Source organism: Nocardia transvalensis (assembly GCF_015477765.1).
GTDB lineage: Bacteria > Actinomycetota > Actinomycetes > Mycobacteriales > Mycobacteriaceae > Nocardia > Nocardia transvalensis_A.
Genome location: NZ_JADLQQ010000006.1, coordinates 512,559 through 569,670 on the forward strand (window position 1 = coordinate 512,559; position 57,112 = coordinate 569,670).

Annotated in this window: 57 protein-coding genes and 1 pseudogene (1 of these 58 running past the window's edge); 30 read left to right on the forward strand and 28 right to left on the reverse strand. The window is 64.5% G+C overall.

Annotated features, from left to right (window positions below; translation table 11 throughout):
• The 15 genes from IU452_RS20365 to IU452_RS20435 all read left to right on the forward strand — a co-directional run.
• Positions 1-50 carry the 3' portion of a hypothetical protein gene (locus IU452_RS20365; RefSeq protein WP_195110670.1) on the forward strand. The gene continues 400 nt to the left of window position 1, outside the view, so only the last 50 of its 450 coding nucleotides appear in the window; the start codon falls outside the window, past its left edge; the stop codon is at positions 48-50.
• A gap of 4 nt (positions 51-54) precedes the next feature.
• Positions 55-420: a hypothetical protein gene (locus IU452_RS20370; protein WP_195110671.1), complete on the forward strand. Its 366-nt coding sequence runs from the start codon at positions 55-57 to the stop codon at positions 418-420.
• 265 nt (positions 421-685) lie between these two features.
• On the forward strand, positions 686-1,099 hold the full coding sequence (locus tag IU452_RS20375; RefSeq protein ID WP_195110672.1) for a hypothetical protein: 414 nt from the start codon (positions 686-688) through the stop codon (positions 1,097-1,099).
• Positions 1,100-1,212: 113 nt separating this feature from the next.
• Positions 1,213-1,827, forward strand: a complete 615-nt coding sequence (locus IU452_RS20380) for a hypothetical protein (RefSeq protein ID WP_195110673.1) — start codon at positions 1,213-1,215, stop codon at positions 1,825-1,827.
• A gap of 109 nt (positions 1,828-1,936) precedes the next feature.
• Positions 1,937-2,251, forward strand: a complete 315-nt coding sequence (locus IU452_RS20385) for a hypothetical protein (RefSeq protein ID WP_195110674.1) — start codon at positions 1,937-1,939, stop codon at positions 2,249-2,251.
• 188 nt (positions 2,252-2,439) lie between these two features.
• The gene (locus IU452_RS20390) at positions 2,440-2,637 is read left to right on the forward strand and encodes a hypothetical protein (protein ID WP_195110675.1); all 198 of its coding nucleotides are present in this window, start codon (positions 2,440-2,442) and stop codon (positions 2,635-2,637) included.
• A gap of 134 nt (positions 2,638-2,771) precedes the next feature.
• The gene (locus IU452_RS20395; protein ID WP_195110676.1) at positions 2,772-7,319 is read left to right on the forward strand and encodes a tape measure protein; all 4,548 of its coding nucleotides are present in this window, start codon (positions 2,772-2,774) and stop codon (positions 7,317-7,319) included.
• A gap of 80 nt (positions 7,320-7,399) precedes the next feature.
• Positions 7,400-8,392: a phage tail protein gene (locus tag IU452_RS20400; RefSeq protein WP_195110677.1), complete on the forward strand. Its 993-nt coding sequence runs from the start codon at positions 7,400-7,402 to the stop codon at positions 8,390-8,392.
• Positions 8,389-10,287 (forward strand): phage tail protein, encoded by a 1,899-nt coding sequence (locus IU452_RS20405; protein WP_195110678.1) that lies wholly within the window; start codon positions 8,389-8,391, stop codon positions 10,285-10,287. The genes IU452_RS20400 and IU452_RS20405 overlap by 4 nt, the downstream gene beginning before the upstream one ends.
• Positions 10,288-10,308: 21 nt before the next feature.
• On the forward strand, positions 10,309-10,827 hold the full coding sequence (locus IU452_RS20410) for a phage gene 29 protein family protein (protein ID WP_195110679.1): 519 nt from the start codon (positions 10,309-10,311) through the stop codon (positions 10,825-10,827).
• 35 nt (positions 10,828-10,862) lie between these two features.
• Positions 10,863-11,585 (forward strand): N-acetylmuramoyl-L-alanine amidase, encoded by a 723-nt coding sequence (locus IU452_RS20415; protein ID WP_324192719.1) that lies wholly within the window; start codon positions 10,863-10,865, stop codon positions 11,583-11,585.
• A complete protein-coding gene (locus IU452_RS20420; protein ID WP_195110681.1) occupies positions 11,585-11,839 on the forward strand; it encodes a hypothetical protein in 255 nt (84 codons plus the stop codon). Before IU452_RS20415 ends, IU452_RS20420 begins: the two co-directional genes overlap by 1 nt.
• Before the next feature lie 181 nt (positions 11,840-12,020).
• Positions 12,021-12,197 carry a hypothetical protein gene (locus IU452_RS20425; RefSeq protein ID WP_195110682.1) on the forward strand — a complete coding sequence of 59 codons (177 nt, stop codon included), beginning with the start codon at positions 12,021-12,023 and terminating at the stop codon, positions 12,195-12,197.
• Positions 12,198-12,208: 11 nt separating this feature from the next.
• Positions 12,209-13,447 (forward strand): hypothetical protein, encoded by a 1,239-nt coding sequence (locus IU452_RS20430; protein WP_195110683.1) that lies wholly within the window; start codon positions 12,209-12,211, stop codon positions 13,445-13,447.
• A gap of 3 nt (positions 13,448-13,450) precedes the next feature.
• On the forward strand, positions 13,451-13,822 hold the full coding sequence (locus IU452_RS20435; RefSeq protein ID WP_195110684.1) for a hypothetical protein: 372 nt from the start codon (positions 13,451-13,453) through the stop codon (positions 13,820-13,822).
• 36 nt (positions 13,823-13,858) lie between these two features.
• Here the strand turns inward: IU452_RS20435 and IU452_RS20440 are convergent, their stop codons facing one another.
• The 6 genes from IU452_RS20440 to IU452_RS20465 form a co-directional block, all read right to left on the reverse strand.
• Positions 13,859-14,053 (reverse strand): DUF6374 family protein, encoded by a 195-nt coding sequence (locus tag IU452_RS20440; RefSeq protein ID WP_195110685.1) that lies wholly within the window; start codon positions 14,051-14,053, stop codon positions 13,859-13,861.
• A gap of 503 nt (positions 14,054-14,556) precedes the next feature.
• Positions 14,557-15,684, reverse strand: a complete 1,128-nt coding sequence (locus IU452_RS20445; RefSeq protein WP_195110686.1) for a hypothetical protein — start codon at positions 15,682-15,684, stop codon at positions 14,557-14,559.
• An 80-nt stretch (positions 15,685-15,764) separates the two neighbouring features.
• Entirely contained in the window at positions 15,765-16,283 is a 519-nt protein-coding gene (locus IU452_RS20450; RefSeq protein WP_195110687.1) for a hypothetical protein, read from the reverse strand.
• A 30-nt stretch (positions 16,284-16,313) separates the two neighbouring features.
• The gene (locus IU452_RS20455; protein ID WP_195110688.1) at positions 16,314-16,676 is read right to left on the reverse strand and encodes a hypothetical protein; all 363 of its coding nucleotides are present in this window, start codon (positions 16,674-16,676) and stop codon (positions 16,314-16,316) included.
• Positions 16,677-17,032: 356 nt separating this feature from the next.
• Positions 17,033-17,602 (reverse strand): NUDIX hydrolase, encoded by a 570-nt coding sequence (locus tag IU452_RS39550; protein WP_195110689.1) that lies wholly within the window; start codon positions 17,600-17,602, stop codon positions 17,033-17,035.
• Positions 17,589-18,587 (reverse strand): NAD-dependent epimerase/dehydratase family protein, encoded by a 999-nt coding sequence (locus tag IU452_RS20465; RefSeq protein ID WP_195110690.1) that lies wholly within the window; start codon positions 18,585-18,587, stop codon positions 17,589-17,591. Before IU452_RS20465 ends, IU452_RS39550 begins: the two co-directional genes overlap by 14 nt.
• Positions 18,588-19,327: 740 nt before the next feature.
• Between IU452_RS20465 and IU452_RS20470 the strand changes: the two genes are divergently transcribed.
• Together IU452_RS20470 and IU452_RS20475 are read left to right on the forward strand one after the other, a co-directional pair.
• A complete protein-coding gene (locus IU452_RS20470; protein ID WP_228818282.1) occupies positions 19,328-20,545 on the forward strand; it encodes a hypothetical protein in 1,218 nt (405 codons plus the stop codon).
• 11 nt (positions 20,546-20,556) lie between these two features.
• Positions 20,557-21,279: a 5-formyltetrahydrofolate cyclo-ligase gene (locus IU452_RS20475; RefSeq protein ID WP_195110692.1), complete on the forward strand. Its 723-nt coding sequence runs from the start codon at positions 20,557-20,559 to the stop codon at positions 21,277-21,279.
• Between the two features lie 140 nt (positions 21,280-21,419).
• Here IU452_RS20475 and IU452_RS20480 read toward each other — a convergent pair whose 3' ends face one another.
• Complete coding sequence (locus IU452_RS20480) at positions 21,420-21,926, reverse strand: DUF732 domain-containing protein (protein WP_195110693.1); 507 nt, start codon at positions 21,924-21,926, stop codon at positions 21,420-21,422.
• A gap of 497 nt (positions 21,927-22,423) precedes the next feature.
• Here IU452_RS20480 and trhA point away from each other — a divergent pair, with 497 nt between their 5' ends.
• Positions 22,424-23,101, forward strand: a complete 678-nt coding sequence (trhA, locus tag IU452_RS20485; protein ID WP_195110803.1) for a PAQR family membrane homeostasis protein TrhA — start codon at positions 22,424-22,426, stop codon at positions 23,099-23,101.
• Positions 23,102-23,267: 166 nt separating this feature from the next.
• Here trhA and IU452_RS20490 read toward each other — a convergent pair whose 3' ends face one another.
• The 4 genes and pseudogenes from IU452_RS20490 to IU452_RS20505 form a co-directional block, all read right to left on the reverse strand.
• The gene (locus IU452_RS20490) at positions 23,268-23,633 is read right to left on the reverse strand and encodes a histone-like nucleoid-structuring protein Lsr2 (RefSeq protein WP_195110694.1); all 366 of its coding nucleotides are present in this window, start codon (positions 23,631-23,633) and stop codon (positions 23,268-23,270) included.
• Between the two features lie 378 nt (positions 23,634-24,011).
• Positions 24,012-24,332 carry a hypothetical protein gene (locus IU452_RS20495; RefSeq protein WP_195110695.1) on the reverse strand — a complete coding sequence of 107 codons (321 nt, stop codon included), beginning with the start codon at positions 24,330-24,332 and terminating at the stop codon, positions 24,012-24,014.
• On the reverse strand, positions 24,304-25,695 hold the full coding sequence (locus tag IU452_RS20500) for a recombinase family protein (RefSeq protein WP_195110696.1): 1,392 nt from the start codon (positions 25,693-25,695) through the stop codon (positions 24,304-24,306). Before IU452_RS20500 ends, IU452_RS20495 begins: the two co-directional genes overlap by 29 nt.
• Before the next feature lie 37 nt (positions 25,696-25,732).
• Positions 25,733-25,951: pseudogene (locus tag IU452_RS20505) on the reverse strand (hemolysin III family protein); the annotation flags it as partial.
• 386 nt (positions 25,952-26,337) lie between these two features.
• Between IU452_RS20505 and IU452_RS20510 the strand changes: the two are divergent.
• Positions 26,338-27,117: an isoprenyl transferase gene (locus tag IU452_RS20510; RefSeq protein ID WP_195110697.1), complete on the forward strand. Its 780-nt coding sequence runs from the start codon at positions 26,338-26,340 to the stop codon at positions 27,115-27,117.
• A gap of 47 nt (positions 27,118-27,164) precedes the next feature.
• The gene (locus IU452_RS20515) at positions 27,165-27,779 is read left to right on the forward strand and encodes a hypothetical protein (RefSeq protein WP_228818284.1); all 615 of its coding nucleotides are present in this window, start codon (positions 27,165-27,167) and stop codon (positions 27,777-27,779) included.
• A 4-nt stretch (positions 27,780-27,783) separates the two neighbouring features.
• On the opposite strand, the gene coaA is transcribed toward IU452_RS20515, so the two are convergent.
• The gene (gene coaA / locus IU452_RS20520; RefSeq protein WP_195110698.1) at positions 27,784-28,716 is read right to left on the reverse strand and encodes a type I pantothenate kinase; all 933 of its coding nucleotides are present in this window, start codon (positions 28,714-28,716) and stop codon (positions 27,784-27,786) included.
• 139 nt (positions 28,717-28,855) lie between these two features.
• Here coaA and IU452_RS20525 point away from each other — a divergent pair, with 139 nt between their 5' ends.
• Positions 28,856-30,055, forward strand: a complete 1,200-nt coding sequence (locus tag IU452_RS20525; protein ID WP_195110699.1) for a DUF885 domain-containing protein — start codon at positions 28,856-28,858, stop codon at positions 30,053-30,055.
• Between the two features lie 301 nt (positions 30,056-30,356).
• Positions 30,357-31,655, forward strand: a complete 1,299-nt coding sequence (gene glyA / locus IU452_RS20530) for a serine hydroxymethyltransferase (RefSeq protein ID WP_195110700.1) — start codon at positions 30,357-30,359, stop codon at positions 31,653-31,655.
• On the opposite strand, the gene IU452_RS20535 is transcribed toward glyA, so the two are convergent.
• The 5 genes from IU452_RS20535 to IU452_RS20555 form a co-directional block, all read right to left on the reverse strand.
• Positions 31,622-32,269, reverse strand: coding sequence for a hypothetical protein (locus tag IU452_RS20535; protein WP_195110701.1), 648 nt, complete (start codon positions 32,267-32,269; stop codon positions 31,622-31,624). The genes glyA and IU452_RS20535 overlap by 34 nt on opposite strands.
• A 30-nt stretch (positions 32,270-32,299) precedes the next feature.
• The gene (locus IU452_RS20540; protein ID WP_195110702.1) at positions 32,300-32,827 is read right to left on the reverse strand and encodes a hypothetical protein; all 528 of its coding nucleotides are present in this window, start codon (positions 32,825-32,827) and stop codon (positions 32,300-32,302) included.
• A 127-nt stretch (positions 32,828-32,954) separates the two neighbouring features.
• Positions 32,955-33,239 carry a hypothetical protein gene (locus IU452_RS20545; RefSeq protein ID WP_195110703.1) on the reverse strand — a complete coding sequence of 95 codons (285 nt, stop codon included), beginning with the start codon at positions 33,237-33,239 and terminating at the stop codon, positions 32,955-32,957.
• The gene (locus IU452_RS20550; RefSeq protein ID WP_195110704.1) at positions 33,236-36,217 is read right to left on the reverse strand and encodes a hypothetical protein; all 2,982 of its coding nucleotides are present in this window, start codon (positions 36,215-36,217) and stop codon (positions 33,236-33,238) included. Before IU452_RS20550 ends, IU452_RS20545 begins: the two co-directional genes overlap by 4 nt.
• Before the next feature lie 86 nt (positions 36,218-36,303).
• Positions 36,304-36,579, reverse strand: coding sequence for a hypothetical protein (locus IU452_RS20555; RefSeq protein WP_195110705.1), 276 nt, complete (start codon positions 36,577-36,579; stop codon positions 36,304-36,306).
• A 281-nt stretch (positions 36,580-36,860) separates the two neighbouring features.
• Between IU452_RS20555 and IU452_RS20560 the strand changes: the two genes are divergently transcribed.
• The gene (locus tag IU452_RS20560) at positions 36,861-37,610 is read left to right on the forward strand and encodes a DsbA family protein (RefSeq protein ID WP_195110706.1); all 750 of its coding nucleotides are present in this window, start codon (positions 36,861-36,863) and stop codon (positions 37,608-37,610) included.
• 70 nt (positions 37,611-37,680) lie between these two features.
• On the opposite strand, the gene IU452_RS20565 is transcribed toward IU452_RS20560, so the two are convergent.
• The 3 genes from IU452_RS20565 to IU452_RS39555 form a co-directional block, all read right to left on the reverse strand.
• Positions 37,681-37,956 (reverse strand): hypothetical protein, encoded by a 276-nt coding sequence (locus IU452_RS20565; protein ID WP_195110707.1) that lies wholly within the window; start codon positions 37,954-37,956, stop codon positions 37,681-37,683.
• A 31-nt stretch (positions 37,957-37,987) separates the two neighbouring features.
• Complete coding sequence (locus IU452_RS20570; protein WP_195110708.1) at positions 37,988-41,815, reverse strand: hypothetical protein; 3,828 nt, start codon at positions 41,813-41,815, stop codon at positions 37,988-37,990.
• A 686-nt stretch (positions 41,816-42,501) separates the two neighbouring features.
• Positions 42,502-43,233, reverse strand: a complete 732-nt coding sequence (locus IU452_RS39555) for a helix-turn-helix domain-containing protein (protein ID WP_195110709.1) — start codon at positions 43,231-43,233, stop codon at positions 42,502-42,504.
• Between the two features lie 219 nt (positions 43,234-43,452).
• Between IU452_RS39555 and IU452_RS20580 the strand changes: the two genes are divergently transcribed.
• Both IU452_RS20580 and IU452_RS20585 read left to right on the forward strand, forming a co-directional pair.
• Complete coding sequence (locus IU452_RS20580; protein ID WP_195110710.1) at positions 43,453-44,643, forward strand: cytochrome P450; 1,191 nt, start codon at positions 43,453-43,455, stop codon at positions 44,641-44,643.
• 12 nt (positions 44,644-44,655) lie between these two features.
• A complete protein-coding gene (locus tag IU452_RS20585; protein WP_195110711.1) occupies positions 44,656-44,856 on the forward strand; it encodes a ferredoxin in 201 nt (66 codons plus the stop codon).
• Here IU452_RS20585 and IU452_RS20590 read toward each other — a convergent pair.
• On the reverse strand, positions 44,847-45,839 hold the full coding sequence (locus IU452_RS20590; protein WP_195110712.1) for an LLM class F420-dependent oxidoreductase: 993 nt from the start codon (positions 45,837-45,839) through the stop codon (positions 44,847-44,849). The genes IU452_RS20585 and IU452_RS20590 overlap by 10 nt on opposite strands.
• Positions 45,840-45,924: 85 nt before the next feature.
• Positions 45,925-46,197 carry a hypothetical protein gene (locus IU452_RS20595; RefSeq protein ID WP_195110713.1) on the reverse strand — a complete coding sequence of 91 codons (273 nt, stop codon included), beginning with the start codon at positions 46,195-46,197 and terminating at the stop codon, positions 45,925-45,927.
• 69 nt (positions 46,198-46,266) lie between these two features.
• Here IU452_RS20595 and IU452_RS20600 point away from each other — a divergent pair, with 69 nt between their 5' ends.
• The 4 genes from IU452_RS20600 to IU452_RS20615 all read left to right on the forward strand — a co-directional run bounded on the left by IU452_RS20600 (position 46,267) and on the right by IU452_RS20615 (position 50,030).
• Positions 46,267-46,638 (forward strand): DUF488 domain-containing protein, encoded by a 372-nt coding sequence (locus IU452_RS20600; RefSeq protein ID WP_195110714.1) that lies wholly within the window; start codon positions 46,267-46,269, stop codon positions 46,636-46,638.
• A gap of 323 nt (positions 46,639-46,961) precedes the next feature.
• The gene (locus IU452_RS20605; RefSeq protein WP_195110715.1) at positions 46,962-48,341 is read left to right on the forward strand and encodes a PhoH family protein; all 1,380 of its coding nucleotides are present in this window, start codon (positions 46,962-46,964) and stop codon (positions 48,339-48,341) included.
• Positions 48,342-48,558: 217 nt separating this feature from the next.
• Positions 48,559-49,089: an LGFP repeat-containing protein gene (locus IU452_RS20610; RefSeq protein WP_228818288.1), complete on the forward strand. Its 531-nt coding sequence runs from the start codon at positions 48,559-48,561 to the stop codon at positions 49,087-49,089.
• Positions 49,090-49,172: 83 nt separating this feature from the next.
• Entirely contained in the window at positions 49,173-50,030 is an 858-nt protein-coding gene (locus IU452_RS20615) for an acyl-ACP desaturase (RefSeq protein ID WP_324192720.1), read from the forward strand.
• A 126-nt stretch (positions 50,031-50,156) separates the two neighbouring features.
• Here IU452_RS20615 and IU452_RS20620 read toward each other — a convergent pair whose 3' ends face one another.
• The gene (locus tag IU452_RS20620; RefSeq protein WP_195110717.1) at positions 50,157-50,597 is read right to left on the reverse strand and encodes a limonene-1,2-epoxide hydrolase family protein; all 441 of its coding nucleotides are present in this window, start codon (positions 50,595-50,597) and stop codon (positions 50,157-50,159) included.
• A 75-nt stretch (positions 50,598-50,672) separates the two neighbouring features.
• Entirely contained in the window at positions 50,673-51,395 is a 723-nt protein-coding gene (locus IU452_RS20625; protein WP_195110807.1) for a TetR/AcrR family transcriptional regulator, read from the reverse strand.
• 94 nt (positions 51,396-51,489) lie between these two features.
• Here IU452_RS20625 and IU452_RS20630 point away from each other — a divergent pair, with 94 nt between their 5' ends.
• Positions 51,490-52,695, forward strand: a complete 1,206-nt coding sequence (locus IU452_RS20630; RefSeq protein WP_195110718.1) for an FAD-dependent monooxygenase — start codon at positions 51,490-51,492, stop codon at positions 52,693-52,695.
• A 266-nt stretch (positions 52,696-52,961) separates the two neighbouring features.
• On the opposite strand, the gene IU452_RS20635 is transcribed toward IU452_RS20630, so the two are convergent.
• The 4 genes from IU452_RS20635 to glpX form a co-directional block, all read right to left on the reverse strand.
• Entirely contained in the window at positions 52,962-54,368 is a 1,407-nt protein-coding gene (locus IU452_RS20635; RefSeq protein WP_195110719.1) for a class II fumarate hydratase, read from the reverse strand.
• A gap of 138 nt (positions 54,369-54,506) precedes the next feature.
• Positions 54,507-54,809: a zf-TFIIB domain-containing protein gene (locus tag IU452_RS20640; protein WP_416382338.1), complete on the reverse strand. Its 303-nt coding sequence runs from the start codon at positions 54,807-54,809 to the stop codon at positions 54,507-54,509.
• Entirely contained in the window at positions 54,799-55,722 is a 924-nt protein-coding gene (locus IU452_RS20645) for a phosphotransferase (protein WP_195110721.1), read from the reverse strand. The genes IU452_RS20640 and IU452_RS20645 overlap by 11 nt, the downstream gene beginning before the upstream one ends.
• A 305-nt stretch (positions 55,723-56,027) precedes the next feature.
• A complete protein-coding gene (gene glpX, locus IU452_RS20650; protein WP_195110722.1) occupies positions 56,028-57,071 on the reverse strand; it encodes a class II fructose-bisphosphatase in 1,044 nt (347 codons plus the stop codon).
• Between the last annotated feature and the right edge of the window lie 41 nt (positions 57,072-57,112).

Sequence of the window (57,112 nt, forward strand, 5' to 3'; positions counted from 1 at the left end):
CATGGATTAACGGGCCCGCCTATATGGAGCCCGGTCTAGAGGGTTGGTGAGTCTATGCCTTTCCTGCCTCTGCGCTATGAGGTTGAGGTCTTTCCGGTCAAGGACGGGGAGGAGCGGGATAACCGCGGAAACCTGAAACGCACCTACGGTGAGCCGGTCAAGCAGCGCATCTATGGCATTGGTCCGCTGATGTCTTATCACAGCGCTATCGGTGGCCCGGTTATGGAGACGGTTGGTTCTAACCGTCTGGTTATCGACCGTCAAATGTATGTGCCTCCAGGGTTCGTGTGTAAGCCGTTCGACCGTGTGCGGTTCGCAGGCACTCTCTTCGATGTCGTGGGTTATCTCCAGGACTACGGACAGGGCCCGTTCGGCTTCAATCCTGGCGGCGTAGTGAATCTGCGGTTTGTGGAGGGTTAGTGAAGATCGTGTTTCACGACAAGGCGTTAAAGGCGCTCCGGCGTGAGCCTGGCGTTGTCAAAGACCTTGAGCGGCGCGCAGAGTCAGTAAAGTCCGCTGCGTCGTCCGAAGGTGGCAAGTACGAGGTTTACAGCCGCATGGGTAAGGCCAAGCCTCAGGGCCGTTGGCGTACATCGGTGACAAGGGTTGAGGTGCGCAGTGTCGCGCATCATGAGTCGGTCACTAGGGGCGCTTTGGAGCGGGCCCTAGATGCGGGTAGGGGATAGTGAGCAGCAATGTTCGCAAGCCAGCTCTAGCGGTGTGCTATGCGCTTCTGCGTAAAGAGCTGTCGAAAGATGTAGTTATCCTTACAGATATCGACCAAAAGCGGCCCGACAGGTTCGTGAAGATTTCACGCGTTGGCGGGCCACGCTACAACGCTGTGACTGACGGTCCTATGTTCATGATCGAATGCTGGTGTACCGGTAGCGCCGAAGAAATGGCTATGCATGTGGCTTCAGTCTTTGAACTGTGCCTCGGCCGGTATGTGGAATATCAGAACGATGCAGGCGAATCCGCCTATGCATTCATCTCCTCTTACCGTGAGGTTGGCGGCCCTGTGCGTCACCTTGATCCGGACGTGTCGAGTCAAGATCGCTGGACTATGACGGTTCGGCTAGGCATCTCTAGCAACGTTTAAACAAAGCAAGCTTTTCCAAGCCCTCAGCGCCTCTTAGCTGGGGGCTTGTTCTATTGAAAGGGTATTTAGTGGCAACGACGGATACCGATAAGGTCTATGTCCCCACTCCGAGCGTGACCGGCGTTGTGTTTGCGATGCCTTACACCGCGACCGACGCGGACAAGATCATTGACGGCGCTAAGGACTTCACCAAGGACCTTGTTAAGGACCTGAAGATGGTGAGCCTTGGCGGTCTGTCCGAGGCTGGCATTGTCAACTCGCAGAGCCGAGACGTTCAGAAGATCAAGGAGTTCGGTGGCTCGGTTATCGCTGTGCCGCAGTCCGACTACACCGAGACTCTGAAGATCGAGCTTGTTGAGGCTTCCAATCTGGACGCGCTCCGGCTGGTGTTCGGTAAGGACAATATCAAGGAAATCAAGGGAACCGGCGCTAACGCTAGCGTCACGGTCGCTATCGAGGTTCGCCATTCGTCCAATCCCCTGGATGACTGGATTCTCGTTACTGAGACCGTGCAGGGCAACAAGCTGCGGCGTCAGATTGTCCCGAAGGGTAAGCCGACCACTGTCGGCGACGTGTCGCAGGTCAGCAACGACATCGTTAAGTACGACGTGACTATTGAGGCATTCCCGTACAAGGGCCTCAACGTGGTCGAGTACCTGTCTCTCGGCATCCCGGCTGCGGGCGGCGACACTGGCCGTGATACTGGCCGATCTGCGGATGCGAAATAGCGCACTGATTCTCGCCGGGCACGCTCTCTTTGTGACCGGACCTTAAGCCTCTGCCCGGTGGGTCGGTCTGGTTTTCGCATATCTCATTGTGGTTTTGAAAGGTCTGGTCATGGCTGTTTTTGACGTTCCTGCTTCCGATGGCGAAAAGAAGGTTAACCGATTCGCCTTCCGTCACAAGGGCAAGGTTTACTCGGTGCCGAAGCTTCAGTACCTCTCCGGTGAGGGCGCGGATTATCTCGTGCTGGCCGCTAAGGAAGGCCACGATGAACCGCGCACCACTCGGGACCTGATCGGTATCGAGAACCCTACGGCTGTAGAGGCTGTTCGGAAGATGGCCAATGATCAGGTCTTGCGGATTTCTGCGGCTTGGATCGAAGCGTCCGCTACCAGCCTGGGGGAATCCTCCGGCTCCGAACAGTCCTAGACAAGTATTCGGGGCCCATCACCTACGACCTGTTAAGGCTCGGATTCCACGTTCACGATATCGGGACTGAGCGCCTGTCGTGGCATGAGTTCGGCGTACTGCTGGACTACATGCCGCCTCAGGCGGACTTCGCCTTTTATCGGGCTCTCCACCCTAATTCTTGGTGGTGGACATCTGAGATCGAATTCATGTCCGCGCAGCTTCATGCGCTTCACGGCGCTAACTGGCAGCGGTCCGGAGGAAATGGTGAGAAACCAAAGATGATCGAACGTCCCAAGGACAACGAGCCGATCAAATCTCTTAATCCGGACGCGGTGCCTTTGGGTGAGATTGAAAACAAGTTGGCGGATATGCGCAGAAGGTTGGCCGCCAACGGACAGGGGTGATCATGGCTCTTGAGCTAGCGACCGCGTACGTTTCAATTGTCCCTGAGACGGGCCAGCTGAAGAGCCGTATGCGTACTGAGCTGGGAGCCGTGCAGAAGATTGCGGAAACTACCGGCAAGTCTATAGGTGCTTCCATGGGGCGGGAAGTCTCTATAGGTATTAACGCCGCTGCATCTCGCGCGTTCAAGAATGGTGCTTTTGTCTACGCTGGTATTCAGGCTGCGGAGACTATCGGCGCTGGCGTTAAGAAGGTTCTCGGTGAGGCGCTAGAGGGTGGCTTCAACCGCCTGAACATCACCAACCAGGCAGAGGCTCAGTTACATGCGCTAGGACAGAACGCTAAGCAGGTCCGGGACGTTATCCAGAACGCGAAGGACATCGTTGATGGTACAGCGCTTTCGCTACCTGAGATGGTTCGCGCTGCGTCCATGGCTGTTGCTGCGGGCGTCCCTGACGGCGAGAAACTGAACAAGTGGCTTCAGACGCTTGCGGATACGGCGTCCTATACGCATGCGCCGCTGCAAGACATCACCATGATTATGGATAAGGTAGTCACGCAGGGGCGCGCCTATCAGGTGCAGCTTAACCAGCTGGCTATCCGCGGTCTTCCTATCAACAAGTGGCTTGAGGAGTATTCGGGCCTGTCAGGCAAAGCCTTCGCCGCGTGGAAAAAGGAAGGCAACGTTACCGCTGATGTTCTTGTCGATATCATCGAAAAGAAGATCGGCGGAGCCGCTAAGACGATGGGCGGCACGGTTCAGACTCGTTGGCTGAACCTGAAGAACGCTATTGCGCGACTCGGTGAGGAACTGGAAAAGCCGACGTTCAATCGTCTGGCCGGATGGTTCTACACCTGGGCGCGAGCTATCGACACCGTTAAGCCGAAGGTTACGGCGTTCGCGGAATCCCTTGATCAGAGTGTCATGTGGGACTGGGGCCCGAAGCTGGTCGATGCGGCCACATCCGCCTATTCGGCGCTGTCGGAGTTCGAGAACGGCCGGGTGTCAGAGACATTCGCGGATATCAGCTCTGCCGCGCGGTCTGCCGCGCCGGGCATTGCGGCGTTCGCTAAGTCGTTCGCTGCGGCGTCCGGCGCGGTTGGTGGTGGCGTCTGGAATCTGGCACTTGCGGGCCTTAAGGCGGCGCTGCCCGTCATTGACACCGCGTCGAACCTGATCAAGTCGCACACCTCGCTCGTCACTGCGGCGCTGACGGCATGGCTCGGCTTCCGGGCCCTGCGCTCGGTGCAAGGCATTCTCGGCGGCGTCACAGCGTCCATGGTTCGCATGAATACGGCCGTGAAGGGCTCAACTGTCGGCACTTCACTTACCAACGCGTTCAACGGGATTGGGCTCCGCAAGGCGTCTGACGGCATGGCCCGCATGTCTGAGTCCCTTCTGATGACCAGTCTCCGCATGGGCGACGCGGCGCAGAAGGCCAAGAGCATGGGCGGCGTCATGGGCTACCTGGGTAGCTCCATCACGACTGCCGGGCAGGCCGCGACCGCGTACGCAGCTCGGGACATGAACCGCATGAGTTCGGTTACCGGCAAGGTCAGTACCGGCATGGCGAGCCTGGGCCGCGCGGTGACTGCCGGTCTGGGCATGGTCGCTCCGCTCGCTGGCGTGGCCGTCGCGGGCCTGGCGCTCTACCTGGAGCATCAGGGCGAGGTCAAGCAGATGCAGGCTGAGCTGAACGCGCTCACCGCCGAAGGCGCTAAGAGCCAAATGGACTTCGCCAGGGCGCTACAGGCCACCGGCGGCACGCTGGACGACACCGCCAAGAAGGCCAGCGTTGGAATCGGCCGGGCGAAGTTCGGGGACGAACTCACCAAGGGCCGGAAGCCTCATACCCCGTGGGAGAACATTCGGCATTGGACGATCAGCACGACCGATGCTGAAGAGCAGTACGACAAGGACAACAAGACTGGCGACCGGTACAAGAGCTTGGCCGATGCCGCGAGCAAGCTCAAGGTTGAAGTTGACGACCTGTTCACCATTGCCGCCGAAGGCGGGCCGAGCTTCGACGCCCTACTCAAGGCGCTCGATGACGGTTCCACGGCCGGCGCCGACAACGCGGCCAAGTTCCGCCAGCTGCGCGAGGAGTACACGAAAACCGCTACGGCAGCGAAGAACTCGACTGACGGCATTGTGGGCCTGGTCGATGTCGTGGCGAAGCTGTCGCAGGAGTCCAGCACCGCCGAGAAGCGCGCGAGCCTGCTCAATCAGGCGATCACCCTCATGCAGGGCGGCAAGCCTGACAAGCTCGCGTCTGAGCGGCAGCAGCAGGAACGCATCAACGGCCTGAAGTCCGAACCTTGGGACGTCAAGGAAGGCTACGGCTATGACCTGCTGGCAGGCGACAAGGTGGACTACACCTTGCAGAACGGCGGACGGCTTGAAGATGCGATCAACGCAATCAAGTCCGATTTCGTCAACGCCATGGCGGCGGGCCGGGACTTCAACCAGTCACTCGGCCTGAGTGGTCAGGCGTTCGCGGCCCTGTCCGATCAGACCGGCATCGCGCAGGCCGACCTTGAGAACTTCGCCCGGACCGCCTACGGGTGGGACCCGGTAACGATCAAATTCCTTGCCTCCCTTGAAGGCGCGGAGACCGTTGAGGCGAAGGTCGGCGCAATCCTTGCGATGCTCAAGGCCAAGGACGGGCACGCACAGATCGACTTGCAGATCGTTCCTGAAGCGGAGCGCGGCGCGGTAGAGGACGCGATCAAGAAGGCTCTCGGTGAGGGCAGCGTTGTGCACAAGGAAGGCACAACGATCGAGATCAACGGCGATCCCGCCAAGCTTGACGAGCTGCTGAAGAACTACGTTCCGCCGGAGCCCACGAACAAGCTCACGCCGAAGATCGACACGAACGCTCTCGATGCACAGCTGAACCAGTGGCAGCCGCGGACTGTTCAGATTCCGGCTCAGCTCAACGTCCAGGGCGGTGTCGGCCCGAACGTTTACCCGATTCCGCCTCAGCCCCGCGCGACTGGCGGCCCGATCTTCGGTGCAGGCGGCCCGACCTCCGATAGCGTTCCGGCGCTGCTGTCGGCTGGTGAGCATGTTCTCACCGCCGAGGATGTGAAGAACCTCGGTGGTCATCAGGGCGTGTACTCGCTGCGTGCTGCGGCCAAGGCTGGCGGCCTGGCGTTCGCCGAGGGCGGCGCGGTGCCGGTCGGCATTCAGAACGCGATCAGGGCGGCGCAGCAGGCCGAGGGACATCCGTACGAGTGGGCCGGTGGCGGCCCGAATTTCGACTGTAGCGGGTTTATCGCCTACCTCCAGTTGGTTGCCATGGGTAAGCGGAAGATCGGCGAGTGGGGCCGTTGGTGGAACACTGCCGCCGTGCAGGCCGACCCTGCTGCGTACGGCCTTGAGAAGGGCCGTGGCCCTGCGGGAAACCTTTTCCGCCTTGGCATTACGTCCAATGGCGTCGGCCACGTCGCCGCGACGATCAACGGCCTGAATGCGGAATCTGGTGGCACTAAGGGCACTTCCGGCATCGGTTCCGGCCGCGCGGGCGCGGATGACTCTCAGTTCGAGGATCGCTACTACCTGCCGAACAAGCTGATCCAGGGATACAACGACCTTGCGAACGGCTACGTAAAGAACGGCAAGTACTACGAGTGGGACGAGAAGGAAGACGGTCTCAAGCTCGCCAAGGCGCAGAACAGCCTTGCGCAGGCGCGCGAGCGCTACGACGAAGTTGTTGCCAAGAGGGCCAAGGGTGAGAAGGGCGTTACCGATACCGACGTTGAGTCCGCGCGTCTGGCTGTCCAGGAAGCCGAGAACGACGTTAACGATCTCACGTACCGGCGTGACCATGTGGGCGAACTAATCCCCGGCTCGGGTGAGCGTGATGCCTCCGAGATGGACGCCGGGCCTATGGACAAGTGGTACTCCGATAGCGAGATGGAGCAGATTGAGGCGGAAGCGTCTCTATCTGAAGCCATCCGCGAGCGGAACCGGATCTATGACGCCTACGGCAAGGGCTCCCCGGAGGCCAAGAAGGCGGACGTTGCTGTTCAGAAAGCCTATAAGGCTTGGCAGAAGACAACTCCGGCAGGCAAGGCCGAGGAGACGCTAACCGATCTCGGAAAGACGTTCGGCGGCATCGTCGTTGACGCCGCTCTCGAGATGTTGCCGTTCGGTTTGGGTTCCAAGCTCTCCGACGCCTACACCAAGGGCGCGAAGGTCTACAACCTTGTCCAGAAGTACAGCCCGGCGTCACCGAACAAGAAGGACGCTCAGGAGTCCACTACGGGCGGCGTGTCGGACGCGGTTGATGCCATCGTGGACAGCCCCGTCCGCAACGGCTTCGTTGATCTCGGGTTCGTTCCGGGTAGCAGCAAGAAGGAAGTTCCCGAGTGGGCTAAGAAGGTGCTCCCGGTCGGCGTCTACGACACGGGCGGCTGGCTGGAGCCCGGACAGATGGCTATCAACCTGAGCAGTCGGCCTGAGCCGATCTTCAACAGCCCTGAGCAGTTGCAGGCATTCGCTGGTGGCCTATTCGCCCCGTCTGGTGGGGCTGGGATTACGCGTGAAGAGGTTGAGGCCATGGTCGCGACGCGGCCGAACGTCACTATCAACGCTTCCACTGTCCAGGAAGCCCTTTCGAGATACGAGGTCATGCAGAAGCGCAACGCCATGAGCGCTAGCAGCTTCAGCAGGCGCTAACACGCGAACACGTAGGGGAGGATGCCCGCCAATTGGGCGTCCTCCCCTTTCTGTGCTTGCAGCAGGGAGGTTATCCAATAGTGGAGGAAGATCTACTAATCGAGCTGGAATCGTACGATAAGCGATCCGATCTCGAAATCTTGCAAGATGAGAAGTGGAACGCTGAGCATGAGGCCGATATCGTCGCTGGCAAGCTAAAGGCTCGCGGTCCGCATACGGAGTGGTTCAGGCTCCATGGTGAGGGCGCAGGGGATAGAGGAATTTATCTCGGGCAGAACCCCGAGGGCATATTCGATGAGCCGACCGAAAGCATTTGGAACTCGCACGCCTATCAGATCGGCGCATCGTGGGGCGGTATTCGTGTCCATAAGCGGGACGTGATCCTTGGCGCTGAGATCATCGGCACCGATGACGCGCCTTGGCAGGAGAACGATAGCGAATGGCGCAAAGCGTGGTCCTATCACAGGGACTCGCGGCTGTGGATAACTACACCTGATTCTCGCCGTTACCTTGATCTGCGGCTGAGTGAGGCTCCTAAGTTCACGCCTGATATCTCGCCGTTCAAGAGCCAGTACGGCAAGGTCATTATGACCTGCGTTGCTGGTAACCCGCGCTGGTATGAGCGGGACCACACCTATGAGTTGGTAGTCCAGGACGGCGAGGTCAAGTACGTCCCTGTCTGGAATCCCACCGATACGCAGGTGTGGCTTAAGTGGGTTTTGCAGAATCGGCCGGGCGCCATCTACTCGCTGGCTGATTTCTCCTTTGGCAGCAATCGGTTTGGCGCTGCGGCGCTGCATGAGCGGCGTACGGTTCCGCTCCCGAAGCTTGTTGCCGCTGACGGCACCGTGCGGGTTGATACCGATGAGGAAGCGGAGCAGGTTACCGCCGATGGCGGGACTCAGATTTGGATGCGCATGTTTGGACGCTCCTTCCTCTATCCGATCCCGCCTTATACGGGGACCGAGAAGAACCCCGTAATGCTGCCCGTAGCGGTCAAGGGCGCTAACGGCGAGTGTGAGGTACAGGTACGCCTACAGCGGTCTTGGTCGCGCCCGTGGGGCCTGCAATGAGCACTACCGAGCGATTGCAGACCATCAAGCGGCGCATGGACTTGGCCAACGCTCGGATGATATCCCGTGATAAGCGGATCAAAGAGCAGCGCCTACAGCGACCGCTAATGCGCATGTGGGACGGTGACTATAACTTCCGCGGCCTAGTGACGCAGGAAATGAATGCGTCTTTTCAGCAGCTTGATCTAGAGACCGGAACGGGGCAGTTCGAGCTACCGTTAGATAACTATCTGGCGCGGTGGCTATGTGAGCATCAGACGGACGGCGATCCTCGCAGCGGACGCGAGACCGCTAACGTTCATCTAACGGTCGACAAGGATGGAATCAGGCTCGGCTATCGCCTCGCTCAGTTGAACATCATCAAGGACGAGAACGGCAAGAAGCTTGTCCGGCTCAATTGGAAGCACGATTACGAGGAGCTTAAGCATATCCGTGCTTGGGCGAATCCATGGCTTCCGGCCGCGGTGCAATTCCCGCGCATTTTCCCGGCCTGGGGCCAAGCCCGTTGGGTAGGCCGTACTTTGCTGTGGTGCAACCTATTTCGGCTCGAAACCGGTTTGTGGCAGATCCCGGCGATTCCGAAAGACCCTACTTCACTTGAGGGTTGGTCAGACCAGTACCATCTTTTGCAGTCGCAGTGGACGCAGGTGGTCAAGCCTGATCCGCCCGGCTACCGCGATCGGTCCATGACGACGTTCGTTTCCGCGCGGTTCGAGTCCATTCACGACCTGATGGAGCCCGTCTGTAAAGACGCTGAGCTGACCTGGACGTGTCGCCGGTACATCCAGCATCCCATATTGCAGGAGCTGGGCCCGCTTGACCCGCGCTACTTCGAGGTTGAGAAGCAGCTCATTGAGCGGGGCGAGATCGACGGCGTGATGTACGACTTCCCGCCGTGGGAAGGTGCTCGGCTGCGTCACGGCTGTCTGGTGTGGGACCTGGAAGACAAGAGCGCTTGGAACACCGGTACATCGTTCTTCGGCGATATCTTCAAGGGCCTTACCCGAGATGTGGTCACACCGTTCCTATCGAAGGACGACCCGAACGACCCGCGCTATAACGGCAAGTTCAACGGCAAGGTTGACACTAAGCAGGATCGTTACGCCTCCGGCGTGGATACACATCTTCAGTCCATCCAGGACCCGAATGATATCCCTCCTGAACAATTGGAGGAGTACTACCGGCAAGGGTTCCTAGGCACCAATCCGGCTGCGCCTGGTGTGGTGTTCCGGGAGTCCGAGCATACGGGTATCCAGTCGTCTACGTTCACGTGGAAGCCCCCGACCGATGGCCAATACGTCGGCGGTGGTGCGTCTATGGAAGGCGTCAACGCTGGCATTGCTGCGGCTATTAAGGGCATTGGAGCGCTGTTAGCTCTAATACCTGAAGTAGGTCCGGCTGCGGGTGATGCTGCGGATGTCATTAATACGCTCGCTGAGCCTTTCTATCGCGACACAATTTTGGCGTGGGCCAAGTGGCGTGACTGGCAGCGGATCGAAAAGATGGGCGCGTTCCACTACTTCGAGAAGCTGGCAGATAAGGCCAAAACCGGTAACCCGCTCACGTTCCTCTATGCGATGCGGGTAGCGCAGTCCGAGACTCGTGAAACGACCTCGCTGCAACTCGATATCCGCGATGCCACGCCTTGGCGAATCGGTGAACGCGGTAGGGGTCATTTCGGTCTGGGCGACAGAATCGGCGTGGCGCCGCTCGGTATCAAGCCGGGTCGTATTCGCGTCGAACGTGTCTCGGAGATCGTCCTTACATGGGACCGAGAGACCAGCCCGACTTGGAAAATCACAGTCGGTGAGCGTGATTATGAAGATCCGATGTTGAGGGCGTTCCGCAATCTCGATAACGCCTTTAACTCCATCTTCGCGCTCACGGCATCGTAACAATCGGTTAGGGGATGGGATTTGGAGAATCCTCCTGTTGCTAACGAGAACAACCCGGATGACATCGAATGGATGTTCACCCATCTGCCGTTGTCGGACAGCCTCCCGCTTCAGGTACAGCCGAAGGCGCGCAAAGAGTGGGCTCAGCTGTTCAAGTCTTACGGCGTTCGATGGCATCCGGAGCTGGCGACCAAGAAGCTTCGACATATCGGGCGCGGCGGTACGCATGACCTTAACGGCCTTATGGTCGTTTTGGACATCAACGATCCGGACCCTGAACCTATTCGAGTTCCGGACCCAGAAGAGATGACCGGCGCTGAACAAGCGTTTATGGCCGAACGTCTCCGCTATATGGGCCGGATGCCTTCGCCTCCGCACCGAGTGCCGGCCGGGGAACGTTTGGACCCTTCAAAGCATGACGCAGCGGTGGTGCTCGGCTATCTGATGGGTTGTGACGACGTGGAAAAGCGGCGCGTTATCGCCGCTGAAATGACGGGCCTCGCCCGTGAAGAAATCCTAGAGAAGTATCGAGGTGTTTAGTGGGTTGGAGTGGCGACCCTGTTTGGCTCGCTGATGTGCTGCGGGCCGAAGGGCTTGAGGTGAGAGAGTTCCCCGGTTGGCGTGACCGTGGACATGGTGATTTCGGAAGCATCTGGGGCGTGGTCGCGCACCACACCGGTAATAACCCTCCGTCGAACAACCCGCGCTATATATCGGAGCATCCGGACTTGGGGCTGTGTTCGCAGCTGCATCTAGCCCGTGACGGCGTGGTGACCGTATGCGGTGTGGGCGTGGCTTGGCACGCCGGGCAAGGATTTTATCCGGGCCTGCCGACCGATAACGCCAACTACCACACCATTGGAATCGAGGCGGAGAACAACGGCACTGAGGGTTGGTCCGATAGCCAGTATTCGGCATACGTGAAGGCCGTTGCCGCAATCCTGCGAAAGCTCGGTTATGACTCATCGCATGTGATCGGTCATAAGGAGTGGGCGGGCCGCGCTCAGGGCAAGTGGGACCCCGGAAGCATGGATATGGATGCGTTCCGGGCTGATGTGCAAAAGCAGATTGACAACAAGAATGATGAGGGTTTCCTTATGGCGCTGAATGACGCTGATCAGCATCGTGTGCTGTTCGAGCTGACTAACCGTTTTCCGTCGCGTGTCCAGGGCTCCACGTTCGCCGACACCTTGGTCGGTTACGTGCTGGAGATGGACCGGAAGGTTGAGGAGTTGCACGAGTCGCGTAAGGCGCTGGAAGCGAAGTTGGATGCCGTGCTGGCGAAGGTGGCGGCCTAATGGGACCGACTCAGGTACAGCATTCTTCGCGGGCGGCTATCCGCACGGGCTTCGCGGTGTTCGTTGCCGTGCTGAGCCTCATCCCAACTGTGTTGGCTACGAGCGGTCTTGACCACACGGTGTACGGCGCGCAGATCGTTGCGGTTGCTGCTGCGGTGACCAAGGTTTTCGCGCTGCCTGGTGTGAACGACTTCATTGAGAAGTTCTTGCCGTTCCTGGCGGCTGAGCCGCAGGCGGGGAGCGATGGACCTTAGTACGCATCCAGTTGTCGTTGCGGCATCGGTTGCGGGGGCTGTTATCGCTGTCTTGGCGGTAGCAGTCCCTAAGGTTCGTGCGCTTCTGGCCACGTTCGCTGAGGTTCGAGTCAAGCGATATGAGTACCTTGCACGGCTGGAAGAGGCACGGGGGGAGCTGATTTCGGCTCGACTGGACGACTTGTCCAAGCAGTTGGATAAGTCTTTGAAGGCTCGGGCCGAGGATGCGGCAAGACATCAGCGTGAGATCGCTGAGTTCCGAGACAAGCTGACGGAAGCGCTTACCGAGCTGGCTGAAGCGCGCGTGGAAATCGCGGCCTTGCGGGCTGAGCTACAGGTGTTGCGCACCGAAAAGTGAGGAGCCACATAGTGACTGAACCTTTGGCTCCAAGACCGGATAACGCCTACGACCCCGAGACCGGCACGAGTAAGTACGGCACCGGCGACGTTGCTAAGGACATCCCGAACTTCGGCTATGACCTATCGGAGGCAACGGTATCCCAGTTCTTCGATCCCTGGTCCGGCGGAACGGGTGGTTTGATCGGCGCTTTCGACAAGGTGGTCAAGTCGCTGTTCGACATGGCGGTGACCATTGCCGGGCAACTCGTACAAGGGACTCTGAAAGAAATTCTCACGTTCGTCGGAAACCTGCTCGGTGTTCACGGAAATACCCTTGGCACTCACGCTAGCACCCTCGGCGATCATGAAGCGCGGATCGAGAATCTGAAGAAATCCGTTGACGGCGTGGTCCAAACGATCAACGGCGCATACCAACCACTGTATTTCTCAGGGTTCGTCGAACTGAAGCCGACAACGAACCTGATTGATGTGATCATGATCGGCGCGGGCGGCGGCGGAGGCGGCGGCAAGGACGGCGGACTCATCAGCCCCAACTACGGCGGAGGCGGTGGCGGCGGAGGCGGTGAGTCCCACGTGACCATCAACGCATCCGATGTTCCGTCCGGGCCCGATGGCATTCGTCGAATCTGGATCACCATGGGCGGCAACGGGACCGGCGAACAACCACCCCAGGGCGGTGGCCCCGGTGTTGGTGGCCAGAACGGCGCGGACACAACGTTGTACTTCTCCGACCCATCCCAGGGCACCCCAACCGCGAAGTACCGCGCTGGCGGCGGAGCTGGCGGCCAAAGCCGTACCAACGCAGCATCACCCGCCGTCGGAGGATCGGGCACGGTGTCCGGCGGTAACGGCGGAGCGTTCCGTTTCCACGGTCAGACCGCGGTCAGTGAGAACGGACAGGACTCGGCGCAACCGGTCGGCGTGTCCAACGGTGGCGGTGGCGGAGGTGCTGGCTCGGGCATGCCCGGCGGCATCCCCGTAGGGACTCCAGACCACGTACCCGGTCGTGGTGGCGGCGGCGGCCCGAACCTGGGCGGAAAACCCGTGGGCGGCAACGGGACAGCCACCACCGAGTACCTACCGATCGGGGGCGGCGGCGGAGCAGGCGGCAACAGCAGCACACCAGGCGGCAACGGCGGGGACCCCGGAGGCGGCGGAGGAGGCGGCGGAGCCATCGGCGGAATCGGACGGCAAACAGCGGGCGGACACGGCGGAGTAGGCCGGGCCTGGATCAGAGAGAGGACGTAGACCGTGGCGAAGGTTGCCACCGTGCATATTGACCAGATCAACCTTATCGGTCACGCGAAGGTGTTCAAGCTCAGCGAACCATTCGATGTCGAGGGGGAACCGTGTTCGCATGCGCTCGTGTGGATTACACCGGCCGATGCATTCCAGAACGCGCAAGTCGGGGTGCTGCCAGCTACTGAATGGGGCAGTGTCATGGGCGGACATCTGCGACGGCGGGCCGGTTTCATCGCCCGCGACTGCTACAACCCCGATGACGCCGAGTACGTGAACGGCTGCTACGTGACCGCCCTGGATATGCTCGGCTACAAGTACGTCACGCCCGAGGACTTCCCGACCGAGGAGCCCTCGGCGAGTGGTGTGGAAGGCGACGGGTAATCCGGGGCCTGCGCCGGGTCTGCCCTCCCAACGCGCCTAAACTTCGCATGCTGTTGCAGGTCCACCGCGTGTCTCTTCGATGAAGATCCTGAGCCCTTCGGCAACCTTTCTCGACAGGATCGCTAGCTGCTCAGGCGGCAAGTAGGTTCCGTCAGCAGCGGCGTCGGCAAGCCGATCCCGGACCTGTTCGAGCCAGAGTTGGGCGAACTCGGTGCGGCTCTGGAAGGGCATGAGCAGACCCTAACAGCTCTCGAACATGCTTTCGATAACGAGCTTGTTTCGATAAACTGCCGGACCGTGGAGAACGAGCCCAAGCTATGTGCGTTGTGCCAGGAGCGCCACGCCGGTCCGGGCGGGATGCTCTGTCCGGAGTGCAAAGACCGCCTGGTTGAACGCACCAAAGACCCGTACCCGGACCGCCCGCCCCAGGAGTAGACGAACGGCCACGGGCTGCGCGGAGTGCTAGCCCCATCTCCGGATACCGGCGCACCGCCAGCGGCCCGGTCGACGCGCTACCCACTCGCGCCAGGCCCTTGCTCGCTGGGCATACATGAGCGACAGCGAGTCTGGGGACGGTTCGTCCGAAGGGTTGGTGTAGGGCTGGAACTCGATCGGCTCATCGGTCATGCCTATGTTGACGCGCCTCTGGTCACATCGGTTCCGGTCGCGCTAGGAAAGCAACCTTCGGTTCGATGCCCTGCAATCTGCATGCGTCCAGTTTGAAAAGAAAACCATTATCTCTGCCTCGGATCGAGACCCCTATTGATCTCTTGCTGTCTCGCCAGCTCCAACGCACGTTCCGCTGCCCGGCCGCCTCGCTCGACACTCGGTGTTTGTGTCGGGGCACTAGGCATCGAGACATTAGGCGCGGGCCTGCCTTGGTTCATTATCTGCATAATCGCCTGCAACTCCGGCGCATAGCCCCGTTGTTGGGCTAGCTGCATCTGTTGCTGCTGATATTTTTCGGCGGCTTCTCTTGCCGCCTGGACTTGCGCCTCACGCTGGGCAACCTGTCCTATCGACTCGATACCTTTTGTGACCTCTTGGCGTTGATTCTCGCGGTTCTGTGCCAGGATTTGTTCCATGATCTTCGCTTGCTCACCCGTGACGCCGATACTCCAGAGCATAGACTTGGTCTGCGCTTTTTCCTCTTCCCGGACCTTATTGAGTTGATTGCTAGTCGACTCGTGAGCGCGCTGGACATCAGCCGGGTCGATGAAGAGGAAGTTCTCTTTAGCCTGCGCGAGCTGCTGATTCTTCTCCGCTACGGTTTTGGCGAGCGCTTCCTTCCCCTTGGCCTGCTGCTTCGCCTTTTCGAGGGACTGGGCCAGCGTTAGATCCTTCTGCTTTTGTTGGGCCAGCTGCTTCTCTGCGGCTTGGCGGGCCAGCTCGCCGACGCCTGGGAGTTCAAGTTGTTGACCGCGCTCCATCTCCAAGCCAAGCGCCCAAACTTGTCGGGCCTCATCTCGCGTGATCACCTGATGTGTGAACTTGTCTGGGAAATCCCGCTTCAATCCGTCGATCAGTCGCTGCGCCTCTTTCGATACCGTCTCACCTTCGACGGATCGCAACACATGCCCTTGTATCAAACCTTTCTCGATAAGCTCCCGCACCGCTTTCAGCTGCTTCTCATCTTTCCTACCCTCGATCCTGCCGGACTTATCTTCAATAGTGAAGGTGCGGCCCCGGTCTTCTTTCGCATGGTCGAATCGGATTCGACCCTGCGTGGTTTCGTATATGCGAGACTGCTGGACGTACCCTCGCTGGCGGTCGCGAAAGTATCGTTCGATGCCGTTTTCGAATATTCTTCCACGTTGGTTAGGATCGTAGTCGTGGCGATCGCTATCGTATCCATCCGGCATGACTGATCCCACCCCCCGAGGTGTGCGTCTTGGTTATGAAGGGTTTCAGGTGGGTGTACCGTCACCTGATGGGTACGGGTTTACCCCTGCCGTTTTTCTTCATGGTAGGAGGCGTATTCGCGTATGATTGCAGCCATTTTCGAAAACATGCCGTCGTAATCTTCGGGATGATATTCGATCATGCTGTCCATCAAACCCCACGCGGTTTCAATGTCTTCGTCTTCCGTGTCGAATCGCAGGGCGGGGTTCACGTGGTCGTAGAACGAATGGTCACGGCCGAACCATTCGTAGTTTATCCATTCAGCGCCTGCGAACTTGATGAAACATTCCCCGATGAAACAAATGAAAGCGTCTGCGATATCGGCGTTCTCGGGTGCCATCGCGGTGGACATGTCCGGAAACAACTCGGCGACAAGGGTATCCAGCCTGGCCAACTCCGGCGCCCCCTCGGGCCACGGCTCCGCTGGGAGGTCGCGCAGTCCGGCGCGCTGGAGGAACTTCTGTGCCTGCGCTGCACGCCGAGGTGGTGAAACCCAATCCAGCCAGCCTTGTGTCTTCTCATCAATTTCGATATTGAAGCCCATCTGGCCGTCACTCACGTCAAGCTCCCCTCTGCGGTCGGTTGGTCGTCACTGTAACGGCTGGAACCGACAGGTAGTCAGCTCCTTGCGCGGGTACACGGTCCCGCTCGTAGCCGAATGGACCTCGGCGAACGTCCGCGCCTCATCCAGGTCGATATGCATCAGGTTGGGGACCACGACGATTCCGATCTCGTCGGCGCACAGTTGGTCACGCAGCACGGTCAACGGTGGATTCTGCCATTCGGCCGACGTGACGACAGTTCGGGCCACGACCAGGCTGTACCTGTTGGCATACGCGCGGCAGGTACGAACATCCCAGCCGTTCACCCGTTCGTCGAAATGCGGGAGGTGGAGGGCCTTGTCGATCCACACCAGGCAGCGGACCTCGGCTTTCACGGTAGTTGTATGCATGAGCTTTCCGACTTCATGAAGTTGTCCGCAATGCCCCCGGCCAACGCAGGTTGGCTCACATATTCCGGCCGACCAGGGGCACTGTTTGATGACCAAAACGGTTGCTACACAGCGTGAGTCACGAACTACTCATCGGCTGCGGTGTCGTCTTCGGGTCCGATCATGTGCACCCCCTTTCGAATCTCGTTATGGCCCACCGCCAGACCCCTCCGCACGCGCAGGCGCGGGGAACGACCAGATGTGCGCGACTGGTCATCGTGACGGTGCTGGACATCTCTCAGTAGGTGCGGCTGCTGTCGGGCTTGACTCTCCCCGCATCAACCAACGTCCGCCACGCGGCACGCTTGCGGGGACAGCTATCGAGGTGACAAGCCTTGTGCTGCTGCGTGATTCGGTGCGCTTGTAGCGGTGTGAGCGGCTGGAGCGAGCTGCACTGGCAAGCCCGACGAGTCGGTGTACATCACCTCGTCGGAACCACTGACGGCATGTCGGACCCGGGCACGGATCAAGTCATCCATTTCCGGAAGTGTGTCGGGTGGAAACCAATTGATTGCCTCTGACTCGTCATCGTTGACCCGTGCGGCAGCGGACCCGACGGCGCAACGACACCGGAACGTCATTTCGAGATATTGGGCAACATCGCCGTTGGCGTGGTGGCGTATCGGCGAAATAGTAATACTCGTCAACTTTTCTACCTCGACGCTGACACCAGTCTCCTCGTGCACCTCACGATAAACTGCCGCAACCGGATGCTCCCCGGGCTCAACAATCCCCGACAAGATGCTCCAACAGCTATCCTCACTCCGGCGTTGCAGCAAGACTTGGCCCTCGTCGTTGATTACGACGGCATTGATACCTGGCAGCCACAGGAGATGACTAGGCCCAACGGCGGCCCGCAGTTCGCTGACGAATTCAGGAATGGACATTTTCTTCTTTCGGTTCCGTTGCTGAGTACTTTTGGACGGCTATGGAGTCGCGGTCACCGAACCGCGGATTGTCGGCGATTTGGCGACGCCACCATGCCACGGTCCGGCCGATGCCTTCGCCGAGTCCGATCCTGGATCGGCACTCCTTGCATCCCCGATTGGAACGGAACGATGCAATCTCGTTCGGACGCTCGGCATGGTGCTCGATTGTGACACCCGAGACGTGTCCGCGCACCAGCTCGGCGATCTCCAGCACCGAGGCCGTTGTTCCGCATCCGAGGTTGAGCACGTTTCGACTGGACGGCAGGGCGGTGATCAAGTCGTCTACGGCGTCGTCGATGAAGGTGAAGTCACGGCGCTGCCGCCCATGACCTTCGATGGGCAGGCGTCCAAAATTCAAGGCAGCGTGACAGAACGAAGGGATCAGCGCGTCGGCGCGTTCACCTGGGCCGTACACATTGAAGATCCGAACAATGGTTATCCCAGGGCTTCCGGCCTCTTTGTGCGCCAACTGGTAGACACGGGCGGCCATCTCCATCGCTGCCTTGGATGCGGCATATGGCGAGCGAGGAAACACCGGCAACGCTTCGGGCAGCGGTCCGCCTCCCTGGTCGCCGTACACCTCGCACGTACTGCCGATCAACACGCGCGAAACGCCCGCTGTGTGAGCGGTTTTGAGCAGATGTAGGGCCATCGAGGCATTCGAGGCGTAAGTCTGTGGCTCACCGAACGACCGGGGGACATTCTTCGCGCTGGCGAGATGGACAACTATGTCCACCCCGGCAAGGTCATCGTGGCTGAGGTCGTGTACGTCTTTCACGACCAGGCACGCGCCTCCGTATTCCTGTAGCTGCTCAACCGACATGTTGTCAATTCCTACGACCTCATTCCCCCGCGCTTCGAGAGCAACCGCGAGATGGCGGCCAATGAACCCAGCTGCACCGGTTATCAGAAATCGAGACGGTTCCGCATGACTGGCTATCATTTGAAATCATCCTCTTCCAGTTGCGTTCGGTACCTTAAACTTTCGGGAGGCAGCGTGGGCCAGGTCGACGGCTCCGCCGTGCTGCTGATCCGCTGCGGCGTCATCTTCTGGTCGGGCCATGTGACGCCGCCTTCCGATGTCGTTGAGATTCTTTTCCCGTGCCGCACCGCCGATCCTCTTAGGTGCGCAAGAGAGGCGATAACCAGTTGTGCCGGACGGGTTTCGACAAGGATGGCTGGCTATCATGGCGGCGCGGAACGTCTCAGTGGGCCCGGCCGCTGTCGGGCTTGACCCTCCCGGACTCGACCAACGTTCGCCATGCCGCCGCTTTGCGGGGACACCCATCTGTCTGGCATTCCCTGTGCTGCTGCATGATTCGGTGCGCCTGCGGGACTGTGAGCGGTTCGTAAGGTGGCTCGTGCCACCAACCGACTGCGCTGGCCTGAACTTCTGACTCGCGTTGGATTCGATCGTGAACCTCCTGCACGCTCACGCTCGGTTGCTCCGGTTCGACGGTGTTGTCTCGCCACCAGTTGAACCCCACCGTGTCCACCCCTGCCGTCATTCGATCCGGTCATTGGTACGGCACCCGACGTCGGGGAAATCGACGCGGTGATCATCCCGGCGTCGGGGCCTGGCATGAGCATCGCGCAGGGGTGTGCGCCAGAGAACCCCGCGACTGCTACGGAAGAACTACGCTCACGAGTAAGTTGCAAGCCTGCACGGGGACGGCAGACACGATGATCGTGACCAGATGGACCGGTGTTGAGGTGCTATTGCTACGTACGGAGGCGCTTCGCCTTACCCGTCCGGAACTCGCGGCTCTGTCCGGCTTCTCTAAGGGTGCTATCCAGAAATGGGAAGGCCGCGGAGCCACGATCACTCTCTCGGGCGAGTTCGCCGCAGGCATGGATACGTTGCTGCAACGGCTGGACGACAGCCAACGAGCGCGGTTCCAGTCCGCCTTGGCAGGTATCAGAGGCGGCGTCGAGCCACGACGACGAATAGCCAGCCGGACGGGCAAGAGAGAAGACAAACTTTCCCGAGGTCGCGCGGCCGTCGACCTGGCAGCCGTCGATCTGCTACGAAGCCGTGTATATGACCTGAACGAGAGCTACCGCAGCAAACCGTCAACATCGTTGCTCGCCCAAGCCGGGCAGTACCTCGGTCAGGTGCAGTTGCTCTTGGCGCAAGGGTCGGGAGAGCCCGTTCGCCGTGCTCTGCTCGCGGCCGAGGCCCAAAGCGCTACGTTCATGAGTCGGCTCGTCTGGGATGCGTCCCAGCGGCGAGACAACATAACGGCGAATCGGTATCTTGAGCAGGCGATTTCGGCCGCAAGGCAACTGGGTGATCCAATCGCGGAAAGCCAAGCCCTCCTGAGGCAAAGCTATATCGCCCTCTACGGCGAAAAGAATCCGTCCGATGGCCTGAAGCTGACCACCCAGGTAGCCGATACGGTCCACAAAGCCAGCGGTGAACTTGCCGGAATGGCATGGCTTCACCGAGCCGAAGCGCTCGCCATGCTAGGCCGACGAATCGACTGCGAGAAGGCTTTGAACACAGCGGAGCGTTGCTTCGAGCGCATCACGCCGGCCGAATCCTCGTTGGGCTTGTTCTCGGTGAGCGAGTGCGGCCGTTTGGCTGGCTCTTGCTACTTGTTTCTCGGTAGTTCCAAACGGGCACAATTGATTTTGGAGCGTACCGCTGCCGATACTCTCGGTAGTCCGAAGGCGCAGGCTATCATCCTCGGAAACCTGGCGTTGGCTCACATCCGACAACACGAACTTGATGAAGGTGCGAACGTCTTGCATAGAGCGATCGACATCGTTGAACAGACACGCGGTGGCGCGGGTCTGAACATCGTGTTCGGTGCGTGTCGTGAACTGCGCCCCTTCCGGAACATCTCTGCGGTGCAGGATGTTTACGACCGTGTGCTAGCACTGATGGCCACCACGTGAGGAGCGTTGAAGTGGATACCAACCTGGCGAAACAAGCTGTACGGGAACACATCTGGACGCTTCTTGAGCGCGAGCATGCCGTACCGCCCGGCGCGAGCCGACGCATACCGGCGTTCATCGGTGCCGATAAGGCCGCTGACCGCCTGGCCGAGCTATCTGCATGGGATGCCGCGCGGGTCATCAAAACGGTTCCCGACACCGCGCAACTGCCAGTCCGGGTCCGTGCGTTGCGGGAAGGAAAGCTCGTATATATGGCGGTTCCTCGACTCGCCACACAGAAGCCCTTCTACCTGCTCGACCCGACCACGCTTCCCGCGCCTCCCGTAGAAGCAGCGAAGAAGGACGTAGCAGCGCAGGTAGCCCGCACCGTGGATGTGGACGAGATCAGCCCGGTCGAAATGGTTGTACTCGGCAGTGTCGCCGTAAACCGCCACGGTGCTCGGCTGGGGAAGGGAGCTGGCTACTCAGATATCGAGCTGGCGATACTTCAAGAGGCGGGCTTAATTGGCGAGGACACCATTATTGTGACGACTGTCCACCAGCTCCAAGTAATTGATGAGCCAATCCCCGAAGCGGAACACGACTTCCGTATGGATTTGATCGTGACGCCGCAAGAGGTGATCTGGTGCGATGAACCTCGCCGCCCGAATGGTCTCTTGTGGGAGTCTCTACCGTCCGAGAAGATCGGCGCAATTCCGGCGCTCGCCGCGCGAAGGGCGTCACGCCGACGCTGATCGACACTGCAAGGTGTCGACTATTGCGAAGTCGGGTACAAGAAGTACCTCCCTCCAACCAAATTGCTGTTCGTGGCCGTGTCCCCCTGCGCCGCACCGACACCGATGCAAGCGACGGGGGCGTGCGTGTGGCCCGCTAGCTAGTGGGCCTTGCAAACGCCTCCGCAGTAGACCTCTATCGCCGCCTGCACGACACTCGCGGCAGTGTCCATATCGCCATTCACCTTCGGGAGGATCGCCAGACCCGCGTCTGTCGCCGAACCGCCCTCATACTTCATGACATCCTGCGCCCGCAACCCGGCATTGATCAACGCCTGTCGTTGCATCTTCTGAGGCACCCCGAGCGCATACACCTTCTCAATAAAAGCATTGTCCCGGTTGATCTTCCACTGCCGAAGCTCGCTTTCACTCATAAGCGCCGGATCAGTGGGCACCGCTGCCGTCGTAGTGGAGGTAACCCCTTCCGGTGTCGGGGCCGCAAGTGCTGTACTCGTAGCGACTGCACTAGCTTTGCCGGACTTCTTGTCGTCATCAGCGAGATTGCCGATAACCCCCATCACCAGCACGACGGCCACGCCCACAAGTACATTCCTGAAAAGCTTCCCCCGAGAGCCCTTTTGCTTGATCTGATTCTGCGGCTGAACCACGCGCCTACATCCCCTCTGGTTGCGCTTACCGGAGCCGATACAGAAAACGGATATGCCATGATCCGTTCTCCCCCTTCGGCTTTGCGGTCACCCGATAGACCGCTCAGCCAGTCATAGCACAACCTTCCACACGGAAGCGAACGGCGCTAGAGGGCCCAGGGCAGAGGCCGCCAGCCATCGAGTAGACAGCCGCAGTTCTTCGCTGGCAATCGAAGCCGCCCCGGACACACAACGACCCCAGCTCTGACGTATCCATCGAACCGGAAGGGGATCGGTTCGCGCAGAGCTGGGGTCATGCCCCCACAGGAGCGCACTACACGATAGCTGCTCGGGACCTCACGCCGCTTGTGAGGCTCCCACCGAGGCTGACTCAGCGGCCATCAGGCCGGGCTGTAGAAGGCGCTGATGGCGCTCTGGATGCCCACGCGCTAACCTACGGTACCGTAAGTTACTGAGGAGGTAAATCCGTGTCCGACACTGTGCAGCCTTCCGCCTCGATGGCGGACGCCCTCGAATCCGTTCGGGAAGAAATCGCGCTGATCAAACCACGTATGCGCGGCTGGATTCACACCTGGGCTGTCGGCATAGCGGCTGTCGCGGTGGTGGCGCTGGTCGCAGTCGCGGCCTCGGTGTCGGCCTCTGCGGCCTGGTCAACGCTCGTGTACGGCGTGACGGTATGCGGCGTCTTCGGCGTCAGCGCGACGTATCACCGTGTGAACTGGCGGACGGGTCGTGCAAGGCTGCTCGCCAAACGAGCTGACCACAGCATGATTTTTCTTTTCATTGCTGGTAGTTACACACCGTTCGCTCAACTCGGAGTCCGAGGCCACTCCGGGGTTGTCCTGCTCGCGGTCGTTTGGGCGGGCGCGCTCGCGGGGGTGATCTTGAAGATGCGGTGGCCGACCGCACCGCGCTGGGTTGGAGTGCCGCTGTATCTGCTGTTGGGCTGGGCGATCGTGCCCGTTGCCGGAACGCTTATCCACAATGTTGGCTGGGCCCCGGTCATCCTGCTACTCGCGGGTGGGATCGCCTACAGCGTTGGTGGCGTCCTGTACGCCTCGCGTTGGCCGGACCCGTGGCCTGAGGTGTTCGGGCATCACGAGTTCTTCCATGCCGCAACGGTTGTCGCGGCGCTGTGCCATTACATCGCAGTGTGGCTGGTGCTGCTGACCTGAGCTCGTCGAGAACTGGTGGGCGGCAGCACTTTCGGTACTGTGTTCGGTGTCTTCCAGGCTGTGAAAGACGCCCGTAAGAAGCCGACCCGGCAGCAGAACTAGAGGCATAGGGAAGGCCCCCAGCATTCCACCCTTCGGTGCTGGGGGCCTTCTTGGTTCCTGGGAGTTACTTACCTTTGGCTGCGTGGAAGGCATCTTGGACTTCCTGCGAAATCCTCCCCCGTTCGCTGATCTTGTACCCGTTCTTTTTGGCCCACTCTCGCATGGCGCCGAGTTGTTCCCGGGGTATGCTTGATCTACCGGCGGCGGCTTTACCAGTCCTACGGCTTCCTCGTCGGCCACCGACCTTGCGGGCGACTTTGGTGTATGGCTCCACGAGTGCATAGAACTTGTCGCGGTTCTTGGCACCGAGGTCGATTTCGTATTCCACGCCGTCCACCATGAAGGTGATGGTGGGATCGGAAACGATATCCATGTTGATCTTGTCGCCTGTGAGATCGTCGTAAGTCTCAATAATGGTCTTATTTGCCATAGGTCGGAGAGTACGCAGCGATGATCCCTAAGACAAGTTGTTATCATTCAGAAACTAGGTGTTGATCGTTGAGGCGACTGCCGACGCTAAGGATGCGGCCATCAGCTCGGTCGTGCACCGCCCCCGTCGGCGGACGACACCACTTCCCGCCGAAGTCTTCCCCGGTACGGTCCTCTTGTTGATCATCAAGGGGGTAAAGTCTTGTCCGCGAGCCATTGTCGGTCGATCATCGTTGCCGCTAGCGAGGAAGAACTTTGGTCCTGAAGATGGTTCGCAAGACTCTGGCCGCGTAGCAGCGGAGAGCCCCCCAGCGATGCTGGGGGGCTCTTTCCTTATGTCTGGACTGTTCCGATTGGTCAGGCGTAACAGTCCTCTTCGTTAGAACTGAAGGAGCTTGGCCAAGCCCTCAGGTGCTTCGTACTCAACCTCACAAACGATGTGGCCCTCTGCGTTGTAGTCCCACTGCGTCACCTTCCGATAGCCGTTGGCCTTCAGCGCTCGATCAGCGATGGTTGTCGGGTCCTTCTTGCTGTAGGCCCTGAACTTCGTAACGAGAGTCCCGTTGTCGCGGACCTCGATGTAATCGAGAGCCGGGTTGTCGTGGCGGAAAGTTCGGGCGATCATCCCTATCAACTTTCTGTCGTCGGTCTTGCTGGCAACGGGAACGCGATCACTTCCAGATGATCTCCACTGTTTCACTATCGAAGATGCGACCACGGGGGCGCGGCTTGGAGATGCGAACCTCGCACATCATGTCGATAACCGCGCCCTTGGCTTCCGGTGTCAGGCCCTCCCACGTTGACGCGATGTCGTCCGCGTTGAGAGTCAGGCCATCGAGGTATTCCAGCTCGCGCGCTAGACCCAACTGCTCGTCGTAGCCCGCTAGTTGGGCTCGAATGACCGCTGTGCCGGAGCGAAGCTGTGAGCTGTCGATCAGGCCCTCAGCAAACATCTCGGTCAGCTCATCAAGCTTGCGCTGAGCAACGGTCTTCTTGGCGATGATCTCTCGGATGTCCACAGAGTCATCGGCCTTGCGGGCGGGCAATCTGCCCTTCGCCAAGGCATCGAGCACCGCACCCTCAACCTTGTCGTCGATAGGCTTTGCGGCCCGATGAAAACACCGTTCAACGCACATATAAGACTCGACCGTGCCAAGTTCGCGCTTCCGCGTGTGCTTCCATTTCCGAGAACCAACAACAGTTGGCCCGTCGCAGTGGTGGCACAGGTAGACCGAAGTCCCGATGCGCTTCCGCTTCCATGGCTCATTGTTGAGTCGCTGGTTTTGCGCGAGCACAGCTCTCACTGCCTTCACATCCTCCGCTGAAACGATCGGTTGCCAAACGGCTTCGGCAACAATTTCTCCCTTGTAGGTGGAGAGGCCCGCATTCCTCCACCGAATCAGAATGCCCTTGACGACGGCGGGCGTGAGTGGTTTACCGGTCGGGCCTCGCAGCCCTGCCGTATGCCATTCCTGTGTGATTGTGTACAGATTGCCCGTGCCGTTGATGATCTTCTGCGTCCCATCGGCAATAGCGTCCGCTTCCGCCAACTCATGTGCGATGTGATCACTTTGGAACCCGAACGGGCGTTTGCCACCGAGGGGCTTGCCAAGATGAGCAGCCTGCTTCTTGGCGGCTTGCATACGTTCGATGGTGCGCTCGACTTCATGGGTGGAAGCTGCGCCCAGCATGCGGGCAACCATTCGGCCGGAAGCCGTGGCAAGGTCGAGATCCCCTGCGGTAACGGTCTTAACGTCTGCCTTGGTTCGCTCGCAAAGGTCGATCAGTGGCTCAAGGTCCGTGTTCCGGCGGTAAAGCCGGTCAGGGTGCCATGCAACGACACCGTTGATACGTCCAGCTTCAAGGTCGGCTTTCATGGCTTCGTACTGAGGTCTATGTTTGCCGCTGAACGCTGAAATGTCGTTGTCGACATAGACCTTGTAGACCTTGCCTCCAAGCTCAACGACGAGGGCCCGGCACTCTTTCTCTTGCCGGTCTACGCCTGCTGTGTCCCCTGGGTCTGCCTCACTGATACGGCAGTAGATGCCGTAAATCTTGTCCATAACCATCCTGGCCGGTTGATCAATAACATGATCAACCTACCGAGTGATCGGCCCGCTTCATATGGATCCGAGCCCGCGCACTACCCCAATTCACCCGGTGATAGGCCGCACTGACCCCGAACACCCCACACACGGTCACCCCATACACGAACGTCGACCACGCCGCAGTCGTCGACACCATGGCCGCGGCCCCCACCAACGCCGCCACCCCCACAGCGGCAATCCCCACCGCATAGGTATGAATCCACCCCCGCATCCGCGGCTTGACCGGAATCCCCGCCAACTCATCCAGCACTTCGACCACCGGATTCACCGGCTCCACCCTCTCGGCCACGCCTCACCTCCTGAGCAACCTACGGTACCGTAAGTTACGCCCCAGCCGCTCTCCTCAGAATCCACAACGCACGCCGCATGTAGCGTCCACGCCGTCCCCGACGACATACAACCTGCAGGTCAGATCGCCATAGGACCTCCAAACGCAACAACAGATTTCGTAAGCACATGGGTAACTCACCGGGCACGCCCAAAACCCAACCAGTCGCTCACGCAGGACCTACGACCAACCCGAGCGGCACCCAACTTGTACGGCCTAAGGCGCGGGGAGGCGGGCCAGCGTGGCGGGCAGGCGTAGGGTGGGGCGCCGTGGAGATTGCTAGTCGGGTGCGTAGCCTGCCCTATCGCATTTACGAGGCACGGCTGTCGAAACAGCTGGTGGGCAAACAACATCCACGCCACGTCGCCGTGGTGTGCGACGGTAATCGCCGCTGGGCGCGGGAGAACGGGTTCACCGATGTCAGCCATGGCCACCGGGTGGGCGCGCTGAAGATCGCCGAGCTGGTCGGCTGGTGTCAGGCCGAGGGCATCGAGATGGTGACGGTCTACCTGCTGTCCACCGAGAATCTCAACCGCGGCGCGGACGAGCTGGAGACCCTGTTCGAGGTGATCCCCGACGTCGTCGAGGAGCTGTCGGCCCCGGAGCGGAACTGGAGTGTGCGCATCGTCGGTTCGCTGGACGGGTTGCCCGGCGAGGTGGCCCGGCGCATGCAGAAGGCGGCCGACGAGACCCACGGCCGCAACGGGGTGCACGTCAATGTCGCGATCGGCTACGGCGGTCGCCAGGAGATCGCCGACGCGGTCCGCTCATTGGTGCGCCAGGAGATGGCGGCGGGGGAGACCGGCGAGGATCTGGTGCAGTCGATCACCGTCAATGCCATCGGCCAGCATCTGTACACCTCCGGACAGCCGGATCCGGACCTGGTCATCCGCACGTCCGGCGAGCAGCGCCTGTCCGGGTTCCTGCTGTGGCAGAGCGCCTACTCCGAGATCTGGTTCACCGAGGCCTACTGGCCGGAGTTCCGCCGCGTCGACTTCCTGCGCGCCCTGCGCGACTACGCCGCCCGCCACAGACGTTACGGAATCTAGCCTGATCATGGCCTTGCCGGAGGCTTCTCCGGCGTACCGTCGCGGACATGAACGAGTTCCAGGCCGGGCAGCGTGGCACGGCGGAGATCCAGGACGCGCGGGAGCAGTCGCCGTCGTTCATCAGCTATGAGGAATTCGGGCGGCGCTTTCTGGAATATGCCGCCTCGGAACAGCGCGTTGCCGGTGCCTTCACCCAATTGACCGGTACCGCTTTCGATTTCGGCCCGATCGGCGCGGGGCCCGGGCGGTTGGCCAAGGTATCGGCCCAGGTGCAGTTGGGGGAGCCGACGCTGGTGCGGGAGCTCGGCAAGCACATCACCTTCGAGTTGGTGATCCCGCTGAGCGTGGAACTGACGCTGGATCTGGCCCTCGACAAACATCGCTACGAGGTCGACGGAAATGTGCACCTGCATCTGACCGTCCGCACCGCCGAACCCCTGCGGGTGATCATCGATATCGCCGAGCCCCGCAGCGGCGACGTCCGCATCAATGTCGCCACCGACACTCGCCGGGCGGAATTGGTGCGCGTGCTGGCCGGTGTCGATCACGAGATCCGTCGTTTCGTGGCCCGTTACATCGCCAAGGAGATCCGCAAGCCGCATATCGCCGCGGTGCGGGATATCGACGTGGCCGCCCGGCTCGATGCCGCCTGGAAGATCTAGCGAATTACAACTTGCGCAGGCGGATTCGGTTGATGCTGTGGTCGGAGTCCTTGCGCAGGACCAGGGTGGCGCGGGGGCGGGTGGGCAGGATGTTCTCCACCAGGTTGGGGCGGTTGGTGGAGTTCCAGATGTCCTGCGCGGTGATGGTGGCCTCTTTATCGGTGAACTTCGAGTAGTGGTGGAAATGCGAATTCGGATCCGCGAATGCGGTCTTGCGCAGGGTGAGAAAGCGGTTGATATACCACTGTTCGATGTCCTCGATGCGCGCATCGACGTAGATGGAGAAATCGAACAGGTCCGACACCATGAGCCGGGGGCCGGTCTGCAGGACGTTGAGCCCCTCCATGATGAGGATGTCGGGTTGACGTACGCAATGGAACTCACCCGGCACGATGTCGTAGCGGATGTGTGAATACACCGGGGCGCATACCTCGGGCGACCCGGATTTCACCTCGGTGACGAAACGCAGCAGTTTGCGCCGGTCGTAGCTCTCCGGGAAACCCTTGCGATGCATGATGCCGCGGCGGGTCAGTTCGGCTGTCGGATAGAGGAATCCGTCGGTGGTGACCAGATCCACCCGGGGGTGATGGTCCCATCGCGCGAGCAGCGCCTGCAGGACGCGGGCGGTCGTGGATTTGCCGACGGCCACACTGCCCGCGATGCCGATCACGAAGGGCACCTGATGGTCGGGATGAGTTTCGCCGAGAAAGGTTGCGGTGGCGGCGAACAGGCGCTGACGAGCGGCCACCTGCAAGTGGATGAGCCGAGCCAGGGGCAGATAGACCTCGGCGACTTCCTCGAGGTCGATCTGCTCGCCCAGGCCGCGCAGTCCGATCAGTTCTTCCTCGGTGAGGACCAGCGGAGTCGATTTGCGCAGTGTGCGCCACTGTTTCCGATCGAATTCCACATAGGGACTCGGCTCGCTCATCCGCCCCACTACCCACGCCCCAGAGTCGACCCCGCAGACAGTCCTCGCATAGGCGAATTGTCCTCGCGGTCAAGGGGCCGTTGCACACCGGGTGTGATTACTCACGGGTAACCTTCAGTGACATTTCTCTCAGCTATCGTCGGATGTCATGCAAGCGCATCCGCTCGTGACCGAATACCTGCGGCTGGGATTGGCATTCGACCGCCTCGAACCCGGCTTCGTCGACGCTTATACCGGTGATCCGGCCCTACGCCGGGCCACCGAGGATGCCCCGACACCCCAGCCGCGTGAGTTGGCCACGCAGGCAGCGGCTTTGCGCAAGGAGCTACCACAGGCGGGACTGCCGCCGGAGCGCACCGAATTCCTCGACGTGCACCTGCGGGCGATGGAGTGCTCGGGCCGCAAGTTCGCCGGGGAGCAGATCTCGTTCATCGACGAGGTGCGGGCCTACTTCGATGTCGAGATCGCCCCCGGCGACATCGAGGACTATCGTGACGCCCACCGCCGGATGGACGAGGTGCTGCCCGGTGAGGGGACGCTGCTGGAGCGGGTGACCGCCCACCGCAAGGCCGACGAGATTCCCCCGGAGCGGCTGCGCGCCTGCGTGGAGGCGTTCTCGAGTGCCCTGCGGGAACTGGTGCGGGACCGCTATCAGCTGCCCGATCACGAGCGGGTGGACTACGAGGTGGTCGGCGACAAACCCTGGTCGGGTTTCAACTACTACCTGGGCAACTACCGCTCCCGGGTGGCGATCAACTCCGATCTCAAACAGCACATGGCCCATCTGCCGGTACTCATCGCTCACGAGGCCTATCCGGGCCACCACACCGAGCACTGCCGCAAGGAGGCCGGGCTGGTCGCGGCCGGGCACGACGAACAGACCCTGTTCCTGGTCAACACCCCGCAGTGCCTGATGGCGGAGGGCCTGGCCGATCTGGCGCTGAAGTCGTTGGTCGGCCCGGGGTGGGGCACCTGGGCCCAGGAGATCTACGCCGATCTGGGCCTGCGGTTCGACGGTGAACGCGCCGAGCGGCTTTCGACCACCTCGGCCAAGCTGCTGGGCGTTCGCCAGGATGCGGCGCTGCTGCTGCACGACCGCGGCCGCGATGCCGACGAGGTCGCCGAATTCCTGCAGCGCTGGGGTCTGACCACGCCGGAGCGGGCGCGTCAGTCGCTGCGGTTTCTGTCCTCGCCGCTGTGGCGGGCCTACATCAGCACCTATGTGGAGGGCTACCGCCTGCTCGGCGGGTGGCTCTATCGCGCGGCCGATGCCGACGAGCGGGCCGAGCGGTTCCGGCGATTGCTGGACGAGCCGCTCACTCCGGGCGCCGTTCGGCGGATGCTCTGAGGCGCCGGCCGCTCAGGTCAGGCGGGGGCAGCCGAGTGTCGAGCAATAGATGGTGGTGAGGACCAGGATCAGCTGTTGGAACAGGCTGGGGGGAGAAGCCACGTACATGACGGCACCTCGAAAGATCAACTGGCGCACGATGTTCCGCGCGTGAGGGATGTGATACACCTTACTCTGCGACAGTGTCTGCTATAACCGGGTCGGATGTCCCGTTCGACACTGTTCGACGCAGGTCAGCACCGCCGACATGCGAGAGGGAGCACCGTTCGGGTGTGCGGCGGCCGCCACATAGACTGTGCTGGTGACCCAGACGACCGCCGCCTCTGTCAACTCCCAGTCGCTCGCCGAACTCGATCCCGAGGTTGCCGCCGCGATGGCCGGCGAACTCGCCCGCGAACGCGACACCCTCGAGATGATCGCCTCGGAGAACTTCGTGCCGCGCGCGGTGCTGCAGGCTCAGGGCAGCGTGCTCACCAACAAGTACGCCGAGGGCTATCCGGGCCGCCGCTACTACGGCGGATGCGAGCATGTCGACGTCGTGGAGACGCTGGCGCGCGAGCGGGTCAAGGAGCTGTTCGGTGCCGAATTCGCCAATGTGCAGCCGCATTCGGGGGCCCAGGCCAACGCCGCGGTGCTGATGGCGCTGATGAACCCGGGCGACCGGCTGCTGGGTCTGGATCTGGCGCACGGCGGTCACCTCACGCACGGCATGCGGCTGAACTTCTCGGGCAAGCTCTACGAGGTGCACGCCTACGCGGTCAGCAAGGAAGACCACCGCATCGATATGGATGAGGTGCGCAAGCAGGCCCGCTCGGTGCGTCCGAAGGTGATCGTGGCCGGCTGGTCGGCGTATCCGCGGCACCTGGACTTCGCGGCGTTCCGGGAGATCGCCGACGAGGTGGGCGCCTACCTGTTCGTCGATATGGCGCATTTCGCCGGACTGGTCGCCGCCGGTCTGCACCCGTCGCCGGTCCCGCATGCCGATGTGGTCTCCTCCACCGTGCACAAGACCCTCGGCGGCCCCCGCTCGGGCGTGATCCTGGCCAAGCAGGAGTACGCGAAGAAGCTCAACAGCGCGGTGTTCCCGGGCCAGCAGGGCGGCCCGCTGATGCATGCGATCGCCGCCAAGGCCGTGGCATTCAAGATCGCCGGCACCGAGGAGTTCAAGCAGCGTCAGGAGCGCACGCTGTCGGGTGCCAAGATCCTCGCCGAGCGGCTGACCGCCGCCGACGTCAAGGACAAGGGCGTCACCGTGCTCACCGGCGGCACCGACGTGCATCTGGTGCTGGTGGATCTGCGCAACTCCGAGCTGGACGGCCAGCAGGGTGAGGATCTGCTGCACGAGATCGGAATCACGGTGAACCGCAACGCCGTTCCGTTCGATCCGCGTCCGCCGATGGTCACCTCCGGCCTGCGCATCGGCACCGCGGCGCTGGCCACGCGTGGCTTCGGCGACACCGAATTCGCCGAGGTCTCCGACATCATCGCGACCGCGCTGGCGGGCGGTGCCGATCTGGATGCGCTGCGTGCGCGGGTTTCCAAGCTCGCGAACGACTTCCCGCTCTATCAGGGCCTGGAGGAGTGGCGCCTGCTCGGCTGAGCCCCTCCGCGCCCGCTCGGCTGAGCCGTATGTCCGCGCGGCGCTCGTCTCAGTGCCTCGCGGGCGCTTGCGGCCGCGGGGTGACGGTCGACTCGGCGTACACCGTCGAGCAGGACAGCCGCATGGTCGTCACCGAGGTGTTGAGCGCGCCCAGCGACTGCTGCACCGCGTCCACCGCGCCGTCGGCCGGCCGTGCCGTGCACGGCCTCGTCGAGCCGCAGCAGCGCCGTGTGCAGCCGGTCCCCTGCGTCGGCGACCCCGGCGTAGGCCCGCTTCGTCGCCACCGACGACATCGCGGCCGTGGCGGGATCCAGGCCGGACTTGATGCGGGCGGCCAGATCCGCGCCGGTGGTGACGCGGTTCTGGAGGTCGGCTAGATCACCGCGCTCCGACGCCGGGCCGATGCCGTTGAGCTGGTCCGACAGCTTCTGGAAGGTGCCCTGCAGTCCCCCGACCACCCGGGCGCCGGTCAGACAGTCTGCGGTGTCGGGGTCGGCGGCCGCGTGCGGAGTGTCGTGGTGTGCCGAGCAGCCGGCCAGTGCGGCGATGCCCACGGCCGTGCCGACCGTGAGCATCGCTGCCCGGCGTGCCCGTTTCGTGGCGAAGGACGCCATCGGCGGGTACTCCTTTGCCGCAGTGGACGATCAGCCGATCGCGGTGCGCCAGGGCTCCATGAGCTCGTCGTAGACGCTCTGGTCGAATCGGCCGCGGCCGACCAGATCCTGCAGGACGGTGGCGGTGGCGGCCTGGCTGACCGCGGTGAGCGTGCCGATCGAACCCAGCGATTGCAGCACCGCGGTCAGGTCACCGGCGCCCGAACCGGGCGAAACCGCCTGGCCCACCACGAGTCCCGCGGTCTGCAGATTGCGGGAGCGACCGAATTCCTTGGCCGTCTCGGTGGCGATCTGCATGGGAAGCGCGGCGCCGCCGGGGGTTCCGCCGAGGCTGGACAGCAGACCGGCCAGGCCCTCACCGGATGCGCCGGTGAACGCGGCCATTCCGGCCTCCATCTTCTTGGCCGCGGCGGCGTTGAGTCGTTCGCGTTCCTCGGCGGTCAACTGGGCCGCGCGCTCGACGAGGGTCATGACGGCGGGCCACTGCGGGCCGTAGAGGTACTCCAGATGGAAAGCGGCCGCGGTCGCTTCGGGGTTGGTGCCGTAGGTGCTGTCCATGTCGACTCCTTGTGTCTGTGGCTGTCGAAAGAGGGATTACGAGGCTGATACCGAAGTGCGCGTAGCCGAGGGCGGTGATGGGCGCCGCCGGCGTGGGGCCCGGCACGGGTGGCCGGGCCCCACCGGGTCATGCCATGTGCTGCAGTGCCGACAGCAGGGCGTCCTGCACGGCCGGGAGGAAGCCGAGATTGACGGCCATGGCGGCGCCGACACCGAGGCGCAGATGCGGGTGGCGGTTCCACCAGCCGATCGGTCCGCGCCGAGGTCCGCGATGGCACTGCTCGATCGTCTCGGCGCCGGTGGCGTTCTCGGCGTAGTAGCCGTAGGTGATCGGCGCGCTACGCAGATCGAGCAGTCCGGCCCGCGGATCGGCAACGGTCGTACCGCCCGCCGGTGAGCCGAGTGTGGTCATGCGTTCCTCCGTTCATCGGTTCCGGGCACGGAGACCAGGGCGAATTCGAGCACGCGCCGGTCACCGCGGGCCGGTCCCTGCGCGGCGTGGAGGCCGACGAAGGGGACCTCGGAGTGCGAGGCGGGCGGTACACATTGGCCCGGTCCCGCCGGTCCTGCCGGTCCTGCCGGTCCCGCCGGTGTCGCCGATGCCGCCGGTGTCGGTGCTGCCGGTGCGTCGGAACGCTGGGGCTGCGGAGCCAGCAGCTTGTTCAGCGAGGCGATGACCTTGTCCAGATCGGCATCGTCGGGGATGAGGTCGTCGAGCAGCTGCGAGCCGTTGGGAGCGACCCCGCTGCTCTCCCCGCCACGAGGGCCGACGAAGTAGTCGCGCACCGCCCGGGCCAGGGAGATCAGATACGACCGGAACTGCCGGCTCTGCCGCAGCGCCTCCTCCAATGCGATCGCCGCGGCGATCGCGACCAGCAGGGCCACCGCACCGGCACCGGTCAGCGCACCGGCCGTGAAGGCCGCCAGCGCGGTGAGCTTGATGGCCTCCAGGGCGATCAGCCCGCCGACGACGGCCGTGGCCACCACACCGGCCAGGAAGCCCAGCACGGTGCCGACCGCCAAGCCCACCAGGAAGGCGTCGAAGAGCAACTTCGCACCGATGGCGAGCGCGCCCAGTGCCAGGGCACCGAGAATGAGACCGCCCACCACCAGCACCGGCAGCGCGAGCAGCGCCAGCGCGCCGAGGACGAGTCCGCCGAGCACCAGTGCGCCGATCACGAACGGGGCCGCGACCAGCGCGACGCCGAGCGCGATGAGGCCCAGGCCCACGCCGACCACCGCCAGCTTGCCGAGATCCATGGCGACGAGCAACAGCACGAGAGGAGCCAGGATCGCGGCGCCGATCGCCGCCAGGGGCCACGTGAGCGGGCACAGGGCCAGCAGGGCCACGACGGCCAGGCCGCCCCCCACCAGCCAGTGCAGCGGGCACAGGACGATCCAGGCCAGTCCGCCCACCGCCACGACGCTGCCGAGCGCGATGAGCGCCAGCCCGGCGAGCACCGACAGCACCGGCAGTGCGAGCACGGCCAGGAGCGCCAGACCGGCGGCGACGGCCAGGCCGCCGAGCACGAGCGCGCCGAGGCCGGTGCCGATGACCGCCAGCTTGAACAGCACGATCGCGCCGACGACGACGGCACCGATCGCGAACAGCGGCCAGGTCAGCGGGCACAGCAGCAGCAGTGCGCCGATGGCCAGCACCGGCAGCGCGAGCGCGGCCGCCACCCAGGTCAGCGGGCACAGCAGGAAGGCGGCCAGGATCAGCCCCCCGACCGCCATCAGGGGCAGGCCCACGGCGATCAGCGCCAGCGCACCGAGCGCCAGCAACGGCAGCGCCAACAGGGCCAGCGCACCGAGGACGAGGCCGCCGACGACCAGCGCCCCGAGCACGAGCGCCCCGAGGATGAGACCGCCGATGATCAGCACCGGCAGTGCCAGGGCGGCGAGCACCAGAGCACCGATGACCAGCGCGCCGAGCACCAGAGGCGCGAGCAGCAGAGCGCCGAGCGCCAGGGCGCCCAGGGCCACCGCACCCTCGATCAGTTTCACCACGAACAGGGCGCCGAGCGCCAGGCCGCCGAGGGCAACTACCGGCCAGGTCAGCGGGCACAGCGCCAGGAATGCCAGGATCGGCGGGCCGAGCAGCAGCGCGCCCCAGCACAGCGGGCACAGGGCCAGCGCGCCGAGGGCCAAGCCACCGAGCAGCAGCGGCACGCCGAGCACCACACCGCCGATCACGAGCGCGCCGAGAACGAACGGCGCGGCGATGAGCGCGCCGAGAATCAGCAGCGGCAGCGCGACTATGGCGATCGCACCGACCACCAGGGCACCCACCAACAGCAGCGGGAGCACCGGTATCACCACGCCGGTGATGATGGGGATGATCACGGAGACGAATACCGGGGCGATGACGATCAGGGCGGCGTTGCGGGTGGCGAGGAGTCCGTCGCCCGCGAGCAGGCCCCGAATGCCGTGCAGCAGCGGGGTGAGCGAGCGCGGATCGACGATCGCGGCCAGCACCGGGGTGAGGAAGCCGAGCACCGGCGGGAATCCGCCGTGGGCGGGCGCGAGGAATCCGAGCACCGCCGAGGCGAGCGGGATGAGCTCGGGGATGCCGCGATCGACCAGTGCGCTCACGCCCTCGGTCAGCCCGTGCACCGGATCGGCCGTGGCGGCGGTCGGCGTGGCGAGGCCCTGGACGAGGTCGCGCAGGGCGGACACGGCGTCGCCGCCGTCCTTCGGGAAGCCGAAGGTGACGCGCGCCTGTTCGATCAGGTCATCGATGGGCGAGCCCATGTCGCGTCGGCGCGAGCCGGCCTGCTCGGTGGCCGCGGAGACGAAGCTGAGCAGATCGTCGACTGGTCCACGCAGCGGGCCGGTCGGGAAGGTCTGATCCGCCCAGGTGGCGAGCCGACCCAGGTCCATGCCGGAGCCACCGATCTGCGCGGCCACCGCGGCCAGATCGCCGACCGGATCGACGGTGCGGGCGGGTGCTCCGCCGACAGGTGCGGCAACGGGCTGCAGCCCGAATCCTCCGCCCTGCCCGGCCTGGGGAGCGGGACCGCCCGGTCCCAGGGCGTCGGTCAGCGACTGCAGGGTGTCCCGCACCGGGTTGGTCTGATCGGGCAGCGCGGTGTCCAGGGCGCCCTGTGCCATGCCCTGCACGTCGACACCGGGTGCGGCCGCATCGATCGCGGCTCCGACCTGGGGCAGCTGGGCCTGCGCGCCGGCGATGGCGTCGCCGACCGGGTCGGTCGGAATCGGGATGGGCAGGCCGGGGATGTCCGCACTCGCGTGCGGGGTGGACATCATGACCGTGCTCAGCGAGGCGAACGCGGCGGCGGCGTAGAGGCCACGGCGATTGCGTTTGACGTCCTTACGGTGTCGGGCCGTGGACTTGTCGGTGGTGAAGAGCTGCCTGGTGGGCGACATGAGAAGAACCTTTCAATTCGAACTCGCAAAACGCTCGGGATGAATCCGGCGAGCGGGGCTCGCGGAGAGTTCTCCAATCTGGGTGATCAGGCCGGACCGGTTTCGTCGGTGGCACACACGGCCTGCGACACACCGCCGTCCGGGCCGATGGGGGCGCCGATGCGGGTGTGCGGCAGGCCGCCGAGATCGCGGCAGCGAATGAAGGCGTGCGTGCCGTTCCCGGCTCCCGGTTCACAGGTCACGGTGACCTGGTTGGGCACCGAATAGTCGGCCGAACATCCGCTCGGGATCGGCTCCGACGAGGCGGATGTAGCGGCGATCGCGACGCTCGAGGCGATGACTCCAAGAGCGCTAGCAAACATTGAGCAACTCTGAAAACGGGCCATGGTGTCGATCGTCTGTCCAATTCGGTCGAACCGTCAATCAGACGTAGATCACACTGGGCAAAAGCCCAGGTAAATGGTGTTAAGTGTCCGAATTTGCATAATCTTTATCTTGTCGCCGAAAGGTATCGGGCTACCATGCGTGGCGCCATTTCCCGGATCTTCTGATGAATTAAGATGACGGCAATTGCATCGCGACAGCAAATGTACGATATCGCGCCATAACCAACCGAAAGTACGATTGGAATCGAGGTTTCGGGATGGACGCCACGAAATCCCCGCGAAAGGGTGGAACCAGAGTTGCCGTCGTCCGCGCGGCCCGCGAAGGCCGCGGCGTGACGACCGGCGTCGTCCTCACCGCCGTCGTTCTGATCGCGCTGGTCGTGGCGGTCGCGATATTCGTCGGGGCGACCAAGCGGAGTCACGACCATGCCGAGGAGGAACGGGCGGCGGCCGAGGCTCCACCGTCGGTCTTCACCGATCGCGGCACGTTGCGATTCGGTGACCCGGCCGCCGCGACCGTGCTGACCGTCAGCACCGACTTCGCCTGTCCGTCCTGTCGCACCTTCGCCCAGACCAGTGATACGGCCCTGGCGGATCTGACCCGCACGGGCAAGGTCGCGGTGGAGTACGACCTGGTGGCGATCGTGGGCGGCGCCGACCACTATTCGGCGCGGGCAGCCAATGCGTCGGCCTGCGTGGCGGCATCGGACAAGGACGCCTGGCCGGCCTGGTATCGATCGATGTTCGACCAGCAACCGGCCAAGGACTCCCCGGGAATGTCCGACGACCACATGGTGGATCTGGCCACCCGCGCCGGTGCCTCGGCACCGGAGGTGGCGACCTGCATCCACGCCAACCGCTACCAGCAATTCGTCACCGCCCACACGGACAAGGTCGTCGCCGCCGGGCTGAACCACACCCCGACCGTCCGGATCGGCGACCGGGTCGTGGAGAACCTCACCCCCGACGGCCTGCGCGCGGCCGTCGACCGCGCTGCCGCGAAGTAGGCCGGGGCGGTCCTCGGCCCGCAGGGTGGAGCCCGGCGCCCAGGTGCCGGGCTCCACGCGTGTCATCCGGTTATGCCAGATGCTGTAGCGCCGACAGCAGCGCGTCCTGCACGGCGGGCAGGAAACCGATATTCACTGCCAACCCCGCTCCGATACCCAGACGCAGCTGCCGATGGCGGTTCCACCAGCCGATCCGCCCCCGCCGGGACCGCTCATGGCACGAGGCGATCGTGTCGGCATCGGTGGCGTTCTCGGCGTAGTACCCGTATCCGATCGGCGCGGTGCGCAGATCCAGCAGCCCGGCGCGGGGATCGACAACCGTTGTCCCGTCGGCGGTGTTCAGCATGGCCGTCTCCTTTCCGATCCGATCCGCCGCCTCACAACGTCACCTCGACCAGCTGCCGGGCACCATCGCCCCGGACCGACCCGTCGGCGGCATCGATCCCCACGAGCGGAATATCGGCATGGGCAACCGGTGCCGCGGCCTGCTGCTGTTGCGGAGCCAGCCGCTGCACCAACGCCGCAATGAACTGATCGAGCGGCGCATTGTCCGGAATCAGGTTGTCCAGCAACTGCGACCCATCGACAGCCATACCGCCGGCGCCCGAGCCGCCCCCACCGAACCGGGCCCGCAACGCGGAGATCACATACGACCGGAACTCCGGGCTGAGCAGGAACGCCGCCCCGATCAGGCCGACTACGGCCAGGGGGACACCGATCAGCAGGGCTGGGATGGCAAGGGCCGCACCGACACCGAGTATGGCCAGGGTTGCTGCGACGATCGGGACTCCGATCACCAGGATCGCGGCCAGGGCCGCCAAGGCGAGCAGGCCGATGAGGGCCACCGGGATTCCCATGCCGAACAGCGGGATGGCGATCGCGGTCAGCAGTGCCGCACCCGCACCCAGGACCGCGAGTGTGGCTGCGGCGACGGGTATTCCGATCACGACCGCCGCCGCCAGGGCGGCGAGGGCAAGCAATCCGATCAGGGCCAGGGGTGCACCGATGGCCAGGACCGGCAGCGCCAGCAGGCCCAGCAGGGCGGCACCGGCCAAGGCCACGGCACCGGCACCGAGAGCGCCCACGACCAGGCCGCCCACCGCGGCGAGCCCGAGCAGCGGCACCAGCGCGGCGAGCACGGCTCCGCCACCGAGCACCGCACCGACGCCGAGCAGCGGCAGCGCCAGGGCGAGCGCAGCGCCGCCGAGGATCCACGGCGCGGCGAAATCGAGTGGCAGGCTGACCAGCCAGAAGGTCAGGACCACGGCCTTGAAGCCCAGGAACAATCCGCCGAACAGCAGGGCGCCCAGCAGCGGCACGCCGAAAAGCCCGAGCACCTGCATCGCAACGGCCACGAAGGCACCGAGCAGGCCCGCGACCGCGAACGGCGCGAACAGTGCGCCCAGCGCCACCGCGATGATCGGTGACAGCGCGGTGGACAGCACCGGGGCGAACGGCCCGACGATCAGGAACGGAATCGTCAGCACCGCGGCCAGCGCGAGAGCCGCGACCCCGACCGGAATCATCGCCACGATCGCGAGGATGCCCAGCGCCGCCGTCAGGATCCATCCGGCCGCCGTGACCGCGCCGAGCAGCCCGAGCCCGGCAACCACCGCCAGCAGAATCGCGGCGGCTCCCACCACGAATCCCGCTGCGCCGACCGGGATTCCGATCAATGCGAACGGCGGGAACAGCAGCGAGCCGATCACGAACGCGGTGACGATGGCCGCCAGCGCCACGAACCCCGCCGCACCCAGCGCCGGGATCAGCACCGCCACGAACCCGGCCAGCAGCGTGGTCACCAGGGCCATGCCGCCGAGACCGCCCAGCACGATGAACAGCTGACCCACCAGCAGCAGCGGGAGGGCGAGCAACGCGATCGGCGGGTTGATGATGATCAGCGCCCCGAGCGTCAGCGTCAGCATGGCGAAACCGAGCACGCTCACCCCGAGCCCGCCGACGAATGCCGCGGCGACCGCCGCAACGGCCCACGCGAAGGCGCCCGCGATCAGCACCACGAACGGCGCGAAGGTGAAGACGAAGTCGGCGGCGGCCAACACCATGATCGCGGCCGAGGAAATGGCCAGGAAGGCGGCCACCAGCGGCAGCAACAGCGGAATGGCATACGGCATGGTGACCATCGCGATCACACTCGCGACCGCCGCGGCCAGCGCCCACATCCCCGCCTCGATCAGGAAGAAGCTGGTGCACACCGCGACGAGCACACCCGCCAGGCCGAGCCCGCCGAACAGGAACAGCAGGCCCAGCGCCGTCGGAATCCCGACCAGCCCCAGGAATACGATCGGGGCCAGCAGCGGGCCGACGACCGGCACCGCGAACACCAGAAACAGCGTGGCGGCGATGCCCGCCAGCACCGCGACCCCGGCGGCGATGGCACCGGCGGCGGTGATCAGCAGCCCGCCCGCGGCGGCGAGGAACCAGGCCGCCACCAGCGCGGCCAACCGAATCGCCTCGGCCGCCAACGCCAGCACCAGCAGCGCGCCCACGGCGACCGGTGCCACGATGGCCAGCGCTGTCATGCCGACGATGAACATCGCCGCGACGACGAGTCCCGCGGCAATTCCCGCCGCCCCGAACAGAATCAGGCCCGCGACCACCACCGCGGCCAGAATCGGCAGGGCGATCAGACCCCACGGCGTGAACAGTGAGGCGATGCCGAGGGCCACGGCCAGTGCGGCGGCGACGGCGAAGGCGACACCCAGCACGCCGAAGGTCGCCAGTCCGGTGAGAATCGTGCCGACGAGCAGAATCCCGAACGCGCCCACGGTGAATGCCAATGTCGCCGTGATCAGGCCCAGCGGCGGGAACAGAATCGTCAGCAGGGTGCCGAGCACGAGCGTGACGGCCAGCGCGGCCAGCGTCGTGACCACACCGACCGCGAGAGTGACCGCCGCCGCGGCGATTCCGCCGACGACCACGGCGGCCAGCGCGACCAGCCCACCGGCGAGGATGACCGGCGCCAGCACCTGGAACGCGACGAACGCGATCGGGGCGACGACGATCAGCACCGGAATCGCGATGATCGCCAGCACCACCAGCACCGGAACAGCAAGTGCGGCCACCACCAGTCCGCCGATCACGAGAGCCCCGATGACCAGCGGCGCGGCGATGACCGCACCGATCGCGACGATCGCGGCTATGCCGATCGCCCCGATCGCGAGCGCACCGGCGAACAGCAGCGGCACGATCGCGATGGCCGCGATGACGGGGATGGCCGTCAGTGCGAGGGAGGCGTGGTGCGTACCGACGAGGCCGTCACCGGCCAGCAGCCCTCGAATGCCGTGCAGCAGTGGCGTCAGCGCGGTGCCCGGGTCGTCGAGCAGTCCGAGGACCGGCGTGACATAGCCCAGCAGCGGCGCGACACCGGACAGCGCGGGCGCGGCAAAGCCGAGAACGGCGGCGGCGAGCGGGCCGAACTCCGGCGCGGACAGCTGCTGGATGCCGTGGGCAAGACCGGACAGCGGGTCGCCGGAACCGGCCAGCGACGCGAGCAGATCGCGCAGCGCCTTGGTGACGTCGTCGCCGCCCTGGGCGGAGCCGAACAGGTCGCGGGCCTGTCCGATCAGCTCGTCGAGAGGTCCTGACTCGCGGCGGCGCGACCCGGCCTGCTCGATGGCCTGGCTGACGAATCCGAGCATGTCCTCCACGGGCTGACGCAGCGGGCCCGTCGGAAAGGTCTCGTCCGCCCAGGCGGCCAGCCGCCCGAGATCGAGGTTGGCGCCGCCGATCTGCGCGGCGACGGCGGCCAGTTCCTCGACCGGACCGGCGGCGTCGGTGCGCGCGGCGGGTATCGAGCCCACCGCCGGTCGCAGCGGTAGCCCCTCGGTCGGTGTCGCCTGGGCGCGCAGGGGCGCCGGAGCGGCCGGGGCGCCGGAGTTCATCGTGTCGGCCAACGCCTGCAGCGTGTTCTGGATGGTGTTCTGCACGGGGCCTGCCGAATTCGGCGGAAGGATCGCATTGATGGCGGTCTCGGCGACGGCGGGCAGGTCGATGCCGATCCCGTTGTCGCCGTTCGGGGTGAGCACCGGGACCGCGGGTGCGCCTTGGGGCGCGGCTGCGCGATCCAGTGCCGGGGGTGTGCCGATGGCCGCGGTCCGGCCGGGCAGATCGCCGCCGGGCAGGATCGGTGCCCCGGGAATGGGGAGGGCGGGCAGCTGGGCCGACGCGTGCCCACCGGACACCATCGCGGAGCTCAGCGAGGCGAAGGCGGCCGCGGCATAGAGCCCGCGGCGGTTGCGTTTGATTTCCTTGCCATGCCGACCCCTCTGAGAAGAGCCGCTTTTTTCAGAAAGACCACTTTTTGCAGAAAGCTTGCTTGTTGCAGACATTGGAAAGCCTTTCTTTCGGATTACTCGCCCGTTTCGCCGGGCGCGCAGACTGCGCGGGAAATCCCTCCTTCCGGGCCGATCGAGGCGCCGATGCGGGTGTGGGGGAGACCGCCAAGATCACGACACCGAAGGAACGCGTGGGTGCCCGTGCCGGCGCCCGGTGCGCAGGTCACAGTGACCTGGTTCGGTATCGAATAGTCGGCATCGCAGCCGCTCGGCGGGGGTTGGGGCGAGGCCGCGGCAGCGAGGACCGCGGTTCCTGCGGCCAGGACCGAGAGCATGACAGCAACTACTGAGCATCGCCAAGTTTGCGTCATGCGCCGATCGTCGGGCGTTGTTGTCCAACCGTCAATTAGACGTGGATCACATCGGCCGAATTAGCAGCTAGATCCGCATGTATAACCGTGTTTCACATTCTCGGGCTTGTATTGTGCGGGCGTGCGTATACGATGCCGGACCGCCTTTGTGAAGCCCTTCTTGGAGGTTTATGGCAAATATCCAGAAACCATATCTAATAAACTGGACGTACGACCTGAAATGCCTCAGTCCATTTCCGATTCCGGGCGGCCGGGTGGGTCGACGAGGAGCCGCCGCCAGTTCTCGGCGGCGCGTTCCAGATCGCGGCCGAGGTTGTCCAAGAATCGGCTCGCGGTTCGGAGGCGGGCGCCGGCGGGGCTGGTCGGACCCAGCAGGGTGGCACCGTGCTGCGCGGCGGCCGCGAGAATGTCGTTGGAACGGATGCTCGCCACGGTGGCGCGATACCAGGCGTCGTCGCCGATGACGTAGAGCTCACGGCGGGTGCCGGGCGGACGTTCGCGCCGAATCAGCCCGAAGCCCTCGAGCGTCGCGACCGCCGCGGAAATCGACGCGGGGCTGACGCGCAGCTCTCGGGCCAGTTCGGCCGCGGTGCCGCTGCCGCTGTCCTTGATGCACAGGGTTGCGAAAACACGTGCGGCCATGCGGGGGACGCCGGTGTCGACCAGCAGTACGGCCATGTTCTCGGCGAACTCGGCCACCTCGTCCGTTCGATCGGAGCCTTGTGCGGCACGGTCGAGTGCGGACCGCTGCGAGGAAGCGCGGCGGGCCCGCAGGACGGTGGTGCGTTGGGCGCGGTCGGCGCGGTAGCCGCCCGGCCCGCCGTTGCGGGTGACCTCTCGGCTCACCGTCGAGGTCGGCCGACCGAGTCGGCGTGCGATGGCGGCGTAGCCGAGACCCTCGGCCAACCCGGCGGCGATCACCTCTCGATCCTCGTGGGTCAGCCTGTCTCCCGGCATCCGTGACTCCTGTCCGATCGGTGTCGGCAGTATGCGTTCAGTCCCAGCATCATTGCAACTCTTCCCTTCCGGAGTTGCATTGATCGACAGTGTCATTGCAACGATAGGCGTGAAATGGCCAGCATGATTGGGAAATACATTGATTTCTGCGTTGTGTGGGTTCTGAATGCAACGTAGCGTTCGGAATATCCTGAACGACAGATCACGAGGTTGCCCATCATGACCGAGACGCCGACCACCGCAATACACCTGCCGACCCAGAGACCGGCCGGTTGTCCCTTCGACCCTCCCGCCGACCTGGCCGCCCTGCGCGAGCGCACTCCGCTGCTGCGCATGACCTTCCCCGACGGCCATCTGGGCTGGCTGGCCACCGGGCACGCCATCAGCCGTGCGGTGCTGGCCGATCCGCGCTTCAGCGTCCGCTACGAAATCAGCCACGCCCCCTTGGCCGATTACGGCCAGATGCCGCCCGCGACACCGGGCGACATGCTGGGCATGGACGCTCCCGAACACACGCGGTATCGAAAGCTGTTGGCGGGCAAGTTCACCGTGCGCCGGATGCGCCTGCTCACCGAGCGCATCGAGGAGATCACCGCCGAGCAACTGGACGCCATGGACCGCCACGGCGGGCCGGTGGATCTGGTGGAGGCCTTCGCCAAACCGATTCCGGCGTTCGTGATCTGCGAATTGCTCGGTGTGCCGTCCTCCGATCGCGACCGCTTCAACGAGGAGGTGAACAGGGTGAACGATATCGACGTGTCCGCCGAGGAGAAGTTCGCCGCGATGGCCGCCGGTCAGGAGTACGTCCGGAATCTGGTGGTGGCCAAGCGCTCCCGGCCCACCGACGATCTGCTGAGCGATCTGACCGACTCCGACCTGACCGAGGACGAGCTCGCGGGCGTGGGCATCCTGCTGCTGGGCGCGGGCCTGGACACGACGGCGAATATGCTGGCGCTGGGCACCTTCGCGCTGCTGCGCCATCCCGATCAGCTCGCCGCTCTGCGCGCGGACCCGGATCTGACCGATCAGGCCATCGAGGAATTGCTGCGCTACCTGTCCATCGTGCACACCACCAGCAGGACGGCTCTGGAAGATGTCGAGGTGGCCGGTCAGCTGATCAGGGCCGGTGAGACGGTGGCGATCTCCGTGCAGGCCGCCAATCGCGATCGGCAGCGGTTCGACGATCCGGATACGTTCGATATCCGCCGCAGCGCGGTGGGTCACCTCTCGTTCGGCCACGGCGTCCATCAGTGCCTCGGGCAGCAGCTGGCGCGTGTCGAAATGCGAATTGCCCTGCCCGCCCTGCTGAATCGCTTTCCCACGCTGCGGCTCGCGACGCCCGCGGACGAGGTGCCGACGCGTGACAGGATGGATATCTATGGTGTGTACCGACTGCCGGTCACCTGGTAGGAGTCGAATCCGATGGAACTGAAGATCGATCGCGACATCTGCATCGGCGCGGGCATGTGCGTGCTGCTGGCGCCGGAGCTGTTCGATCAGGATGCCGACGACGGCAGGGTGATCCCGAAGACCGCCGCGACCGGAGCAGAGCAGCAGGCGGCGCTGGCCGAGGCGGTCGACGCATGTCCCTCCGGGGCGATATGGCTCGAAGCTCAGTCCTGATGCACCAAGGGCCGCAGCAGATTTCCGGCCAGCTCCAGCACGCCCGGCTCGTGTCCGTTGCCGACCATGTTCACGATCACGCCGTCGACACCGTGGTCGAGGACCCGGCGCTGGATCTGCTCGGCGACATCGTCGGGATCGCCGACGAAGTGACGATCGAGCTGGGACTCGCGCAACTCGGCGGCCGGTAGGCCGGACATGTCCTGCCGGGCCTGCCGCTCGAGGAGGTCGTTGTGCAGCTTGCGGGCCCGGTCACCGTCCTCGTCGACGAAGACCAGGGCCAGGAAACTGGTCTCCAGCGTCTCCGGATCGCGGCCCACCTCCGCACAGCGGCGGTGTAGCGCCTCGATCTTGCGCGGCAGCTCCGAGGCGTTGCAGATGATGTTGAGGTGGTCGGCGAACCGGGCGGCCAGCGCGAAGGTCTTCCTCTCGCCGCCACCGCCCAGCAGGATCGGCAGATCGTCGCGGACGCGCGGTTCGTTGAGGGCGTTGTCGGTGCGATACCAGCTGCCGTCGAAGCTGGGCCGTTCGCCGCGCAGCATCGGCCGGATGATCAGCAGCGCCTCCTCCAGCCGTTCGAAACGTTCGGTGAAGGTGCCGAAGTCGAAGCCGTACCCGCGGTGTTCGAGTTCGAACCAGCCCGCGCCGATACCCAGCACCGCGCGCCCGCCGCTGACCACGTCCAGCGTGGTGACGGTCTTCGCCAGCAGCGCAGGATTGCGGTAGGTGTTGCCGGTCACCAAGGTGGACAACTGGATTCGCTCGGTGGCGGTGGCCAGGGCGCCGAGGGCGGTGTAGGACTCCAGCATCGGCTCGTCGGGCGCGCCCAGCACCGGCAGCTGATAGAAGTGGTCCATCACGAACGTGGCATCGAAACCGGCCGCCTCCGCCGCCCGCGCCTGCGCGATCACCGAGGGGAACAGCTCCCGTGCGGAGGCGGCATGACTGAAGTTCGGCATCTGATACCCGAGGCGAATGCTCATGAACCAGAACCTACTGACCCCCCGACCCGCCGAACAGGGATGAATCCGCCCTGGCAATCTCGGCGCGGCGGGTGTATGGAGCGGGTCAGTCGTGCGCGGCGAGGTACTCGATGTACAGCGGCCGCAACACCTCGGCCACCTTGCCCTCCCCGGCGTGTACGTAGTCGTGGAGCAGCGGCAGCACGTACTTGATGTCGAGTTCGCTCTCGCCGAGATCGCCCGCGGCGGCCTGGGCGGCGGGGATCTGTTCGAGCAGCTGCCACAGGAACTTCACATCGCCGTGGCGGACCGCATACTCCACGGCGCGGTCGTGCAACTCCTTGGACGACAGCTGCTCCAGCTGCTCGAGATCGGCCATGAGTCGACTCTATCCGCTCGCGGCTCGCGGCACCTGGCTCGGGCGGACGGTTCGTGCTGCCATGGAGGCATGGCACAGCAACCGACGCCGGACTTCCGGGTGAAACGGGTCTACGACGAGCCCGACGCCGCGGACGGGACCAGGGTGCTGGTCGACCGGCTGTGGCCCCGGGGTATCAGCAAACAGCAGGCTCACATCGACGAGTGGGCCCGGGACGTCGCGCCGTCCACCGAGCTGCGCAAGTGGTTCCACGCCGACCTCGATGGGCGGCAGGCCGAATTCGCCCGCCGCTACCGCGCCGAACTGGCCGACGAGCCGCATCGGCAGGCGCTGGCCCGGTTGCGCGAGCTGGCCGCGGCCGGGCCGGTGACCCTGGTGACCGCGGTCAAGGATCCGATGCGCAGTCAGGTGCCGGTGCTGCTCGAGCAGCTGCGGGACTGACCGCCGCCCAGCGAACCCCCGGACATCCGGGCCCCGGCCGAGATATGTGTCACATCACCGGATTCCGCCGATGCGGCGCTGAGCTGGCCGTTAACGGGATCTTCACCGACACGCCCGCAATCTCGGAGGCCGGAATCACGAATCGGCAGTACCGTCGGGAGTGCGAGTCGCGTCGGAGTGACTCGTGCGGGAGGTCCTGATCGTGGCTGAGAGACTCAGTGCGAGGGGGCCGGCACCCGGCCCCTGGGTCGTTTGACCCCAGGGCGGACCGGCCCAGCGAGAACGTCCGTGCGGGTGTAGCACGGACAACAAAGGAGCCCACCGTGACTGATGCACGCTCCGTCATCGCTCCCTCGAAAGCCCGCTCGACCAAGAGCGGAGGCTCCGGAAAGGGAGCCCGCGCCTCGCAGTCGAAGACCTTCGTGATCGACACCTCCGTCCTGCTGTCGGACCCCTGGGCCGTCACGCGCTTCGGAGAGCACCATGTGGTGCTGCCGCTGGTGGTGATCAGCGAACTCGAAGCCAAACGGCACCATCACGAACTCGGCTGGTTCGCCCGGGAGGCCCTGCGCAATCTGGACGACCTGCGACTGGCATACGGCCGGCTGGATCAGCAGGTGCCGATCGGCACCGAGGGCGGCACCATGCAGGTGGAGCTCAACCACACCGATCCGAATGTCCTTCCCGTCGGATTCCGCACCGACTCCAACGACTCCCGCATCCTGGCCTGCGCGCTCAATCTGGCGGCCGAGGGCCATTCGGTGGTGCTGGTGTCCAAGGACATTCCGTTGCGGGTCAAGGCGAGTGCGGTGGGTCTGCACGCCGACGAGTACCACGCGCAGGACGTGATCACCTCCGGCTGGACCGGGATGACCGAACTGGACGTCAGCGCCGACTGCGTCGACCGGCTCTACGCCGAGGGCGTCGTCGATCTCGACGAGGCCCGGGACCTGCCCTGCCACACCGGGATTCGGCTGCTCGGCGCGAACGGCAGCGCGCTGGCCCGGGTGACGCCGGACAAGCGGGTGCAGCTGGTGCGCGGTGACCGCGAGGCGTTCGGGCTGCACGGCCGCTCGGCCGAACAGCGGATCGCGCTGGATCTGCTGCTCGACGAGAGTGTCGGCATCGTGTCGCTGGGCGGTAAGGCCGGTACGGGCAAGTCGGCGCTGGCGCTGATGGCCGGGCTCGAGGCGGTGCTCGAGCGCCGCTCCCACCGCAAGGTGGTGGTGTTCCGGCCGCTCTATGCGGTCGGCGGCCAGGAGCTGGGGTATCTGCCGGGCACCGAGAGCGAGAAGATGGGCCCCTGGGCGCAGGCGGTCTTCGACACGCTCGAGGGCCTGGCCAGCACGGAGGTGATGGAGGAGGTGCTCAGCCGCGGCATGCTCGAGGTGCTGCCGCTGACTCACATCCGCGGGCGCTCGCTGCACGATTCGTTCGTGATCGTCGACGAGGCCCAGTCGCTGGAGCGCAATGTGCTGCTCACGGTGCTGAGCCGGTTGGGCGGTGGCTCGCGGGTGGTGCTCACCCACGATGTGGCCCAGCGCGACAACCTGCGGGTCGGACGGCACGACGGCGTGGCGGCGGTGATCGAGAAGCTGAAGGGTCATCCGCTGTTCGCGCACATCACCCTGACCCGCAGCGAGCGCTCGCCGATCGCGGCCCTGGTCACCGAGATGCTGGAGGAGTACGGACCGAACGCCTGAACTAGCAAATACCCAGTGTGTGTTTCACCTCACAGGTGAAGGGTATATTCCGCCGTGTTAAGTGTTCGGCGTGGTTTCGGACGATGTTCTGTAATTCGCCGAACCATAGCCGGGCAACGGCCTGAATAGCCGGCGGCGCCGATTCCCGGCGCCGCCGGTCGTCACCTTCGAGAGGATGGACATGCACCACTTCGCTCGACGCACGGCTGTTTGCACCATGTCCCTGGCTGCCGGAACCCTGCTGTTCACCGGCTGCGGCGACGACAAGAACGACTCCGATTCCAAGGCCTCCGAGGCCGTGACCAGTGCCTCGGAGGCAATGAACAGTGCGGGTTCGGCCATGGAGAGCGCGGGTTCGGCGCTGAGCAGCGCCGTCGCCGGGGCCACCGAAACCAAGATCTCCACGCAGAACGGCGAGATCACCGTCTCCGGGAACATCCTCGCCAAGTACAGCGAGATGGGCGGCCCCGAAGGCGTCCTGAGCCAGCCCACCGGTTCGAAAACCGATGGTCCCGAGGGCGGTTCGTGCCAGGAATTCGTCGGCGGAGCGATCTGCTTCAGCGAGAAGACGGGCCCGCACGTGGTGTGGGGCGAGATCCGTAAGGCGTGGGAGGCCGACGGCGGGGTGAACGGCAAACTCGGCTACCCGACCACAGACGAGAAGGACATTCCCGGCGGTAAGCAGAGCGACTTCACCGGCGGCAGCATTACGTGGGTGAACAACCAGACCTCGGTCGTTCCGAAGTAACCGCAGCCGATTCGGCCCGGAGACAACGCGGTTTCCGGGCCGTTGCTGTGCGCGGCCCGCCCCGCAATCGGTAGGTTGGCTGGGTGCAAAGTGTCTTGACCGATCGTGAGCTGCTGGAAAAGCTCGCGGACGAGGTGGAAGAGAATCTGCGGCGGCATATCGCGCAGGCCGACGGCTGGCAGCCGCACGACTATGTGCCCTGGGACGACGGGCGCAACTTCGCCTTCCTCGGCGGAAACGACTGGGAGCCGGACCAGTCCGAGCTCGGTGAGGTTGCCGAACTGGCGCTCACCGTCAGCGTGCTGATCGCCGATAATCTGCCCTCGTATCACCGCGAGGTCGGGAAGTACCTGCGCATCGGCCCGTGGTGGCGGTGGGTCGGCCGCTGGACGGCCGAGGAGAACCGGCACGAGATCATGATCCGCAACTACCTCATGGTGACCCGGTCGGTGGATCCGGTGGAGTTGGAGCGGATGCGCATGGCGCATATGACGGCCGGATTCCGCCGCCCGGCCATGCATTTGGTGGATATGCTGGCCGCCTGCGCCTTCGAGGAGGTCGCGGCCGCGGTGCGCCACCGCAATACCGCGGCACTGGGCGAGAATCCGATCGTCACCGCGATCGCGGAGCGGCTGGCCGCCGACGACGAACTGCAGTCGGTGATGTTCGCCAATCTGGTCGCTGCCGCGCTGGATCTGGTCCCGGATCAGGCCGTGCGGGCCATCGCCGACCGCATCGCCGACTTCCGTGTCCCCGAGGTCACCCTGGCCGACGGCCGCAACAGCACCGCGGTGCTGGCCGAGGCGGGCATCTACGACCCGGCCCGCGAGGGCGAACTGGTCTTCACGCCCCTGCTCGAACGCTGGAACATCTTCTCCCGCACCGACTTCGGTGAAGCGGGCGAACTGGCCCGCGCCGAACTGTCCCACCTGCGCCCCTGACCCCCGCCGCCTCTCGCATACCTGCCGGGGCTCGCTGATCACATACCCGCCGGGGCTCGCCGATCGCATACCCGCCGGGGCTCGCCGATCGCATACCCGCCGCATCCCCCCTAGGGGTGCGGCGGGTCACCGACGCAGGGTGCGCCAGATTCCGACGGCGGTGCTGCGCAGGAAGTTCTCCCACGAGAAGTGGTCGTGCCACAGGGTGATGCGGCCGTCGACGAGTTCGAGGGTGCCGCACACCCAGAAGCCGATCTCGACCGGACCCATCCGCAGGTAGTCGGTGCGTTCGGTGAGCACCGTCTGTCCTTCGGCGGCGGGATGGCGCTCGGATTCGGCCGCGATGTGGTGCATGACGGCCCGGAACCCGAACGACTTTCGGCTCAGTAGGCGCAACACCGCCCCGACCCGCTCGCTGCCGCGCACATCCGGCAGCGAGGTGTTCTTCCAGACGATGCCCGGATCGAGGAGATCGATCGCCTCGTCCACCGCGCGCATCTCCAGCGCGGTGAAGAACTCCCGTACGGTCGTGACCGCATCCTGCTGTAATTCCGGTGTCTCCTCCATGTCCCGACTGTAAGCGCGCCGACCGTCCACCGGGCGGTGTTCCGTTTCGTTTCGCGGCTGCGCAGGCCCCGCGGATCAGCCGGTGCGCTGGGCGGTGAGGGCGGCCAAGCCGTCGAGGACGCGGTCGATGCCGAAGTGCAGGGCGTCGTCCTGCCCGCCGCCGGCGGATTCGGCCAGCGCCGCGACGGTGTGGGGGTACCGGTCGGCCCGGCCTGCCAGCGCTTCGCCGACTTGACGGGCCAATTCGGCCTCCGTCTCGGGGCCTGCCGACCCTGCCGACTGCTGGGCGAGATTGCGGGCGTGACCGGCCAGCAGCACCGCCGCGTCGAGCCGTTCGGGACCGGACAGCCGGGTCTGGGCCAGCGCCGCCAAGGCCGCCTCGGTCCAGGCGACCTCGTTGGGGCCGAACGGGCGCGCCCCGATGGCGACCTCGAGGGCCCACGGGTGCTGTCGCATCCGCTCGAACAGCTGCACCGTCCACCGCCGCAACTGTGCCCGCCACGGTTCCTCGTCCGAATCGTCTTGTCCGGCAGGGGCTTGCGGTGGCGCGCCCATCGCGGTGTCCAACATCAAAGCCGTCAGTTCCGCCTTACCCGGCACGTAGCGGTACAGCGCCATCTTCGCGCAGCCCACCTGCTCCGCCAGTCGCTGCATCGACAAATTCGCCAGCCCCTCGGCGTCGGCGAGTTCGATCGCCGCGGTGACGATCCGCTCCAGCGACAGTGACGGTTTGGGACCGCGCCGGGGACGGTGCTGGCCGCCCCACAGCAGCTCGAGGGTGGTTGGTGCCGACATGATGCCCATCCTTCCCAAGAACCACTTGACGGCCAAACTGCGTCCACAATACGCTAATAAGAGTCCGATAGACGCAGTTAGAAAAGCGGAGCTCACCATGCGTAACCCGACCGTTCTCATCTCCGGTGCCAGCATTGCCGGTCCCGCCCTGGCCTACTGGTTGCACCGGTACGGCTTCGCCGTCACGGTGGTCGAGAAGGCGCCCGCGCTGCGGCCCGGCGGCCAGGCGGTGGACTTCAAGGGCAAGACCCACCTGACCGTGCTCGAGCGCATGGGCATCCTCGACGAGGTCTATCGCCGTCAGACCGAGCGGACAGATCTGGCGTACGTGGATTCCGCGGGTCGCGAAAAGGCCGTCATGACCGGTGAATTCCTCGGTGGTGACGTGGAGATCCTGCGCGGTGCTCTGGCCGAGCTCATGTACGAGCGCACCGCCGCCGACTGCGAATATCTGTTCGGCGACTTCATCACCGCACTCGCCGACACCGAATCCGGGGTGCGCGTCGAGTTCGAGCGCGCGCCCGCTCGCACCTTCGATCTCGTCGTCGGTTGTGACGGCATCCACTCCGGGGTGCGTCGCCTGGCCTTCGGGCCGGAGCGGGATCATGTCCGCCACCTGGGTTACTACTACTGCGTGGCGGGTGCGCCCGGCTGGGGACACGATCCCCAGCGGCGGACGCGCAACAGGGCCAAAGCCTGGCATGCGCCCGGACTGCTGGCCATCGAGGGTGGGTCGAAGGCGTCGCAGATGTACATGTTCGCCTCGCCCGCATTGGATTACGACCGCCGCGACGTCGCCGCGCAGCGCCGCATCATTGCCGAGCGGTTCGCGGGGATGGGTGGTCGGGTCCCGGCCATGCTGGCGGAACTGAACGACCTTCCGGACCTCTACTTCGACTCGGTCGACCGGGTCTGCCTGCCGGGCTACACCATGGGCCGCGTCGCCCTGGTCGGCGATTCCGCCTACGGCAATACCCTGGGCGGCCTCGGCACCGGGATGGCGGTGGTCGGCGCCTACGTGCTGGCGGGTGAATTGGCCGCGGCCGACGGCGATCACACGGTCGCCTATGCCCGCTACGACGAGATCATGCGCCGGTACGCCAAGATGGCGGGCAAAGCGAATGGCGGTCGTTTCCTGGCCCCCCGGACCGCGTGGGGTATTCGGGTGCGCAACTGGTTCGTCCGCTCACGGGCATTCGGTCTCATGCTGAAAATTCAAGACGGCGCGACCAACGATATCGACCTGCGGGACTACCCGGGCCTGGTCGACCGCCGGAGCCGAGGGACTTCTCCGGCATTGTGACCGCGCGTGGGTATGGCGACTCCTGCCGCCATACCCACCGACCGCATTGTTCAAAGGATGATCCCGAAGGCGGCCGCCAGGGCGGTAACCCCGACGCCGAGAAGGGCCACGAGGCCAGAGGCGAGTGCAGCCAACATTGTTCTTTCCTTTCTCGAAGCATCCGCCATATGCGGACATTCAGTTAATCGGTGGCTACCGGTGATGCGTTTCACAGCCCACCGGGCGAGAAAGGGAAAGTGTCCTCTGACCTGGAGTACTGCTGGAAGTTACTTCTTCGGGTCGTCGACTTTCGTCATGGACAGGACGTCGAGGCGGCGATCCAGCTCCTTCTCGGACAACTGGTCGCCGAGCAGGCCGCGATCGATGACCGTCTGCCGGATTGTCTTCTTCTCCTTCAGCGCTTGCTTCGCCACCGCGGCGGCCTCCTCGTAACCGATCGCCGAATTCAGCGGCGTGACGATCGACGGCGAGGATTCGGCCAGGCGGCGCAGCCGCTCCACATCGGCGATGAGCCCCTCGATACATTTGTCCGCGAACAGCCGGGAGACATTGGCCAGCAGGCGGATCGACTCCAGCACATTGCGTGCCATCATCGGAATGTAGACATTCAATTCGAAGGCGCCGTTACCGCCGCCCCAGGCAATAGCCGCATCATTGCCGATCACCTGGGCCGCCACCTGCGTGACCGCCTCGGGCAGCACCGGATTCACCTTGCCCGGCATGATCGACGAACCCGGCTGCAGATCCGGCAGCTGAATTTCGGCCAGACCGGTCAGCGGGCCCGAGCCCATCCAGCGAATATCATTGGCAATCTTGGTCAACGAGATCGCGACCGTGCGCAGCGCGCCCGATACCTCGACCAGACCGTCGCGGGCGGCCTGCGCCTCGAAATGGTCACGCGCCTCGGACAATTCGTCCAGGCCGGTCGTCTTGCGCAGCTCGGTGACCACCTTCGCGCCGAAACCGTCGGGGGCGTTGAGCCCCGTCCCGACGGCGGTGCCGCCGATCGGCAATTCACCCAGCCGCGGCAGCGTGGCGATCAGCCGCTCGATTCCGGAGGCGACCTGACGGGTGTAGCCGCCGAACTCCTGGCCCAGCGTCACCGGCACGGCGTCCATCAGATGGGTGCGGCCGGATTTCACCACCGTGCGCCACTCGGTCGACTTGTCCAGCAGGCGCAGGCGCAGATGCTCCAGGGCCGGGATCAGATCCTTCACGATCGCCTCGGTCGCGGCCAGGTGGGTGGCGGTCGGGAAGGTGTCGTTGGACGACTGCGACATGTTCACGTCGTCATTGGGATGAACCGTCACCCCGTGGGTGGCCGCCAGGCTGGCGATCACCTCGTTGGCATTCATATTGGAGCTGGTGCCGGATCCGGTCTGGAAGACATCGATCGGGAACTGGTCGTCGTGGCGACCGTCGGCGATCTCGTTCGCGGCGGCGACGATGGCGTCGGCCTTCGCGGGATCGAGCAGGCCCAGATCCCGGTTCACCGTGGCGCAGGCGGCCTTCAGCAGGCCCAGCGCGCGAATCTGGGCACGCTCGAGACCGCGCCCGCTGATCGGGAAATTCTCCACCGCGCGCTGGGTCTGCGCCCGCCACAGCGCATTCACCGGAACCCGGACCTCGCCCATGGTGTCGTGTTCGATGCGGTACTGAGTCTGCTCGGTCATACCCCGACCATATGCCCGCGCATAGCCGAAGTGGGCAGCCACACCTGAGGGCTTCCGCACACGGCGGGCGGGAATAGCGACGCCGCCCCCGCCCTCCGGCGTTCCGGCATGGTGTCGGCCGGAATGGTCAGCGGTGGGTCACGAGGAGAACAGCATCTTGCCGAAGCCGCGGCGGCGGTGGTGACCGTGACCGTAGTGCGGCGTGCCCCACGTGGGCCCCGGTACCGGCGGCGGGGGAGCGAAGTTGGCTCCGAAGCTGGTCAGCGCCTCGAGCTCACCGTAATCGAGAAAGATGCCGCGGCAGTTGGTGCACTGTTCGATCTGCACCCCGCTGCGGTTGTGGGTTTGCATGTAACCGTGACATTTCGGGCATTGCATGGGACGGGATTCCCCTGTTCTCGCGATGCATACGCAGGGATCGTCGTATGCGTCACCCACCATACGTGAGGGTAGCCATCCGTCGGCAGGAGTCGATCAACGCAATGTCGAATTCGTCGAGACCCTGCTCGGCCTTCGCCACCGCCAGGGCCGCGGCCTGCACGACCAGCGCCCGCGCCGGGACGTCCAGCACCTCCCACGCGTCGCCCCCCAGCGGCACCGCCGGACCGCCGCGGCGGCGATAGGCGCCCAGGAAGCGTTCCCACGCATCGGGTTCGAGAATTCCCGCGGCGAAGAAGGCGGCGGGCCGGGCCAGATCCCAGACCGGCTCACCCATTCCCAGATCGTCCACATCGACCAGCCGCCAAGGGTTTTCGCCCTCGGGGAGGCTTATCAGCTGGCCTAGATGAAAGTCGCCGTGCACCAGGGTTTTCGGCGCCGCGGTGAGGTCGGGCAGCGTCTCGTACGCCCGCCACACCACCGCGGTGGCGGACGGATGGGTCTGCGGTGCGGCGCGCAGCCGTGCCAGTGCTCGCCGTACGCGGGCCGGGCCACCGGCCTCCGGTATCGCGTCGTCCGGTCGCCCGGCATCAATGCGGCCCGGCCGTATCGCCACCGAATGCAGTTGTGCCAGCAGGGCGGCCGCCTGTTCCCACGGTGCGGCATCCGGATCGTCGGGGTCCACGGGTCGGCCGTATGGCCATACGGTGACGAGCCGCCCCGCGCACCGGTGAAACAGGTGGCCGCCGACGGCGATGGGCGCCATCAGGATTCGCCGCAGCCGGGAGTCGGCGGCAAGCGTCAGCCGCGACCGCAGCGCCGCCTCGTCGGTATCGGCAGGATGCGCCTTGACCACGATCTCGCCCACCCGGACCACCGCGGCGTCGGCCCGCTCGGACAACGATTCGGGCTCGCCGTTACCACCGGCCTCCCGCCCCAGCCGCACCAGCGCGGCGCCCAGCTCACCGTCGAACATCACCGGGGCCCCTGCACCGGCCGCCCGAGGGGCGACCGGTGCAGGGATTCGAAAAGGCTCCCGCCCTGGTTTCGCTGTCCCGGGTACGCCGTTCTCGGTTCCCGCGCATGCCGTCCTCTTATCCCCCTGCATGCCATCCTCTTGGCTCCCGGCATGCCGGAACTCGTTTTCCGGCGTGCCGATTCCTCGTTCCCCGGCGTGCCAATCCCTCGTTCCCCGGCGTGCCGATTCTTCGTTCCCGGCGTGCCAATCCCTCGTTCTCCGGCGTGCCGATCCCTCGTTCCCCGGCGTGCTTTTCGCCGGGGTCAGGGGAGGGGTGGGACTGCGTGTTCGTCGCCGACGAAATCGACCGAGGAGTATTCGCGGAGTTTGGTCAGGCGGTGGTAGGAGTCGATCATGCGGACCGTGCCGGACTTGGAGCGCATGACGATCGACTGGGTGTAGGCGCCGCCGCCGTAGTAGCGCACGCCCTTCAGCAGTTCGCCGTCGGTGACGCCGGTGGCGCTGAAGAAGACGTTCTCGCCGGAGACCAGGTCCTCGGTGGTGAGGATGCGGTCCAGGTCGTGACCGGCGTCGATGGCCTTCTGCTTCTCCTCGTCGTCCTTCGGGGCGAGCTTGCCCTGCAGCGAGCCGCCCAGGCAGCGCATGGCGGCCGCGGCGATGATGCCTTCGGGGGTGCCGCCGATGCCGATCAGCACGTCGGTGCCCGACTCGGGGCGGGCGCACGCGATGGCGCCGGCCACGTCACCGTCGGAGATCAACCGGATGCGGGCGCCCGCGTCGCGGACCTCCTGGATGTGGCGGGCGTGGCGGGGGCGGTCGAGGATGCAGACGGTCAGGTCGGAGACCGAGGAATTCTTGGCCTTGGCGACCCGGCGCAGGTTCTCCGCGATCGGGACGGACAGGTCGATGACGTCGGCGGCCTCCGGGCCGACCGCGATCTTCTCCATGTAGAACACCGCCGACGGGTCGAACATCGCGCCCCGCTCGGCCACCGCCAGCACCGCGATGGCACCGGGCGAACCCTTCGACATCAGGGTGGTGCCGTCGATCGGGTCGACGGCGAAATCGACCTCCGGACCGGTGCCGTCACCCACGAGCTCGCCGTTGTAGAGCATCGGCGCCTCGTCCTTCTCGCCCTCGCCGATGACGACGATGCCGCGCATCGATACCGAGGCCACGAGCTGGCGCATCGCGTCCACCGCGGCACCGTCACCGCCCTCCTTGTCCCCCCGGCCCACCCAGCGCCCCGCGGCCATCGCGCCGGCCTCGGTGACCCGGACCAGCTCCATCGCGAGGTTGCGGTCCGGAGCCTCCCGGCGGCTGGATGCGGGCTTGGATGCCGTCATGGCGATGCCTCCTCAGGTCGTCTACTGCTGGGTGAATTGTC

Excerpts from the sequence above, each read along its gene's own strand:
- IU452_RS20535 (WP_195110701.1), bottom strand. The coding sequence starts at position 32,269 with ATGGCGTCCTTCGCCACGAAACGGGCACGCCGGGCAGCGATGCTCACG.
- IU452_RS20490 (WP_195110694.1), bottom strand. The coding sequence starts at position 23,633 with ATGGCAAATAAGACCATTATTGAGACTTACGACGATCTCACAGGCGAC.
- IU452_RS39550 (WP_195110689.1), bottom strand. The coding sequence starts at position 17,602 with ATGTCCATTCCTGAATTCGTCAGCGAACTGCGGGCCGCCGTTGGGCCT.
- IU452_RS20555 (WP_195110705.1), bottom strand. The coding sequence starts at position 36,579 with ATGTTTGCTAGCGCTCTTGGAGTCATCGCCTCGAGCGTCGCGATCGCC.
- IU452_RS20445 (WP_195110686.1), bottom strand. The coding sequence starts at position 15,684 with ATGCCGGATGGATACGATAGCGATCGCCACGACTACGATCCTAACCAA.
- IU452_RS20595 (WP_195110713.1), bottom strand. The coding sequence starts at position 46,197 with ATGGCCGATCTCGAGCAGCTGGAGCAGCTGTCGTCCAAGGAGTTGCAC.
- IU452_RS20610 (WP_228818288.1), top strand. The coding sequence starts at position 48,559 with ATGTCCCTGGCTGCCGGAACCCTGCTGTTCACCGGCTGCGGCGACGAC.
- IU452_RS20580 (WP_195110710.1), top strand. The coding sequence starts at position 43,453 with ATGACCGAGACGCCGACCACCGCAATACACCTGCCGACCCAGAGACCG.
- trhA (WP_195110803.1), top strand. The coding sequence starts at position 22,424 with ATGGCGGACGCCCTCGAATCCGTTCGGGAAGAAATCGCGCTGATCAAA.
- IU452_RS20405 (WP_195110678.1), top strand. The coding sequence starts at position 8,389 with ATGAGCACTACCGAGCGATTGCAGACCATCAAGCGGCGCATGGACTTG.
- IU452_RS20385 (WP_195110674.1), top strand. The coding sequence starts at position 1,937 with ATGGCTGTTTTTGACGTTCCTGCTTCCGATGGCGAAAAGAAGGTTAAC.
- IU452_RS20390 (WP_195110675.1), top strand. The coding sequence starts at position 2,440 with ATGTCCGCGCAGCTTCATGCGCTTCACGGCGCTAACTGGCAGCGGTCC.
- IU452_RS20590 (WP_195110712.1), bottom strand. The coding sequence starts at position 45,839 with ATGAGCATTCGCCTCGGGTATCAGATGCCGAACTTCAGTCATGCCGCC.
- IU452_RS20540 (WP_195110702.1), bottom strand. The coding sequence starts at position 32,827 with ATGGACAGCACCTACGGCACCAACCCCGAAGCGACCGCGGCCGCTTTC.
- IU452_RS39555 (WP_195110709.1), bottom strand. The coding sequence starts at position 43,233 with ATGCCGGGAGACAGGCTGACCCACGAGGATCGAGAGGTGATCGCCGCC.
- glpX (WP_195110722.1), bottom strand. The coding sequence starts at position 57,071 with ATGACGGCATCCAAGCCCGCATCCAGCCGCCGGGAGGCTCCGGACCGC.
- IU452_RS20500 (WP_195110696.1), bottom strand. The coding sequence starts at position 25,695 with ATGGACAAGATTTACGGCATCTACTGCCGTATCAGTGAGGCAGACCCA.
- IU452_RS20515 (WP_228818284.1), top strand. The coding sequence starts at position 27,165 with ATGAACGAGTTCCAGGCCGGGCAGCGTGGCACGGCGGAGATCCAGGAC.
- IU452_RS20455 (WP_195110688.1), bottom strand. The coding sequence starts at position 16,676 with ATGCATACAACTACCGTGAAAGCCGAGGTCCGCTGCCTGGTGTGGATC.
- IU452_RS20565 (WP_195110707.1), bottom strand. The coding sequence starts at position 37,956 with ATGCTGAACACCGCCGACGGGACAACGGTTGTCGATCCCCGCGCCGGG.
- IU452_RS20570 (WP_195110708.1), bottom strand. The coding sequence starts at position 41,815 with ATGGTGTCCGGTGGGCACGCGTCGGCCCAGCTGCCCGCCCTCCCCATT.
- IU452_RS20545 (WP_195110703.1), bottom strand. The coding sequence starts at position 33,239 with ATGACCACACTCGGCTCACCGGCGGGCGGTACGACCGTTGCCGATCCG.
- IU452_RS20550 (WP_195110704.1), bottom strand. The coding sequence starts at position 36,217 with ATGTCGCCCACCAGGCAGCTCTTCACCACCGACAAGTCCACGGCCCGA.
- IU452_RS20600 (WP_195110714.1), top strand. The coding sequence starts at position 46,267 with ATGGCACAGCAACCGACGCCGGACTTCCGGGTGAAACGGGTCTACGAC.
- IU452_RS20640 (WP_416382338.1), bottom strand. The coding sequence starts at position 54,809 with ATGGTGGGTGACGCATACGACGATCCCTGCGTATGCATCGCGAGAACA.
- IU452_RS20470 (WP_228818282.1), top strand. The coding sequence starts at position 19,328 with ATGATCGTGACCAGATGGACCGGTGTTGAGGTGCTATTGCTACGTACG.
- IU452_RS20420 (WP_195110681.1), top strand. The coding sequence starts at position 11,585 with ATGGGACCGACTCAGGTACAGCATTCTTCGCGGGCGGCTATCCGCACG.
- IU452_RS20645 (WP_195110721.1), bottom strand. The coding sequence starts at position 55,722 with ATGTTCGACGGTGAGCTGGGCGCCGCGCTGGTGCGGCTGGGGCGGGAG.
- IU452_RS20635 (WP_195110719.1), bottom strand. The coding sequence starts at position 54,368 with ATGACCGAGCAGACTCAGTACCGCATCGAACACGACACCATGGGCGAG.
- IU452_RS20395 (WP_195110676.1), top strand. The coding sequence starts at position 2,772 with ATGGGGCGGGAAGTCTCTATAGGTATTAACGCCGCTGCATCTCGCGCG.
- IU452_RS20440 (WP_195110685.1), bottom strand. The coding sequence starts at position 14,053 with ATGCCCTTCCAGAGCCGCACCGAGTTCGCCCAACTCTGGCTCGAACAG.
- IU452_RS20525 (WP_195110699.1), top strand. The coding sequence starts at position 28,856 with ATGCAAGCGCATCCGCTCGTGACCGAATACCTGCGGCTGGGATTGGCA.
- IU452_RS20370 (WP_195110671.1), top strand. The coding sequence starts at position 55 with ATGCCTTTCCTGCCTCTGCGCTATGAGGTTGAGGTCTTTCCGGTCAAG.
- IU452_RS20620 (WP_195110717.1), bottom strand. The coding sequence starts at position 50,597 with ATGGAGGAGACACCGGAATTACAGCAGGATGCGGTCACGACCGTACGG.
- IU452_RS20560 (WP_195110706.1), top strand. The coding sequence starts at position 36,861 with ATGGACGCCACGAAATCCCCGCGAAAGGGTGGAACCAGAGTTGCCGTC.
- IU452_RS20585 (WP_195110711.1), top strand. The coding sequence starts at position 44,656 with ATGGAACTGAAGATCGATCGCGACATCTGCATCGGCGCGGGCATGTGC.
- IU452_RS20630 (WP_195110718.1), top strand. The coding sequence starts at position 51,490 with ATGCGTAACCCGACCGTTCTCATCTCCGGTGCCAGCATTGCCGGTCCC.
- IU452_RS20465 (WP_195110690.1), bottom strand. The coding sequence starts at position 18,587 with ATGATAGCCAGTCATGCGGAACCGTCTCGATTTCTGATAACCGGTGCA.